51 protein-coding genes are annotated in these 56,749 nt (G+C 39.3%); 4 read left to right on the top strand and 47 right to left on the bottom strand.

Annotated elements, in window-relative coordinates; translation table 11 throughout:
- Positions 1-165 precede the first annotated feature (165 nt).
- Entirely contained in the window at positions 166-1,359 is a 1,194-nt protein-coding gene (locus tag CU635_RS09890) for a PDZ domain-containing protein (protein WP_101577206.1), read from the bottom strand.
- Between the two features lie 197 nt (positions 1,360-1,556).
- On the opposite strand from CU635_RS09890, the gene CU635_RS09885 reads away from it, so the two are divergent.
- The gene (locus tag CU635_RS09885; RefSeq protein WP_101577205.1) at positions 1,557-2,282 is read left to right on the top strand and encodes a YqcI/YcgG family protein; all 726 of its coding nucleotides are present in this window, start codon (positions 1,557-1,559) and stop codon (positions 2,280-2,282) included.
- A 238-nt stretch (positions 2,283-2,520) separates the two neighbouring features.
- On the opposite strand, the gene CU635_RS09880 is transcribed toward CU635_RS09885, so the two are convergent.
- From CU635_RS09880 to CU635_RS09705, 36 genes are all read right to left on the bottom strand, one after another.
- A complete protein-coding gene (locus CU635_RS09880; RefSeq protein WP_101577204.1) occupies positions 2,521-3,972 on the bottom strand; it encodes a S41 family peptidase in 1,452 nt (483 codons plus the stop codon).
- 251 nt (positions 3,973-4,223) lie between these two features.
- Positions 4,224-5,537 carry a murein hydrolase activator EnvC family protein gene (locus CU635_RS09875; protein ID WP_101577203.1) on the bottom strand — a complete coding sequence of 438 codons (1,314 nt, stop codon included), beginning with the start codon at positions 5,535-5,537 and terminating at the stop codon, positions 4,224-4,226.
- A gap of 139 nt (positions 5,538-5,676) precedes the next feature.
- Complete coding sequence (gene ftsX / locus CU635_RS09870) at positions 5,677-6,570, bottom strand: permease-like cell division protein FtsX (RefSeq protein WP_101577202.1); 894 nt, start codon at positions 6,568-6,570, stop codon at positions 5,677-5,679.
- Positions 6,560-7,246 carry a cell division ATP-binding protein FtsE gene (gene ftsE / locus CU635_RS09865; protein WP_101577201.1) on the bottom strand — a complete coding sequence of 229 codons (687 nt, stop codon included), beginning with the start codon at positions 7,244-7,246 and terminating at the stop codon, positions 6,560-6,562. Before ftsE ends, ftsX begins: the two co-directional genes overlap by 11 nt.
- A gap of 545 nt (positions 7,247-7,791) precedes the next feature.
- Positions 7,792-8,133: a cytochrome c551 gene (gene cccB / locus CU635_RS09860; protein ID WP_101577200.1), complete on the bottom strand. Its 342-nt coding sequence runs from the start codon at positions 8,131-8,133 to the stop codon at positions 7,792-7,794.
- A 53-nt stretch (positions 8,134-8,186) separates the two neighbouring features.
- Positions 8,187-9,044: a YitT family protein gene (locus CU635_RS09855; protein WP_101577208.1), complete on the bottom strand. Its 858-nt coding sequence runs from the start codon at positions 9,042-9,044 to the stop codon at positions 8,187-8,189.
- Positions 9,045-9,254: 210 nt separating this feature from the next.
- A protein-coding gene (gene prfB / locus CU635_RS09850) for a peptide chain release factor 2 (protein WP_101577199.1) occupies positions 9,255-10,356 on the bottom strand; the annotation gives its coding sequence in 2 pieces (ribosomal slippage) (positions 9,255-10,283 and positions 10,285-10,356; 1,101 coding nt in all).
- Between the two features lie 121 nt (positions 10,357-10,477).
- Positions 10,478-12,991 carry a preprotein translocase subunit SecA gene (gene secA / locus CU635_RS09845; protein ID WP_101577198.1) on the bottom strand — a complete coding sequence of 838 codons (2,514 nt, stop codon included), beginning with the start codon at positions 12,989-12,991 and terminating at the stop codon, positions 10,478-10,480.
- A 274-nt stretch (positions 12,992-13,265) separates the two neighbouring features.
- Positions 13,266-14,111, bottom strand: coding sequence for a DUF1028 domain-containing protein (locus tag CU635_RS09840; RefSeq protein ID WP_101577197.1), 846 nt, complete (start codon positions 14,109-14,111; stop codon positions 13,266-13,268).
- A gap of 169 nt (positions 14,112-14,280) precedes the next feature.
- Entirely contained in the window at positions 14,281-14,811 is a 531-nt protein-coding gene (locus CU635_RS09835; protein WP_101577196.1) for a chromate transporter, read from the bottom strand.
- Complete coding sequence (locus tag CU635_RS09830) at positions 14,808-15,383, bottom strand: chromate transporter (RefSeq protein ID WP_101577195.1); 576 nt, start codon at positions 15,381-15,383, stop codon at positions 14,808-14,810. Before CU635_RS09830 ends, CU635_RS09835 begins: the two co-directional genes overlap by 4 nt.
- Before the next feature lie 270 nt (positions 15,384-15,653).
- Positions 15,654-16,205 carry a ribosome hibernation-promoting factor, HPF/YfiA family gene (gene hpf / locus CU635_RS09825; RefSeq protein WP_101577194.1) on the bottom strand — a complete coding sequence of 184 codons (552 nt, stop codon included), beginning with the start codon at positions 16,203-16,205 and terminating at the stop codon, positions 15,654-15,656.
- Between the two features lie 274 nt (positions 16,206-16,479).
- Positions 16,480-16,833 carry a flagellar protein FliT gene (fliT, locus tag CU635_RS09820; RefSeq protein WP_101577193.1) on the bottom strand — a complete coding sequence of 118 codons (354 nt, stop codon included), beginning with the start codon at positions 16,831-16,833 and terminating at the stop codon, positions 16,480-16,482.
- Complete coding sequence (gene fliS, locus CU635_RS09815; protein ID WP_101577192.1) at positions 16,833-17,231, bottom strand: flagellar export chaperone FliS; 399 nt, start codon at positions 17,229-17,231, stop codon at positions 16,833-16,835. Before fliS ends, fliT begins: the two co-directional genes overlap by 1 nt.
- Positions 17,232-17,257: 26 nt before the next feature.
- The gene (fliD, locus tag CU635_RS09810; RefSeq protein ID WP_101577191.1) at positions 17,258-18,787 is read right to left on the bottom strand and encodes a flagellar filament capping protein FliD; all 1,530 of its coding nucleotides are present in this window, start codon (positions 18,785-18,787) and stop codon (positions 17,258-17,260) included.
- 16 nt (positions 18,788-18,803) lie between these two features.
- Positions 18,804-19,172, bottom strand: coding sequence for a flagellar protein FlaG (gene flaG, locus CU635_RS09805; protein ID WP_101577190.1), 369 nt, complete (start codon positions 19,170-19,172; stop codon positions 18,804-18,806).
- 132 nt (positions 19,173-19,304) lie between these two features.
- A complete protein-coding gene (locus tag CU635_RS09800) occupies positions 19,305-20,417 on the bottom strand; it encodes an aminotransferase class I/II-fold pyridoxal phosphate-dependent enzyme (protein WP_101577189.1) in 1,113 nt (370 codons plus the stop codon).
- Positions 20,418-20,618: 201 nt separating this feature from the next.
- Complete coding sequence (locus tag CU635_RS09795) at positions 20,619-21,182, bottom strand: acyltransferase (protein ID WP_101577188.1); 564 nt, start codon at positions 21,180-21,182, stop codon at positions 20,619-20,621.
- 113 nt (positions 21,183-21,295) lie between these two features.
- Positions 21,296-24,496, bottom strand: a complete 3,201-nt coding sequence (locus CU635_RS09790; RefSeq protein ID WP_101577187.1) for a glycosyltransferase — start codon at positions 24,494-24,496, stop codon at positions 21,296-21,298.
- Positions 24,493-26,574, bottom strand: a complete 2,082-nt coding sequence (locus CU635_RS09785) for a glycosyltransferase (protein ID WP_101577186.1) — start codon at positions 26,572-26,574, stop codon at positions 24,493-24,495. Before CU635_RS09785 ends, CU635_RS09790 begins: the two co-directional genes overlap by 4 nt.
- Positions 26,575-26,585: 11 nt before the next feature.
- Positions 26,586-28,475, bottom strand: a complete 1,890-nt coding sequence (locus tag CU635_RS09780) for a tetratricopeptide repeat-containing glycosyltransferase family 2 protein (protein WP_101666616.1) — start codon at positions 28,473-28,475, stop codon at positions 26,586-26,588.
- Between the two features lie 132 nt (positions 28,476-28,607).
- Positions 28,608-29,426 carry a flagellin N-terminal helical domain-containing protein gene (locus tag CU635_RS09775; RefSeq protein WP_101577184.1) on the bottom strand — a complete coding sequence of 273 codons (819 nt, stop codon included), beginning with the start codon at positions 29,424-29,426 and terminating at the stop codon, positions 28,608-28,610.
- 138 nt (positions 29,427-29,564) lie between these two features.
- Positions 29,565-29,774 carry a carbon storage regulator CsrA gene (gene csrA, locus CU635_RS09770; RefSeq protein WP_101577183.1) on the bottom strand — a complete coding sequence of 70 codons (210 nt, stop codon included), beginning with the start codon at positions 29,772-29,774 and terminating at the stop codon, positions 29,565-29,567.
- A gap of 2 nt (positions 29,775-29,776) precedes the next feature.
- Positions 29,777-30,220, bottom strand: a complete 444-nt coding sequence (gene fliW / locus CU635_RS09765; RefSeq protein ID WP_101577182.1) for a flagellar assembly protein FliW — start codon at positions 30,218-30,220, stop codon at positions 29,777-29,779.
- 18 nt (positions 30,221-30,238) lie between these two features.
- Positions 30,239-30,790: a DUF6470 family protein gene (locus CU635_RS09760; protein ID WP_101577181.1), complete on the bottom strand. Its 552-nt coding sequence runs from the start codon at positions 30,788-30,790 to the stop codon at positions 30,239-30,241.
- A gap of 51 nt (positions 30,791-30,841) precedes the next feature.
- On the bottom strand, positions 30,842-31,744 hold the full coding sequence (flgL, locus tag CU635_RS09755) for a flagellar hook-associated protein FlgL (protein ID WP_101577180.1): 903 nt from the start codon (positions 31,742-31,744) through the stop codon (positions 30,842-30,844).
- 11 nt (positions 31,745-31,755) lie between these two features.
- A complete protein-coding gene (flgK, locus tag CU635_RS09750) occupies positions 31,756-33,330 on the bottom strand; it encodes a flagellar hook-associated protein FlgK (RefSeq protein ID WP_101577179.1) in 1,575 nt (524 codons plus the stop codon).
- Positions 33,331-33,348: 18 nt separating this feature from the next.
- Positions 33,349-33,828, bottom strand: coding sequence for a flagellar protein FlgN (locus CU635_RS09745; RefSeq protein ID WP_101577178.1), 480 nt, complete (start codon positions 33,826-33,828; stop codon positions 33,349-33,351).
- 35 nt (positions 33,829-33,863) lie between these two features.
- A complete protein-coding gene (gene flgM / locus CU635_RS09740) occupies positions 33,864-34,130 on the bottom strand; it encodes a flagellar biosynthesis anti-sigma factor FlgM (protein WP_101577177.1) in 267 nt (88 codons plus the stop codon).
- 147 nt (positions 34,131-34,277) lie between these two features.
- On the bottom strand, positions 34,278-34,706 hold the full coding sequence (locus tag CU635_RS09735) for a TIGR03826 family flagellar region protein (RefSeq protein WP_101577176.1): 429 nt from the start codon (positions 34,704-34,706) through the stop codon (positions 34,278-34,280).
- An 83-nt stretch (positions 34,707-34,789) separates the two neighbouring features.
- Positions 34,790-35,512: a ComFC family protein gene (locus CU635_RS09730; protein WP_101577175.1), complete on the bottom strand. Its 723-nt coding sequence runs from the start codon at positions 35,510-35,512 to the stop codon at positions 34,790-34,792.
- On the bottom strand, positions 35,509-37,002 hold the full coding sequence (locus CU635_RS09725) for an ATP-dependent helicase ComFA (RefSeq protein WP_373270894.1): 1,494 nt from the start codon (positions 37,000-37,002) through the stop codon (positions 35,509-35,511). The genes CU635_RS09730 and CU635_RS09725 overlap by 4 nt, the downstream gene beginning before the upstream one ends.
- A gap of 55 nt (positions 37,003-37,057) precedes the next feature.
- The gene (locus CU635_RS09720) at positions 37,058-37,327 is read right to left on the bottom strand and encodes a hypothetical protein (RefSeq protein WP_101577174.1); all 270 of its coding nucleotides are present in this window, start codon (positions 37,325-37,327) and stop codon (positions 37,058-37,060) included.
- 159 nt (positions 37,328-37,486) lie between these two features.
- Positions 37,487-38,326, bottom strand: coding sequence for a DegV family protein (locus CU635_RS09715; RefSeq protein WP_101577173.1), 840 nt, complete (start codon positions 38,324-38,326; stop codon positions 37,487-37,489).
- 306 nt (positions 38,327-38,632) lie between these two features.
- Positions 38,633-39,319 carry a response regulator gene (locus tag CU635_RS09710; RefSeq protein WP_101577172.1) on the bottom strand — a complete coding sequence of 229 codons (687 nt, stop codon included), beginning with the start codon at positions 39,317-39,319 and terminating at the stop codon, positions 38,633-38,635.
- Positions 39,320-39,358: 39 nt separating this feature from the next.
- Entirely contained in the window at positions 39,359-40,504 is a 1,146-nt protein-coding gene (locus CU635_RS09705) for a sensor histidine kinase (RefSeq protein WP_101577171.1), read from the bottom strand.
- Positions 40,505-40,891: 387 nt separating this feature from the next.
- On the opposite strand from CU635_RS09705, the gene CU635_RS09700 reads away from it, so the two are divergent.
- Positions 40,892-41,524, top strand: coding sequence for a YigZ family protein (locus CU635_RS09700; RefSeq protein WP_101577170.1), 633 nt, complete (start codon positions 40,892-40,894; stop codon positions 41,522-41,524).
- A gap of 134 nt (positions 41,525-41,658) precedes the next feature.
- Here the strand turns inward: CU635_RS09700 and CU635_RS09695 are convergent, their stop codons facing one another.
- The 9 genes from CU635_RS09695 to CU635_RS09655 form a co-directional block, all read right to left on the bottom strand.
- Positions 41,659-42,762: a glycosyltransferase family 4 protein gene (locus CU635_RS09695; RefSeq protein ID WP_101577169.1), complete on the bottom strand. Its 1,104-nt coding sequence runs from the start codon at positions 42,760-42,762 to the stop codon at positions 41,659-41,661.
- Positions 42,763-43,285: 523 nt separating this feature from the next.
- The gene (gene rfbD / locus CU635_RS09690) at positions 43,286-44,131 is read right to left on the bottom strand and encodes a dTDP-4-dehydrorhamnose reductase (RefSeq protein ID WP_101577168.1); all 846 of its coding nucleotides are present in this window, start codon (positions 44,129-44,131) and stop codon (positions 43,286-43,288) included.
- On the bottom strand, positions 44,131-45,153 hold the full coding sequence (gene rfbB / locus CU635_RS09685) for a dTDP-glucose 4,6-dehydratase (RefSeq protein WP_101577167.1): 1,023 nt from the start codon (positions 45,151-45,153) through the stop codon (positions 44,131-44,133). The genes rfbD and rfbB overlap by 1 nt, the downstream gene beginning before the upstream one ends.
- 12 nt (positions 45,154-45,165) lie before the next feature.
- The gene (rfbC, locus tag CU635_RS09680; protein ID WP_101577166.1) at positions 45,166-45,726 is read right to left on the bottom strand and encodes a dTDP-4-dehydrorhamnose 3,5-epimerase; all 561 of its coding nucleotides are present in this window, start codon (positions 45,724-45,726) and stop codon (positions 45,166-45,168) included.
- Between the two features lie 20 nt (positions 45,727-45,746).
- On the bottom strand, positions 45,747-46,619 hold the full coding sequence (gene rfbA / locus CU635_RS09675; protein ID WP_101577165.1) for a glucose-1-phosphate thymidylyltransferase RfbA: 873 nt from the start codon (positions 46,617-46,619) through the stop codon (positions 45,747-45,749).
- A gap of 124 nt (positions 46,620-46,743) precedes the next feature.
- Complete coding sequence (locus CU635_RS09670) at positions 46,744-47,457, bottom strand: glycosyltransferase family 2 protein (RefSeq protein WP_101577164.1); 714 nt, start codon at positions 47,455-47,457, stop codon at positions 46,744-46,746.
- Positions 47,454-48,308, bottom strand: a complete 855-nt coding sequence (locus tag CU635_RS09665; RefSeq protein ID WP_101577163.1) for a glycosyltransferase — start codon at positions 48,306-48,308, stop codon at positions 47,454-47,456. The genes CU635_RS09670 and CU635_RS09665 overlap by 4 nt, the downstream gene beginning before the upstream one ends.
- 16 nt (positions 48,309-48,324) lie before the next feature.
- Positions 48,325-49,698, bottom strand: a complete 1,374-nt coding sequence (locus tag CU635_RS09660; protein ID WP_101577162.1) for an O-antigen ligase family protein — start codon at positions 49,696-49,698, stop codon at positions 48,325-48,327.
- Positions 49,699-49,754: 56 nt separating this feature from the next.
- Positions 49,755-50,540, bottom strand: a complete 786-nt coding sequence (locus tag CU635_RS09655; protein ID WP_101577161.1) for a glycosyltransferase family 2 protein — start codon at positions 50,538-50,540, stop codon at positions 49,755-49,757.
- 280 nt (positions 50,541-50,820) lie between these two features.
- Between CU635_RS09655 and CU635_RS09650 the strand changes: the two genes are divergently transcribed.
- Both CU635_RS09650 and CU635_RS09645 read left to right on the top strand, forming a co-directional pair.
- Complete coding sequence (locus CU635_RS09650) at positions 50,821-51,804, top strand: LCP family glycopolymer transferase (RefSeq protein WP_101577160.1); 984 nt, start codon at positions 50,821-50,823, stop codon at positions 51,802-51,804.
- Between the two features lie 300 nt (positions 51,805-52,104).
- Entirely contained in the window at positions 52,105-53,367 is a 1,263-nt protein-coding gene (locus CU635_RS09645) for a flippase (RefSeq protein ID WP_101577159.1), read from the top strand.
- A gap of 294 nt (positions 53,368-53,661) precedes the next feature.
- Here the strand turns inward: CU635_RS09645 and CU635_RS09640 are convergent.
- On the bottom strand, positions 53,662-56,749 hold a 3,088-nt coding region (locus CU635_RS09640; protein WP_180960021.1), incomplete at its 5' end, for a PA14 domain-containing protein.

Raw genomic sequence — 56,749 nt, 5'->3', positions numbered from 1 at the left:
TCTTGACACTTACTCGGGTTGGACTTTCACCAACTAGCAATTAACGGCTTGCTGGGCACGCATCAATTAAAAAAGGACCTTTTTATAAAAAAAGTCCTTTGCATTCCTTTTTCAGCGAATTCTAACTAATTATGAAACAATTCTAATCATTTATGAAATCTTACATCAAACCGCCTCAGTACCCCACTTCTTCTCTTCCTGCACAAACAGAATCCCAAGCTCATGGTGGTCGCCTTCGTATAATGCACGCTGAACGAAACGAATCTCGCCGTTCACATCAAGAATTTCAAGCTTACAATGGGCGCGGTTTCGCTGAACTGCCTCATAGAAGGCCTTTTCATCATTGACCTGAATGCCATTGACCTTTGTTATCAGCTCGCCTACTTGCAAGGCCATTTTGTGTGCGGGTGAATCGAGAATAATCCCGAGAATCATCAGGCCCTTGTTTCGTTTCGAAAAGTAGAATGGTTTGTTCTCTTCTGAAAGGCGATCCCTTAAAGTGAGCACTTCGCGGCCGAGCACGGCTAAAGCGACAACTGCTATCGAAATGATAGGCCACCAATATCCGGCTCCTGCAAAGATTAAGGTAATTACTCCTAGGACAATCACTCTTTTTCCAACTAACTTCACGGCTTCTTTTGGAAGCATGCCTTGAATTTGCTGGTAGAATCCAACAGCAAACGGAACTAGGATAAACGAAAACTCCTTGCCTCCCACTGTGAAAATCGGCCACCACTCAAATAGGGCTGAAATAGCATCACCGGGGATTACAAGGAACACAGGCAGCATCCACAGTCTTTTTACTTCATGAACTCCGACTGACTGCCCACGCTTACTTTTTATAAGCTTCGGCGAGGTTCCCTTTTGGCCATTTTTTAAAATAAGGACGCCTTCTCCAATGATTAATAGCGATATTAATACAGCAATGGCAGGGTAAATGCCATTCCCAAGTGAAGCAAATAGATCCGGGAAATATGGGATCGACCAGTTTTGATTGACCGCTAATATGAAGGCGAAAAATGCCGCACCAACCGTATACGCAGGTGACAGCAACCGCACTTTTGTTGTGATACTCGCGAGTATTGTAGCACATGCGGTTAACAGGACGGCTTCAAACGGAATGACAAGCCCGGCTGCCAATGAAATGATAGAGATGGCTATTCCAATAACGGCGCCTGTCGGCAAAAGCTGCCGCAATTCAAAATATGCATTCTCCACACGGACATGAAAGTTCTTCCTTTCCCGTTTCACCCGGGAAACTCCCAATATAGCAGCCAATAGGAAAAGATAGTAAAACACAGGGTTGAGCAATAATTTACCTGTCCCTTTTAATAATTCAATTAACCACGCTTGTGCCAACCTAGTCACCAGCCTCTATGATAATCCTCTTAATTGTGTGTATTAAAAACATTCTATTAAAGCCTATTTTACCAAACCAACAACTTAAAACCTATTGCTAGTTTTTGCAAACCGAATAAATTTGTGAATCTCCTCAAATGTTTATTTTCTTTTTCAAACGGGAATTACACCAAACATAAATTTAAAGAGGTGAGTCAATGCACACGGCCAATGAGTTTTTACTAGAAAAAGAGGATATGACCAATCCTGAGATCGTTCCAGATTGGGTCATTCGCGAGTACGCTACATTTAACAAAACGGTTACAGATAAAACATTTCCATGCACTTTTGGAATGACGGCAGAAAAAAGGGGCGAACTCCGTTACTCATATATCACTCATGATAACTGGTCCGAACTTCCGGGAACAATCGAGGCGTTCATTGACCTGTTTAATGCTCCCAAATTAATAAGGCATGGGCTCTTTTTATTTGTTGAACCGGAAAAAGAGGAAAAGTCGCTTGAATACTATAGAGAATATTTCTGGAATCTTCTTCAGTACCTGCATGAAAAAGACTCTAAGCCATGGCCGAAAGACTACCCGACAGACCCCGACCACTATCTTTGGGCATTTTCTTTCGCAAATGAGCCATTCTTTGTGTTCGGCAATGCACCGGCCTACAAGCAGCGAAAGACACGTGACCTTGGAAACAGCCTTATTCTTGGATTTCAGCCACGAAGGATTTTTGAAGGACTCGAAGGAACATCGCCAGGCGGAATCATGTCACGGGAAAAGGTGAGAGAAAGAGTGGAGAAATGGGACCAGCTTCCGAAACACCCGAATATTAGCCACTACGGCGACCCTGAGCATCGTGAATGGAAGCAGTACTTTATCGGCGATGACATTAAACCAATTGAAGGGAAATGCCCATTTCATCATAAATAATCATTGGTTTGGCAACATATTAACCCTGTTTCAGTTCCACATATGTTTCTTTGATCGCGGAGAAAAGTTTTCGCGCATATACTGACTAAATCGCGAATTAAATTTTTAACTGTCGGAAAATATCTCCACTCTCATAGCTAAAATGCACCCGCGATTCTACCAATAAGCAGCCAAAAAGGCCTTTCCACATGGCGGAAGGCCTTTTTAAAATCTACTTTTCATAAAAGCTTCGTTTCTATCATTTTTTCGCAAGATGGCGTAAGGCCGTTTGGAGTTGAAAATCATTTTCTTCTTTCTTTATTTCTTTGATAACAGCTGCTTCAAGGGCCGAGGCGGTTTTTTGGTCGATTACTCCTGTTGGCTTGATTTTTTGCTGCTGTTGGAATGCTTTTACTGCCGTAACTGTGCCAGCATTGAAATAACCGTCTCTCCGTCCGGGAGCAAAGCCTAGCCCATCAAGCATTTGCTGGATATTTTTAACCTGTTCATTGTTCATGTCTTTTTTAAGTGGCTCTTCCAATTTGAGCGGATGTGTCTGGAATATTTCCGACTGGCTGACTTTGACTGTCGGTTCAATCCCTTTGTTATGAATCCAGTTGCCGTCCGGAGTCAGCCATTTGAAGAGTGTTAATTTAATCGTGCTTCCGTCCGCCATCTGTACGGGCTGCTGAACCGTTCCTTTTCCAAAAGTCGTTTCGCCGATTAACGCGTAACCGCCCGCTTCTTTTAAAGCACCTGCCAAAATTTCTGCTGCAGACGCGCTTCCTTTATCGATTAATACAGCAATTGGGTAATCCTTTTTCTTTTTCAAATTAGAAAAGTATCGATCTTTTTCGCCGTCCCGTTGTTCTATTTGCACGTAAGGTTTTTCATCTGTAATAAGCTGCTTTAAAATTTCATCGACACTTGTTAACAGGCCGCCTGGGTTACCGCGAACATCAATAGCCAGCCCGTCAATGCCTCTTTTTTCCATCAAATTCAATTCCTTTTGAAATTCTGCTGCTGTGTTTTTCGAAAAAGAGGTGAGTTCAATATAGCCAATCTGTTTGCCATTCTGCTTTTTCACATCAGCATAAACAGTAATTTGCGGTATTTCATCACGTTCTATCTCAAGCTTCAACGGATCCTTCAATCCTTGCCTCGCAATTTCCAGTTCGACCTTTGTACCCTTTTCACCGCGGATCTTTACAGTCGTTTCATACAGATCCAGTCCTTTGACACTTTCACCGTCCACTTTTAAAATTTCATCATTCGGCTTAACTCCTGCTTTTTCCGCAGGAGAATCTTTAAACGGCGCAACAATCACAACTTTACCGTCTACGATACTGACTTCGGCACCAATTCCTTCAAAGGTTGATTCTAAGGTTTGATTAAACTGGCTGGACGTTTCTTTGTCCATATAAACAGAGTATGGATCTTCAAGTGTGGACAGCATGCCCTGTACTGCCCCTTCGATTAGCTGCTCTTCGTCAACTTTTTCCACATAGCGATTTAAAATCAAACTATAGGCCTGACTCACTTTTTCCAGATCAACAAAGCTTGTACTCTCTTCTACCTGCGATCTTTTCGCTGATTGATGGGCCTCGTTAGTTTCTTGCGGCGTACCTTGCCAGTTCACTACAGCATAGGTACCCGCAGATCCAAGAAACAACGAACCGGCCATTAAAAGTGCGATCCACTTATTGTTCATAGCTTCCCCTCTTTCTCCAACAATACATTAAGCAGGGTTTCCCTGAATACTCCATTCTAGTAGAGATTCACGTCAGCATCCCTGTCTATATCAATATATGTGGACTGGGACGAGTTATGAACAATAAAAAATACTCTTTCTTGGGAGATTACAAGTTTTTAAATTTTAGTGACAGGGTATCAGAATCATATATGGTTAGGATTTTTGTCAAAAGAAAAAAGGAAGAAGCATAGAGCTTCTTCCTGAGATGCTTACAACGGGACATAAGCGGCTGGATTTACAGCATTAGATTTAGCGGAGTTCCATCCACCTTTATGAAGTTCAAAATGCAAGTGCTGACCATCTGAATCACCGGTATTACCCATAATGCCGATCTGCTGGCCTTTTGCGACGAATCCAGATTGTACGGCTCGGCTGCTCATATGAGCATAAACGGATGTGAATGTTTGTCCATTAATCGAATGGGCAATATATACAACATTACCGTAGCTCTTAGAAAATTCAGATTTGATTACTACACCGTCTGCGGCAGCAAGGATCGGTACACCGTCTGCTCTGTTCGCAATATCAGCACCATAATGGAATCCTCCAGGGCGCATGCCGTACCCAGATGTGAGACGACCGCTCGCAGGTCTTGTAAATGCACCGTTTGCTACTGGAGGAGTAGAAACACTTGCACCGTTGCTGTTTCCACCTTTGTTGCCGGTTGCTTTAGCTGCAGCTTCCTGCTCTTTTCTTTTCTTTTCTAATTCGGCAGCCTGCCTTGCAAGTTCAGCCTGGCGTTGCTGTTCCATTTGGATAGCTTGTGCCATTGCCGTTTCCTGGGCGGCAAGAATTGCAGCTTCCTCTTCTAGGCTCATTTTATGATCCTCGACATGCTGTTCCTGCTGTTCAAGGCTTGCCATCAGTCTATTTTGTTCAGCTTTTTGAGAATCAAGCTGTTGTCTCATGTTTTCCAAATCTGCATGCATTTTTTCAAGGTCTGCAAGTTGCTGTTGGACTTCTGTCTGCTTTTTCTCAAGAAGTTCTTTGTCTTCACGATGCTGACGAAGAATACCCTGGTCCGCCTCAACAATCGTCGTTACTGCTCCGACACGGTCGATAAAATCACTAAAGCTTTGTGCGCCCATTAACACATCAACATAGCTGACTGAGCCGCCAGTTTCCTGGAATGAACGGGCCCGGTCCTTGAGCATTTGATTTCTCTTTTCGATTCTTTCCATTAATACTTGGATCTCACCTTGAAGCTTTTCAATTTCGACTTTTGTTGCTTCAATTTGACCCTCTTTTTCTGCGATTTTACTGTTCGTATCGTTTATTACAAGTTCAATTTGCTGAATTTCATTTTGAACATTATCCTGCTGTCCCTGCAGTTGGTTTATTTGACCTTCTGCTTCATTAATTCCGGAATTAATGCCTGAACGTTCCTGCTGGAGGGCTTTCTTCTGATTCTCTAATTCTTGTAATTTTGTAGATGCTAATGCTGGACTAGCACCTGCCCCTGTTAAAATACTCCCCATTCCCACAGTTGCAACAACCGTGAGAGTTAATAATGAATGTTTCAAATTCCGAATTCTCCTTTCGACTTCCAGGTTGATCTACTAATCTCATACAATGGTGAACCTTTGGCCCCAGTTAATTCGTCTATACAATGAATGCGCAGAAGGCTTACTTCACAGACCCCGACCTGAGGTCACAAGCTTTCTACACTTTTAAAAACTTGCGTACTGACATTAAGCTGCCCCAAATTCCGATGATCGCTCCCATTAAAATGAGAAGCCCCGCAACTTGGTAAACGAATGGATTAAATTCAAGAAGCTTAATAAAATGGTTAGTTAATCTTGGTTCGATATAGTCGTAAGCATAGCGATAAGTAACGGCAATAATCGCAATTGGCACAATTGAGCCAAGAATTCCAAGCCACAACCCTTCTAAAAAGAATGGCCAGCGGATAAAGGAATTGGTTGCTCCTACCAATTTCATAATCTCAATTTCTTTTCTTCTCGCTACGATCGTGATCTTGATCGTATTTGAAATCAGAAACATCGCGGTAAATAATAAACCGATTATTAGCACAAGCCCAACATTGCGGCTCGTTTCGATAAATGCAAATAGCTTTTCTATGGAGCCTTGTCCATATTTAACATTTGAAGCGTACTGCATCTTCTCAATTTTCTTTGCAACAGCCATTGTGTCTGTTGGATTTTTCGTTTTTACGATAAATACATCGTTCAATGGGTTATCCTGTTCAAACAACTGGAATATTTCCCCTTCTTCTCCAAGGCTTTCGATCAGATTAGTCAGTTCTTTTTCTTTTGGTGAATATGTAGTGCTGCTCACCTCGGGAATCTGTTCAATCTGTTGCTTTAAAACCTCTTGGTCCTGCTCAGTGGCAGCGATATCGATGTGCACGCGAATTTCGACGTTCTCTTCAATAGTTGTAGCTACTTTATTGAGATTCATCATAATAACGAAAAAGACGCCAACTAAAATTAATGTTACGGTAACGGCGCTGACTGACGCAAAGGTCATCCAGCCGTTTCTTCCCAAACTTTTAAAGCTCTCTCTAACATGACGGCGAAGGGTTCTAGCTTTCATAGCCGTATTCCCCCCTCTGTTCATCCCGGGCAATTTTCCCGTTCTCAATCGCAATAACACGATGGGTGATCGTATTAACAATTTCCTTATTATGTGTTGCCATGACCACGGTCGTCCCTCTCGTGTTGATTTCATCAAATATGTTCATAATTTCCCATGATGTATCAGGGTCAAGGTTTCCGGTTGGTTCATCGGCAATTACTAACTTAGGAGCGTTAACAATCGAACGGGCGATCGAAACACGCTGCTGCTCGCCACCTGAAAGCTCGGTTGGAAGCATTCTTGCTTTATGTTTTAATCCAACAAGCTCGAGCGTCTCCAAAACGCGCTTCTTTATTTGTTTCGGCTGTTCTTCGATAACCTCTAAGGCAAACGCGACGTTTTCATAGACGCTTAATGTCGGAAGCAATTTAAAGTCTTGAAAAACAACGCCTATGTTTCGGCGCAATAGCGGAACCTTTTTGGGCTTTAGTTTCCCAAGGTCTATTCCATTAATCAGGATCGCCCCTTTTGAAGGTTTTTCCTCACGATACATCATTTTAATGAAAGTAGATTTCCCCGCACCACTTGGACCAACTACATATACAAATTCGCCTTGCTTAATTGTCACATCTATTCCGTTAACGGCGATCACACCGTTTGGGTACTTTTTAAAAACTGATTGCATTTCTATCATTTATACCATCACCTGAACTTAAAATATATGCCAATAAGATTTTATCATTTTACATCTTTTGACAATCTTCGTCGATTTCGACAAATTTCTTATCCGTGGCACATAACTAGACAATAGCAACAAGCCTTTTCGCCTCTTGCCTAGACTATTATAACATCATAAATTGTCAAATAAACCGAATAAATATTACATTTTCATTTCATTTTAGTACGAAATAACTACATTTTTCCTCTGTTGGTTAATAAATCTATTATAATTTTAATTTTCCATTCTATCTTTAAGCCAATATTCTACAAAAAATTTTTAAAATCGCATTTTTAATGTTACTAATATGACATTTACGTAACAGTAATGTAACAAATAATTTCATCCGAATTGGGAGATTTATAAAAAAGGGGCAAAAAGACGAAGATTTTTCTTAACAGCAAGACAGTTAGTGAAGGTTCTACCATTTATTATTTCATGACAAGGTCCTTAAAAAATACTATTTTTCTAATATAAAAAACGTTCTGCTATATACAGAACGTTTTTCGGGCTTTATTCACTTATTTTTTTGCTGCCAGCCAGTCGGCAACAGTCGAGGCTTCTTCACCTTTTAATGCTCCAGCCGGCATAATTCCTTTTCCCTCAGCAATAATCGTTTCAATATCTTCTTTTGATAGATCAGCGCCTACTTTATCGAGAGCAGGGCCTGCTCCACCCTCGAGGTTTTCCCCGTGGCATTGTAAACATTTTTGGTTATAAAGCTTTTCAGCATCTCCGCCGCTGGCTGTTGTTGTTTCTTCGCCATCTTTTGTTGCTTTGTCATCAGCAGCTTCATCGCCGCCTCCACAGGCAGCCAACACAAGAGCAGTACCCATCATTAAAGCGAGCAACTTCTTTTTCACTAATATCCCCCCGAGAGTTAAAAATTGCATAGTACAGTTACATTATACCAATCTCATGCTCGTTTGAAACCCTCTCCCAATACCTCTGCAGCATCCATAACAATCACAAATGCAGTTGGATCAATGCTTTTTACTAGTTGTTTCAATTTTGTGAACTCAGTTTGATCGACGACACACATTAAGATTGGCCTCTCATGGTCCGTAAAACCACCATATGCTGATAGTTTTGTCACACCCCGGTCTATTTTAATCAAAATGGCTTCACGGACTTCGTCCTGCCTGTTTGTAATAATCATCGCCATCTTTGATCGTCCCAAGCCTACTTGGACGAAATCAATCGTTTTACTCGTTACATAAAGCCCTATTAAAGCATATAAACCACTTTCGATATCAAAGACGATCGCGGCCGACAAGACTATTAGACCGTCAATGAGGGCAACGCTTCTGCCAAGCGAAAAGCCTGTATACTTATGAATGATTTGCGCAGCTAAATCCGTTCCGCCTGTTGATGCTTTTCCGCGAAAGACAATTCCGAGACCAAGCCCGACACCAATGCCGCCGAATAAAGAGCCAAGCAAAGGATCGCTGGTCCATGGTTCTAGATCGTTGGATAGGAATACGACAAGCGGCAAGAAGATCGTACCGGCAAGCGTTTTTGCCCCAAATTGCTTGCCAAGAAAGATTAACCCGGCAACAAAGAGCGGAATATTAAAAGCCCATTGCACATAAGCAGGCTCCCATTCTATCACAGCATTTAGAATTGTACTGATTCCGCTCACACCACCCGAAGCCACCCGGTTTGGCAGCAGGAAGACATTAAAGGCGAGTGCCACAATTGCTGATCCAACTAAAACATAGAAATACTCTATGAACCTCGCTAATAATGGATGATTTGTATATATAGTATACATTCGCTTCATTTCTCGGTTTACTCCTTTAAATTCACACTTTCTTTCGACCGAAAGTGAGTATAGCATGGAAGGAGATTTTGTGTAAATGGCGCTGTATTGCCGTGTTAAAGGATTAAATCCTCATTCATTAATGGAATTTAAGCAGTGCTGCTAAGGGAATGTAAACAATAGAAAAAGCCTCTGCCAGATTCCAGCAAAAGGCTTTCCCATTTAGTTTAACCTTGATCGCAAATAGGCGTTTATGAACACATCCAGTTCACCGTCCATTACGGCCTGGATGTTACCGACTTCCGTGTTGGTGCGGTGATCTTTCACCATTGAATAAGGGTGGAAAACGTACGAGCGGATTTGGCTGCCCCAGCCAATCTCCTTCTGTTCGCCACGGATTTCGGCAAGCTCTTGTTCCTGTTCTTCAATCTTGCGTTGATATAATTTTGCCTTGAGCATTTTCATCGCATGCTCGCGGTTCTTGATCTGTGAACGCTCTGTTTGGCAAGTAACGACAACACCGGTCGGCAGATGCGTAATCCGGACGGCAGAATCGGTTGTATTGATATGCTGTCCTCCGGCACCGCTCGCCCTATAAGTGTCGATTTTCAAATCTTCGGTACGAATATCAATTTCAATCTCGTCATTGAATTCAGGCATCACTTCACAGGAAGCGAACGAAGTATGGCGCCGCCCCGATGAATCAAAAGGAGAAATCCTGACAAGACGGTGCACGCCTTTTTCCGCTTTCAAGTAGCCATAAGCATTATGCCCTTTGATCGCAAGGGTGACACTCTTGATTCCCGCCTCATCTCCGGGAAGATAGTCGAGGGTTTCGACTTTAAAGCCTTTCTTTTCGGCCCAGCGGGTATACATGCGCAGCAGCATTGAACCCCAGTCCTGGGATTCGGTTCCGCCTGCTCCCGGATGAAGTTCAAGAATGGCGTTGTTTTTATCATATTCCTCGCTTAGGAGAAGCTGGAGTTCAAAGTCGTTGAGACGGTCTCTTAATTCGATCATTTCCGAAGAAAGCTCTTCCTGTAGCTCCTCATCAGGTTCTTCACGAACAAGCTCATAGGTAAGCTCTAAATTTTCATAAGTCTCATAAAGGCTTTTGAATTCATTGACGAGCTCTTTTAATGCGTTCCCTTCATTAATGACGGTCTGGGCTTTTTGCTGATCATCCCAGAAACCGGGCTGCAGCATGACTTCATCAAGTTCTGCTATTCTGGCCTCTTTATTTTCAAGGTCAAAGAGACCCCCTGAAGTCCGCTAATTTCTTAGCTGTTTTTTCTAATTCATTGCGAATATCCGCTAATTCCATATTCGGTCACCTCTAAGAGTTTTTATTAGTATATCGTTTGAAGCTCTGCAAAGATACTCTGGCAGGTAAAAGAGGGCCGGCAGAGCTTGCCTGGCCCTCTTTTCATGCTTATTGTATTGGCTTATCCGCTAATTCCGTGGCAGTTTTTATATTTTTTGCCGCTTCCACAGTAGCATGGGTCATTACGGCCAAGTTGAATTTCTTTGACAACCGGCTTTTTCTTGACCTTTTCCCCATCTTCCTTAGGATTTACCGCATGACCTTTGGCAACCTCCTGGCGCTCAAGGTTATTGCGGATTTCCGCTTTCATGATGTATTTTGCAACATCTTCTTCAATTGACTCAATCATAGTTTCAAACATAGCGAAGCCTTCGTGCTGGTATTCACGGAGTGGATCCGTTTGTCCATATGCGCGCAGGTGAATACCTTGGCGGAGCTGGTCCATCGCATCAATATGATCCATCCATTTAGAGTCAACGGCACGGAGAACGATAACCTTCTCAAATTCGCGCATTTGCTCATTGTCCAGAACAGATTCTTTTTCATCATAACGGTCTTTTACTTTTGCAAAAATGATCTCGATGATCTCTTCAGCTTCTTTTCCGCGCAAATCATCGGTTGTAATGTCGCCTTCCTTAAGAAGGTTTCCGTTGACATAGTCAACAATGCCCTGCAGATCCCATTGTTCCGGATCTTCATTACCCGGTGTATGGGCTTCAACATGGCGGGAAAGCACACCATGAATCATATTTTCGACAATCTCGCGCAGGTTTTCCGACTCCAATACCTCGTTGCGCTGTTTGTAAATAATTTCACGCTGTTGGCGCAGAACATCATCGTACTGAAGGAGCTGCTTACGGGCATCAAAGTTATTGCCTTCAACGCGTTTTTGCGCTGATTCGACAGCTTTGGAAACCATTTTGCTCTGGATCGGCTGGGAATCATCCATGCCAAGGCGAGTCATCATCGCTTTCATATTGTCAGAGCCGAAGCGGCGCATCAGTTCATCCTCCATCGAAAGATAGAACTGGGTCACCCCCGGGTCTCCCTGACGTCCGGAACGACCGCGCAGCTGGTTATCAATCCGGCGGCTCTCATGCCGTTCCGTACCGACAACGGCCAAACCGCCAAGGTCTACCACACCTTCACCAAGCTTAATATCGGTACCGCGGCCGGCCATGTTTGTTGCAATCGTGACGGATCCACGTTCACCGGCATTCGCAATAATTTCGGCTTCACGGCCATGGTTTTTCGCATTGAGCACATTGTGGCGGACGCCTTTTTTCGATAGAAGCTTGGAAATTAATTCAGATGTTTCAATCGCCACTGTACCAACCAGAACGGGCTGGCCTTTTTCGTAACGCTCGGCAATATCCTCGACGACAGCCCGGAATTTTCCTTCCATTGAAGCATAGATAAGGTCTGCACGGTCATCACGAATTATCGGCTTATTCGTCGCGATCGCAATAACATTCATATTGTAAATATTGCGGAATTCCTCTTCTTCCGTTTTCGCCGTACCGGTCATCCCGGAAAGTTTTTCATACATACGGAAGTAATTCTGGAATGTAATGGTGGCGAGGGTCATGCTTTCATTTTGGACTTCAAGGCCTTCTTTTGCCTCAATTGCCTGGTGGAGGCCGTCGCTGTAACGGCGCCCTTTCATTAAGCGGCCGGTAAATTGGTCAACAATCACAATTTCGCCGTCCTGAACCACATAATCCACATCCAGATGCATGCTGGCATGAGCTTTAAGCGCCTGGCTGATGTGGTGGTTTAAAGAGACATGGGAAATATCAAACAAGTTATCGATACCGAACGCCTTCTCGGCTTTCGTCATCCCTTCCTCTGTCAGCTGTACACTCTTCGTTTTTTCATCATATGTGTAATCATCGTCTCTAGTTAACGTCCTGACAAACGCATTTGCCTGAATATAAAGCTGAGTAGACTTTTGCGCAGTTCCTGAAATGATCAACGGTGTCCGCGCTTCATCGATTAAAATCGAGTCAACCTCATCAATGACCGCAAAGTAAAGCGGGCGCTGAACCTTTTGATGCTTGTAGAGCACCATGTTATCACGCAAATAATCAAACCCGAATTCATTATTTGTACCATACGTAATATCAGCTGCATAAGCCGCTTGCTTTTCTTCCTTCGAAAGGCCGTTTAAATTCAGGCCGACTGTCAGGCCAAGAAACTCATAAAGACGTCCCATTTCGGTCGCATCACGGCTGGCAAGGTATTCGTTGACGGTAATAACGTGAACACCTTTACCAGTAATCGCATTTAAATAAACGGGCATGGTCGCTGTTAACGTTTTACCTTCACCGGTTTTCATTTCGGCAATATTCCCGTCATGGAGGGCAGCTCCCCCCATTAACTGGACATGGTAAGGATACAGGCCAAGCACACGCTTCGCTGCTTCTCGGACCACCGCAAATGCTTCAGGAAGCAAATTCTCAAGTGCTTCGCCTTTTTGGTAGCGGGCTTTAAACTCCTCCGTTTTCTGACGAAGATCTTCATCCGATAATTGTTTCATATCCTGAGCGAGGCTGTCTACCTCATCAGCCAGCTTTGCCAGGCGTTTTAAATCGCGTTTATTTTGATCAAATACTTTATTTAAAATTCCAAGCATGATAAACGCTCCTTTTTTATTATAAAAATATGAGAGGCCTTAATTACCTCACTTATGAAATAACAACATAAAAGACAACTAAAAAAAGATTCGCTTTTTTTACGCTGAATCCTTCCAACCGTTTTAATATATTCCTTATTAATACTACCACTTTCGCTATGTAGTGACAACTTATCGTAACTAGGAGCCTTTTTCCAAATACTAAGAAATTCTGAAAGGTTTTACACCGATATGCAAACAGCAGCCGCATTACATCTGCAGCTGCTGCTTAAAATCATTTCTGTCTTTTCATGTAATCCAGTACATCTGTATCGATGTGCCCCTGCGCCTGTTCACGGGCCTCAAGATTTTCAGTGCGGATGTACTTAGTAAGGGCGCTGAACAGGTCTTCGTCGACTAACGGGTTTGAATTTGCATAACCGTGCCGTGTCAACTCCTGTTCAACGGAATCTCTTATTTCTCCGTCAAGCGGAACAATTTTATCCGGTCTTGAAGGAGAAAAATACAGCTGCTGAAGCTCATAAATCCGAATCAGCTCTTTAATCGGTTCGGGATGATCATCGACCCGCAGGTCAATATACCGGTCGTTGAATCGTCCATATCCTCCCTGTTCTTTTACAACGAGAAGCGCTGCGGACTGCTGGCCGCGGCTGTCTCCACCTGCTTGCTGGCCGGCCTGGAGGGCAGCAAGCAGCTTTTCTGCCAGGCTTCCTTTTGTTTTCGTAAAAATGATCGCCATTTCCTGGACGGTCCGTTGATCGACGAGGATATTTCCCTGGGCAGTAAAATGCCGGCCGGTGATTCCTCCAGCCCAATTGTAACAGCCATCACCGGTAAAAGAGGCCGGATTGCCGTTTGCATCGATGATTCCAACCTGGCGCTGCTCCCGGTCCGGATCTTCCTCGGTCATGATTTTAAGAGCTTCTTCTGCTGATTTCCCTTGCTCCATCAGGTTCAAAGCTTTTGGCCCGTAAGCTGTATTGGCGAAAGCCTGGGTCGCAACTGCACCTACGCCGGCTTTAGCCCACGGTACGACTGCACCGACAGCGAGAAACTTGGATTGAACGGCGATTCCCCATTCTTTTTCTTCTGGATCATAACCAATAATCGAAAATGTCAAAATTGATAACCTCCCTGAACTGTTTATGGATTTGGCACTACTTCTTCATATTATTGCAAGAGTTAGTAATCCATTCCCTTATTTCAAGCAAGTTAAAAGTTTTCTAGATTGCTAACTCGATAAAATTTTTTCAACTCCGCGTATTTAATATTTAGCCGTGCGCAGGCAGTTATGACAATACAAGCGCCCCATACACAAGTGCTCCGGCAATGACATAGGCAGGGTGAACCTTGAATTTTTCCATTAAAAGAAAGCTGATCGTGCCGATCACAATCGTTTGTAAAGCACCAACACTTTCATACGAAGAAAACAGGAAATCATACGTCATAACGCCGAGCAAAACTGCAATGACCGGCCGGATTACGGTTGTCATCCGCTTGACCCTTGGCGATTCCTTATATTTCATCAACAAGCCGAGCAAGGAAATCATCAAAATAAGCGATGGGGCAACCGTAGCAAAGACACCAACGACAGCGCCAAGAATCCCGCCCTGTTCGTAACCAATATAGCCGGCCATTTTCGTGGCAATCGGTCCGGGCAATGAGTTCCCTAAGGCCAGAACTTCACTGAATTCATTAACCGTCAACCATTCATACCGGTCAACCACTTCATTTTCAATAAGCGGAATCGAAGCCGGCCCTCCGCCGTAGCCAAGGATACCGGGTAAAAAAAAGGCCAGGAATATTTGAAAATAAATCATGATGTACTGTTCTCCTTTTCTGCCTCATTCTTTTTAGCCGAATCCTTTTTAAACAGTGCTCCTAATAAGAGAGCCAAAATGATGAACGCTGGATGGACCCCGAGCATTTCAATTAAGAACAGGCCCGCGACAACAAAAATAGCTGTCCAGACCCAGCCAAGAGCCGACTTTCCGGACTTATTAAAAAAGTCCCATGTTAATGTTGCCAGCATCACGGCTACAACGGGGACAACGGCTGCCGCCATGCCGGTAACCCACGGTTCATCTTTATAAGCATTCAGAACATTGAGCAGCAGGATCATCAGTACAATCGTCGGCACCATTGTCGCAACAAGAGCATTGAGCATTCCGGTGTAGCCGCCAACACGGTAACCGATATAACCGGCCATTTTCGTGGCAATCGGGCCGGGGAGCGCGTTGCCAAGAGCAAGAACATCACCAAACTCATCTGAATCCATCCATTTGTATTTCTCAACCACCTCTTTATGCACGAGCGGGATCGACGAGGGACCACCCCCGTAGCCAAGAATCCCCACCCGGAAAAACGCTAAAAAAATATGAAGCTGTTTCATTAAATCACCCGTTTCATCCTTTTACGAACAACGTCCAAATTGTCCATGCGTTATCGCATAGTTCAATTATAAGAAATATACAAAATATTTAGAAGCACGAAATTTTATGAGCATTTTGGAAAAAATGATTTCGAACAAGCTTATAAACAGGCTTTTCTCATGTCGAAGCCCTTTTTGGCCGCTTATTTATAAGAACCCCATGTTGTGTCAAATAAAAAACGCATCATAAAAAACAGCCCTGAAAAATCAGGACTGCGTTCAGCAACCATGTTATTGGGCTTCAATCAGGCCATAGCGGCCATCTTTTCGTTTGTAAACGACGTTTGTGAGGTTTGTTTCGGCGTTTGTAAACACGTAAAAGCTGTGGCCGAGCATGTTCATTTGCAAAATGGCTTCTTCACTGTCCATTGGCTTCAGGTCAAAGCTCTTTTGGCGGACCACTTCCAGATCGTTATCCTCTTCAACTTGCGGAGAACCTGCCTCATCAACAGTTGTAAACATTTCGTTAATGTCGCCTTTTTCACGAAACTTGCGGTTAACCTTTGTTTTGTGCTTGCGAATTTGCCGTTCCAATTTATCGGTAATCAAATCGATTGCCGCATACATATCATCATGATCTTCCTCCGCCCGCAGCACTAAATTCGGCATCGGAATGGTGACTTCCACTTTTGATCTTCCATCATTATAAGTTTTTAAGTTTACATAAACATTTGCATCAGGAGTTTCAGCAAAATAGCGTTCCAACTTAGCAATTTTTTTCTCTACATACTCTTTAATTGCTGGAGTTACCTCAATGTTTTCACCACGAATGTTATAATTCATAAGTGAACTCCTCCTTTTTATTATCCAATTGCGGTATTAGCAACGGAATCCAATCCTTGCTTCTTACCTCACCTCACAAATGTTAAGGCTATGTAAATACATTTCTATTTTACCCCAGAAAACTCCTGCAAAAACAGAGAAATAATTTGAAAAGTTTTGTCGAAAAAAATTGTTTGAACAGAGAAATTTAAGAACTGATTTGTGTTTAACAATTTACTGCGAGTCCCGATTATTGTTCACACTACATACAAAGAAAAAACCCCATATGGGGTCATTATTTCTTCTTATCGAAATAGTATCCGTCTTGAGTTGAAGGTTGGTAAAGCTGGTGATAACCTTTGAAGGCACCTTTCCCTTTTTTAGCTGTTAAAATATCATTCTGAATTATATTTTTCAATTGACTGATCTTTATCATTATGGCTTTATTTTTTTCATTGATCTGCTTAAGCTGCTCTTTCTCTTCATCTGAAAAGATCATTTCCTTCATACCAAGCAAAAGTTCTTCTCTCAAGTCTAATGTTTTGGTAACTTCCTCGATCACCATTTCTCTCTGATCACCTTGTGGTACTTCTTTGAGGATCGTATCGAGTTTATCAGTCAGCTCAATCAAAGAAAGAATCTGGTTCATTATGCTTGTCCGCTAGTTCTGAATTGCTTTTTTCTGTTTATGGCGATGACTTCTTTCCAAGTATCTCTAAAGTCAGTAACTAGCTCTTCCACTTCATTTAGAATGGAGATATCATTTTTTAAATTAGCGTCAATTAATCGGCGGTTTATATAGTCATAAAGTCTTCTCATTTCTTTCGCTATAGAGTAATCCAAATTTAAGGTTACGATTAACTCTGTGATTATATTTTGTGCTTTAGAAATGTTAATATGCTTTGTCTCTATATCTTTGTCTTCAATAGCCTTCTTAGCTACATGAATAAACTTGAGGCAGCCATTATATAGCATTAACGTTAATTCACCAGGTGACGAAGTCAAAACAGCGTTTTGTTGATACTTTTCATAATGGTTTTGCAACATATGTCCTCCCAGACTTCCTGTTATATTTAACCTATCATGCCCGTAATGTAATTGCTTTGCTCGTTCATCTTACTCAAAGCGGTTTCCATGGCCGTGAATTGTTTCCAGTATCGTTCTTCTATTCTAGCAAGCTTGTCTTCCCAGGATATCATTTGCTGGCCTATACCAGCGATAGATTTGCCAAGAGCGCTACTATCCAAGTTAGGACTTGTTTGGGGCCCTCCAGCTTTTTTATTTAACTTATCAATCGCCTTATTCACTTCTTCATATACTCTGGACGCTATCCCATCTTCACTTGTGAATAACGCTTCAATTTCATCGGGTTTGTTGGCAATGGCTTCTCTTAATTTAGCTTCATCGATTTCAAGCTTTCCGTCGAGCGACATATAAGGACTTTTGATACCCAATTCAGACAGCATTCTTAACTGCCCATTCGGAATCCCTGCTACCGGAGTGTACATACTTCCCCTTAACTTAGTTAACGTCTCACGTAAAATTTGGTCATTATAAAGCAGGCCTTGCTTTGCCTTCTCATCCCATTTTTCTGCTTCTTTTTCTGATAACTCTTCCCGTTGCGCATCAGTTAATGGCCGATAATCACGATCCTTCGGTTCTTTTATCTTGGTATTAAAGCTATCAATTAAGGAATTATAACTTTCAACAAAATCTTTTATATTTGCAAAAATAGATTCAGTATCTGAGTTAACAGATATTGTGGTTGTATTAACAGGATCCGCTTTTAAAAGAGTCAGGTCGACCCCGTACACAGAGACTTTATTTGATTTCAAATTCTGAATCAGCGTACCATCAAATACAATTTCTCCGTAAGTGCCCGTAACATTTGCTGCCACGGTGGCTGTGCCGGACGACTGCGCTGCTGAGCCACCATTAGTGATTAATCCTGCTACATTGGTAGAACCAGCCGCCGATGTATCAGTCAGAACAATTTTTTGATTTCCACCCATTTCCTTTGAGGATAGGACAAATCGTGATGTCGTAGCATCAAAAGAGGCACGCACGCCTAGTGAAATACCAGTAGTTGCATCAGTTGCGGAACTGATTTTGCTTGCCAAAGACGAGTATGTATCGTCTTCAGTAATTGTTATAGAAGCCTGTCCATTTAAGGATTCAATTGTAAAAGAAGCTGTCTGGCCAGCAGCAAGTATCTTATCCGTTGCTTGTGCAGCAGTTCCATCAGATTTAATTATAGCGTTAACCGTCTTTATTTTTGCGACCTCCGCCAAACTGTTAATAGTCAGATTGTACGAGCCGGCTACGGCATTGCTTTGTGCAGCAACTAATGCCCTCGAAGTATCGGAAGAAGATGCACTAAAACCGTTAAAGCCAGAGGAAAATCTTAATTTGTCTGCTTTGTTTCTAAAAGTAGCAATCTCCAGATTTACATCTCGATAAGCATCCCGCTGCCATTGCAGCCATTCTTTTTGTTGAAATAGCTTATCCAACGGGGCTCTTTCCGCCGTCATCAAATCCCTGATCATTGAGGTTGTATCAAGGCCTGACGCAAACCCGGTAATCCTCATTTGGTTGGTAAACATAGATTAAAACCTCCCCTTAAATTTTATCATCAACAAACAAGCCCAAATATTCTCTCATGGAAGCATAGACATCCAATAGTTTCTTTGCTGGGATTTCCTTTACAGTTTCTTTCGTTTCATCGTCAATTAAAGTAACATAATATCTCTCTAGCTTGTCGTGGAAAACATATTTTAGATGTGTATGTGAAGTATCTAAAAAGTTATTCAAATCTTTTACAGCTTTATCTAACTCTTCTTCTTTAATATTATTATCGTTCAAGTTCTCAAGCTGCTGCTGTTCTACGGTGTTAGATTCTTTCTCTTGCGGAAGCATTGGGAGTGAACTTTTTGGTTCGACAGTTATTTCTCCTATTGTTGATCGTGAAATCGAATCGACAGAGACCATATTTTTATCCCCCTAATGATTATCTATTTATTACATCGGATAAAAATAATGAATGTTAAATTTTAATATGCTTGTTTGATAAACACAGTGAAAAATAGACATAACGACTACATTTTGTTCCGCGTTTGTAAATTATGAAATTAGAGTTTTAATAATCCGTGAAATAGTATCTTGCTCCATACCCTCCCAGAACGGCAAAGAAAGAATTCGTTTAGAAATTCCTTCGGTTATTGTCAAATCTGAATGAAAAAATTTAATAAACTGCTCTTGTTCATGGCAAGCAGGGGAAAAATATTTTAATGCTTGAATTTTCTTCTCCCCCAGCTTTTTAATGTAGTAATCATTATATTCACCCACGGGGCATAACACCGAAAAAAATTGGTGGGGAATTTGCCCGGTTGTTTGTTGGGTTTTCCAGCCTAAACTTATTAAATTATGAGCTTCAAGTTCTTTTTGGTAGCTTTCAATAACCCGTAATCTACTCGCTATTTTCTCACTTAAATGATCCAATGTCGCCAATCCAATAGCCGCAAATAATTCAGGAAGTTTTGAGTTTAGTCCCATACTTTTTGATTCTCTTGTTCCTAAATATCCAAAATTGCCAGATGCCCTAACTTTGTGGATTATTTCTTCATCGCTACTATAAACCAAGCCACCTTCTCCAATGCCAAACGGTTTTGTAGCATGAAAGCTATATACAACAGCTCCGGAAAAATCCTGGCCAAATTGTGTCCCTTGATCACTTGCCCCAAAACCAGGTGCTGCATCTATTACTACAGGGATTCCTTGTTGGTGTATGAGACTGTAGTAAGAAAGATCAATGTTATTGCCGAAAGTAGCATATGGAATGACAATTGCAACTTCATCTCCAAGCCTGTTTAGAGCACTACTTAAGTGATCTCTATCCATTTCCCACGTGTTTTCATCTATATCTATAAAATATGGTTCAAGCCCGCACCACATTGCAGCGAGGGGTGTTGCTGAAAAAGTAAAACTTGGCATTAAAGCATACTTTCCTCTTGGTCTTTTCAATTCATTTATTGCTAATATTAATCCCGTTGTAGCGTTATTCACTGTTGTAACGGCACCTATGCCATTGAAGTACTCTAATAAAATGCGGTCTTCAAACATTCTATTTAACGGTCCATAATTACTGTAGATTTTGCTTTCGTCTATATATTTTAAATAGTTTACATATTTTTCATAAGGTATAACTTTCGGTTTTAGAAAGGGTATTTCAATCATTATTTTTACTCCAATTATTATTGTTAAAAACTTAATTTCAACGATTACATATGTAGTCCAGTTTTAATGTTTAGTTGTTGTCCTGTAAAATACACATCATATGAAGTAAGAAAATTATCGTATTTTCACTTATATTACTTGTGCCGACCTGCCCAATAGTATCTCCGATAATTTTAGAACCTGCCTTACATAGACAGTTATTCATTGCTTCAGTTCTTTTTCTAAACGAAGTATTTCTTTTTTTCGGTTTTTTATTTTTCTTACCGGTGTTCCTGCATATATACCCCACGGATCCAACGACTCTTTAACTAAACTGTGGGCACCAATAGCGCTACCTTCCCCTATTGTAACACCCGGTAAAACTGTTGAATTTGTACCTATAACAACATGTTTTTCTATTAGTATATGTCCTTTTTCTACACCTAAAAATTCCTTTGGTACAGTCGGATTGGTCAAACTGTGGCCAGAGTAATCATCTGATAAACTATATAATGTGACTCTCGAAGATAAACAGGAAAAATCTTTTAGCGTGACGCCTCCACCACTACCAAATATAGCAGAAAAAGCTGCTATGTGAATATATGAACCAATATTTATTCCGCTCGTTCCTCCTGTCAATATACAAAAATCGTCTATTCTTACATTATTGCCAATCGAAATAGTTTCCGGAAAGTAAATACTGCTCTTATCACTAATTTTGACATTTACACCGATATGTTTAAAACCAATCTTTTTTAGTTCTTCCTCAGAATAAAATCCCAATATGAGAGCCCCCCATGAAATTTTTATTAAAACATAATGATAGGCTCGTATTTTTTGAAAGGCTTTTGAATGTAACCTTTTACGAGCCCTCTAAGCTTCGAGAGCTGTTATATTAACTAAGCCTTGTAAACGATGTATAGAGTATCTTTTTCAGATAAACCTATTGCGCTTGTTATATCTATTCCGAAACACTCAATCGGTTTGTATTCTTCAACTCTAAATCCAACTAGTTTTAGTCTATTTACAAAATCACTTTTTGAATATATTCGTACATGATCATCTTGGCCGAAGATTCTTTTTCTATCTTCTGGAGTCGTAATTGTTGGATCTTCTAATGTCATATTTATGTTTAGGGCAATGGGAACCTGAATAATCCCCCACCCCCCTGTTTTTAACACTCTGTATAGTTCCTTCAAGCCTTTCATATCATCTGGTACATGTTCAAGTACGTGACTGCATAAAACTACATCGAAATGCTGATTATTATAGCCAATGTCAGTTATATCAAGTTTGATCATATCTTTATCACTTGGAAAAAGATCTCCTGCCACGTAGGCAAGATTGGGTTTAGCACTTAACCAATCTCGTAAATTTTTTTCTGGTGCGATATGCAGGACGGCAAGATCCTTACTATTGATATTGGTTTCTTTCTCAATAAAAATTTTATATAACCTCTCTCTATCCAACGAATGACAATTAGGACAAATAGCGGTTCGCTTATTCCACATTTCCCAATCATAGTTTTCAAAATCATAATCATCTGACCATGGGATAAAACTTTGAAATCGCTGCTTACAGTATGGACAGAAATGCGAATCATTGCATGTAAGCTCTTTTAAAAATAGAGACAAGGACGCATTGATATCTTCGGTATCTAAAAGCTCTAATTTTTGCTGTCGATGACCGTGTGAAATTACATGTTTAATAATATCAATATACTTAACCAAAGATTTCTTATACTCTATTTCATTATTTAAGAACCCGCTTTTTCTCGAATCAATTAATAAACTAAGCCACTGTGGAATGGCATCTTTAAGAAATCTCATCGATTCTTGGTTTTGCCCAGAGTGTTGTCTAAAATAACTTAAAGACTCGGGAATGTATACTGCATCCCCTTTTGCCAATAATGATATCCAAGTTGCTAAGTCATTTATGACAGAATATTGTTTGTTTTCAAAAATACCGAAATCATTAGCAATATCTTTTCTTCGGAACAGAACAGTTGTAGGTTCACCAATGAAATTACACATATTTTTCAAGCAAAAATCACCCAAAGTTCTACCTGGTAATATCGTAGTATTTTTAAATAAAACTTTTGTTTCAGTTTTATCCGGTAGAAAGTGACCTTGTTCATCAATTAATTGTCTATGGGAAGTGACTAGTGAAATATTTTGATTTTCGATTAAATATTGCGCCATTATTTCGATTTTCTTAGGATGAAATACATCATCGTCCATCAGATAATTAATAAATTCACCCGAAGCCATTTTTACACATTGTGAGAAGTTTTTCTCTACCATTGGTATTTCATTTTTTTTATATTTTATATGATTATGTCTTTGTAAATAAGGTGCTAACATGTCTTTGACTTCATCATTCGTGCTATCATCACTTATGATAATCTCTATATTTGGGTAAGTTTGATCTAATACGCTTTTCAAGGCGATTTCAAGCAATTCAGGCCGATTGTAGGCGGGAATTAATATACTAACTAACGGAGATTCTTTTTTCTTTTTTTGTTTTAATTCTTTAAACTGCAGTTTCATATAGTCAAGGTAACTCTGTACCTCAGGTAGTCTATCTCCCGTATATTCAGTTATTATTTGGTCAGTCATGATGTTGTCCGCGTAATTTATGCATTTTTCTAACGAGAGTGAGTAATCCTCATCTGTTTTAAGAAACCCCCTCTCCTTTGCAATAAGAATTTGATGGATATAATCCAGCAATCCGTTTATATACATGTCAAAATTTTGCTGCTGTTGACCTGAGTGAATTCTAAAATAACTTAATGTCTCATTAATATAAACTACTTTTCCAGTTTCTAATAAATTGAACCAAGAAGCCAAATCTACATTACATAAATATCTTCTTCCACCATAAGTTCCAAATGGCTCAAGAAGTTTTGACTTCTTAAATAAGACTGTAGTGGGTTCGCCTATAAAATTGCTTAGTTCTTTTAAAATAAAACTACCAAATTCAAGGCCATCTAAAATTTGGTCTTCTTTAAATAATCGTTGGGTGCTCTTTATATCGTTTGCAAATTTTCCATTTTCATTAATTATTTGTCGGTGAGAGGTTACTATATTCACCTCGGAATCTTGTAAAAAATATCTCATCATTTTTTTTATTTTTTCTGGATGAAATAAGTCATCATCCATTAGGAAATTTATGTATTCCCCTTTTGCAAGACTCATCAATTTTAAATCGTTTTCAAATTGACCTAGATTTTGCTGATTTTTTATATAAGTGATGTGTTCGTATTCTTTTACATATCTATCTACAATTTCTTTAGTATCATCATTCGTACTGTCATCACATACAATAATTTCTATATTCAGATATGATTGCTTTATTGCGCTTATTATAGCCTGTTCAAAAAATTCTGGTCGATTATAAGTAGGGATTAAGATACTAACCAGTGGATACGTTTCCTTGATCTCATTTTTATACTCATTTAGATAAATATTTGCGTATAAATCAAAGCCGTTTTCAGTATTAACGATTCCACAATCATGTAGACACCACGGACGGTCTTGTGGAGGTATTCCTACTTCGTAACCTTGTTTAATAAACTCCATACATTGTGATAGATCATAAAAATGCCATCCACCAAACAAATCTTCCCTCCAAGGAATATCAAACTGGGTTATTAAAATTAACCCATCTAACGCATGAACAGATTGATAATCTTTTGTAACTTCATTAAATTGAAGCAATTCCATATTACCGCTATGGCTATCATAAACTTTTCCATATGTAAATTTACTCTCCCACCATATGCCATTGCCAGGTATATACTTACTGCCTGCAACGCCCAGCATTCCTAACTTAGGATTAGCAGTAAACAATTTGATAATATCCGTTATCAAGTTTTGGTTTACAATTATCACATCCTGATGAAGGTACACTTTATATTTAGCATCAGAATCTTGCATGGCTCGATTATATCCTGCTGCCATTGCCGGTGAATCCTCTATTGTAATGACATCTATTTCAAATCCTTCAGGGATGTCCAAGGAGTATATATACTTAAGCGACTCTTCAAGCAATGATTGATTGTTAACACAATAAATAAAGCAAACCTTATTGTTGTTCATGTGGTTTGTAACTCCTTTTGAATATCCTCAATAGCACTGGCAATTTCTAAATCACGGTTTTCTATTTGACTAAAATAATGTAAAGCCAGCCTGTTTTCTTTTAATGTCCACAAGATGTGCCCTAAATTAAACAAAGTATCCTCATCTTTCGGGTCTAACTTATATGATTTTTCCAGTAACGAAAGACATAATTCGATATTCTTTTCTTTATAGAAGGAAACAGCCAAGATATTTAATACTGATTGTTTATTGATAATGTCATTATTTATTACATTCATAAGATCATCTTCAGAAATTTTCCCATCACGGATCGAAATTAATACTTCCTGTACCGATTCATCTACTTCGATTGAAAACTCTATTCTACGAACAATGTTCTTTAAGCCAGCGGTTTTTTCATATAATACTTGATACAGCGATTGGATTTCCTCATCCATGTTAGTCAATTTCTCAAGATACTCCATCGCTTTCCTGTTGTCCCCAAAAAGGTTTAAAACGTAGGCCAAGTTATAAATTGTATCTGCGTCATTCTTATCAATATGATGGGCGGCATTTAAGTAAGGAAGTACAAATTCATATTTCTGCAATTCTAAATTCTTAATTGCTAACAGATTTAAGAAATTCACCGTATTCTCATTATCATCAAAACTATTGATGAGCTCTTCTACACTTTTTGAATTTATTACCTGCAGATTAGCTTCTGTAGCATAGCCTTCGAAAATATCTTTGATAAGTTGCTTAACATGATTTTGTGTCTTTACTCTGACAAGAAACTGGGCTGTTTCCATAAGAATTTGCGTATTGGCATCCCCAAATTCTGAATAAACCTTTATCTCTGTTCTTGCACGTTCATTTAGTTCCGATTTTAATAAAGTGATATCAAAGTCAGCTTCTTCATCGCTGAATAAATCAAATACTTCTTGATAAGAAAAGAAACGATTGCCGTATAACGGTTTACCTCCGGATAAAATATTTTTGATATTTGGATAAAAACTAATGTTACTCAACTTGGTAATATAGACACCATTATCTTTTAACTTTTTCTTGATGTCCGGAACTAAAACTTCTATTTCTTCAAATTTCTCCGAGTCAGACATTAGGATGACATCAAAAAAATTATCTGGATACTCACTTAAAGCATTCGACGGCTCATCAACATTCACTTTAGCAACGAGCTTAGCCTCATTGGCTTCAAAAATAGATTTTTCAATACCATACAGATTAGCACTTTTATATGAATTTTTTATTTTCAGCAGTGTCCCACCGCTTCTGCAGCCAATATGTAAAACATTTAATGGCTCATTTGTAGTTACATTAATGGCTTCAATTAGATCCAGATCGATTAAATATGACGATGAATTTGTTCCCCATTTGTTCATAAAAAGCTGTTCATTTGTTGAAAGTATGGAAGAATAATTGTTAAGGTTCTCCTTCCAGGACACACTCCCGTAATGGTGGATAAAAGTATCCTGACACAATAAAAGAGTATATCCACTTTTTCTCAATCTAATAGAGATATCGTCATCTTCAAAGTTCCCCGGTGTAAATCGTTCATCCAAAACTCCAACTTCGTCTAAGGCTGTCCTCTTAAATAATAGGCAAAAGCCAATTAATTTTAAGCGTTCTTCCCACAGATTTGGATTGCTAACATTAAAGCCTTTAGAAAATATGTGCATTTCGTCGATAGTTGTATACGTTACTGGAATTGAAGTATAATAGGCCGCTGAATTGGTTACAGGACCAACAGCCCCGATCTTTTCGTCACTATATAAAGCGGCCAGGAGATTGTCTAACCAGTTCTCTGTTACAATTACATCATTATTTAGCAAAAGGATATTTTCTCCGCTCGCCATATTTATTCCTTGGTTACATCCTTTTGGGAATCCAACATTCTCTAAATTATAATGAACTATTAAGTCCGTTTGTTGTTTCAGCCAGTCTACGGTTCCATCAGTTGACTGGTTGTCAATAACAATAACTTCATAATCCAGGTTTGAGGTATAGTTTCTAATGCTCTTAATGCAATGCTGTGTATACTCTATTTGATTGTGAGTAAGGATGATTATACTAGTTTTCATGTCATTTTCCTCTATGCTTTAGCCCATTCCACAAAAGGAAAAAGCTTTGCTATTTCATTTTTTATTAATCCAGCTTCTTTGTGCTCATTTAATTTTATATAAATTTCATACACTTTCTCATATATTCGATATTCAGGTTTTAACTGCAATGCACGATTGTAAACAGAAAGAGCATCTTTATCCTGATTTTCTTGTGTGCAAGCATCGCCAAGTAACTCTAACCATTCTATATTCTGTTTATTTTTATCATATTCTGCCAATAACAAATCCATTGCGATGTTTGAATATCTATTTTCGATAAGCATATGGCAAAATTTTATTGTTAACGTTGCAGGACCTTGTTGAATTGTGCTGATGCACTGATTGAAAAGATCTTCTTCTTGTAAGTTCAGAAGCTGTTCCGCGATAAAAACGATGATATTTGCGACCGGTTCAGAAATATTGCCAAGATCCTCGGGTTTGCTTTGCAAAAAGCTTTTTAATTGCTTCCATTCTTTAATACTAAAATTTAATGGCTTCCTGGCGGCTCCTGCTAAATCTTCTGAATTGGATATGTATGCCAATAAAAAAAGGTCATTGGTTTCACTTTCTTTAATATCATCCATCTTAGTAGCTATTTCTACTGCTTCTGCATACTGCCGGTTATATAACCTTGCTATCATAGAAACGCTTGGATCTAGTTTTAATTTATATAAATCAATATATTGCTGGAGCAATGGGCTTTTGATAACTGTTAGTACTACTATTAAATGTTTAAGATCAGTCACGTTTGCCACTGAAAAGATGTTTCTAAGATGCTCCTCCATCGTTTTTAGAGGTATATTTGTTTTCTTCATCATTTCAAGATATAAGCGTAAAGCAGGCATATGGTATTTGTTACTCTCAAGAGCTTTTAAAGCCATTTCAAATGCAAGTACATACTGTCCCTTTTCCACCGCTATAGCTCCTAGACGCACATAAGCAAGAAAACTGCCCACCCCTTCCAACGTTTGAAATAATTCAACTTCACCTAAACGAATACAATGTTCATACGCTTGAACAGCATCATTGTTGAAATCAAGCTCTTCAAAAATTCTGCCTTTTAAAAAGTGAAAATCTGTATGGTTTGGAAAGCTTTCAATTGCAGCATTGACCACATTTGAAGCTTCGTCATGTCTGCCCAGCCTTCTTATTGAGTCGATCATATTATAAAGCAAGCTTTGGATATATAAACGGTCTTTTGAAAGCTCAAAAGCTCTCTTATAATAAGTAATTGCCTCTTCATCCTGATGATTTGCCCTATATTGAGTTCCTAAATTATATAAATTATACCCAGATGGATTTTTCTCCACCTCTTCAAGTAAGATTGCAATATTTCTTTTATGCTTCTCCTTCTCCTGGACCACCTCATCTTTATAACCGTCATGATGTATGAGTACATCTGCGAACTCATGAGATAAACCAAGACTTTTATCTTCCACATTCAAATGCTCATGGATTCGTCCTTGATATTGTAGTCCACGATGATTTTTAAATAACCGAACAGCCGGATGGAAAATAGCTCCTCCACTGGATAGGTAGTTTTTAATACGGATTGTATAATGATCCTTTTCTGTAATTAACACCGTCTGGAGATCGGTATCTTCATCCAAATATTCATCTGCATCAAGAACGAGGATATAATCGCTTGTAGCCTGTTTAATGCTGTTATTACGTGCTGCCGCAAAATCATTTATCCACTCATAGTGAGAAATCTTAGCATTATAATTCTCCGCTATTTCAAGTGTTCTATCAGTAGAGCCCGTATCAACGAGTATGACTTCATTTATATGTTTTGCGACGCTGTTTAAGCAGCGTTCAAGAAAACGTTCTTCATCTTTAACTATTATGCATAGAGAAATAGTTCGCATCTTATCACCCATCACTTTTATTTCATACTCTTTTTATCGACAAAAAATTCATTATCTTAATCATATAACACCTTCTGTTTCACAGGTTTATTATGGTAATAAAAAAACCTCCGTTCAAATTGAACGGAGGTTTTTTAACTCGTATTACCCTAGTAACTGAAGAACACCTTGTGGTTGTTGGTTAGCTTGAGCAAGCATAGCTTGAGCAGCTTGAGTCAGAATGTTGTTCTTAGTCATGTTCATCATTTCTTGAGCCATATCTACGTCACGGATACGAGATTCTGCAGCTTGCAGGTTCTCAGAAGTTGTACCTAGGTTGTTGATTGTATGCTCTAAACGGTTTTGAACTGAACCGAAGTTTGAACGAGCTTCAGAAACTTCATTGATGGCATCTTGAATTTTGATCAAGTTTGCACTAGCAACGGCGTTTGTACCATCTAATGCAGTAAGAGTATTAACTCCAAGACCAGTTGCAGTAGCATCTTTCAGGCTTAGAGAGATTGTCTCTGCACCATTAGCACCTACTTGGAAAGTAAGTATGGCTGAATCACTGTTCAATAATGCTTTAGTATTAAACTTAGTTTGGCCAGCGATGCTGTCGATTTGGTTTGTCAATTGTGTAATCTCAGCTTGAATTTTATCAGCATCAGATTTTGTAATAGTTTCGTTAGCAGCTTGTGTTGTCAATTCAGCCATACGCTGTAACATTGAGTGAGTTTCGTTCAATGCACCTTCAGCTGTTTGGATTAAAGAGATTGCATCTTGTGAGTTTTTAGATGCTTGGTCTAATCCACGGATTTGGTTACGCATTTTTTCAGAGATTGCAAGACCGGCAGCATCGTCAGCTCCACGGTTGATACGGTATCCAGAAGATAATTTCTCCATGGATTTAGCAGCGTTGCTGTTGTTGAAAGTCAATTGACGATGAGTGTTCATCGCTGAGATATTGTGATTAATTCTCATTTTGTATTTCCTCCTTGAGTTTGAAATGTCCACATCCATGTGGTTTATTTGACATAGAATTTAGCCGGCCGACTGTTTACTATGTAACTAGTTAATATATCGACATAAATCGGCAATTATTTAATAGTTTTTGATTTTTTATAAAAATTTATTTATATCGAAATTGCTTTTAAGTGCTGTAGAGTTTTCTTTTTCAGTTTTAATTACTATTTCCTTGCGCAGAATGTCAATTTCTTTCGGTGCTTTGATCCCAATTTTAATTTGATCGCCGTTTATCTCGAGGATTTTTATTTCAATATTTTCACCAATCACTAAGCTTTCGTTCTTTTTTCGCGAGAGGACAAGCATGCCTAACCCTCCTGTCCTGCTTGTTTATTTTTCAGAGGATGCTTTGTATGATATTTCTCCGAATCCAGTATTACTTGTTTACCTTGTCTCGTCCTATCATTAATAATAATAGGTGCCTGAAGATTGAGAGTCGACGTTTCTATCGACTGCTCTACAGTTACAATCGAAAAAATATTGATGTCAGTTTTATCATCGATCTTAAACTGAGTGACAAACGAGTCCGGAAGATCAAATTCATAATCTTTATAGAAGGAAAATGGATCAGCTATTACAAATCCTAATTGCTCTGTCTGGACAGATTGAAGGAGACTGAATGGCGACTTTTCTTCCAAAGGAATGAGAATATAGCCCTTGTCATCAGGAAAACCGGGGACTCCGTTAGGAAAAGTAATAACATCATCTTTATCCACTTCCAGTTCCCCAAGATAACGTGTTTTCACTTTCACTTATCTCACCACATTTCTTTATATTGTAAAATCTATCTTTAACGATGGGTTTTGCCGCATATATACATCAGTAGCACCAGGTATATATGCGTGAACCGGTTTGTTTATTTGGACTTCCATAACCGGCTCATGACGCTCCCATTCTACATGAACCTTAGCTGGGGTGTATTCTACCTTCACACTGAATTGCGCTGGTGTATCACCCGTACTAAATGTAGTTTCATCAATTAATGCTCGTTTCGCTTGGGCGGCTATTGGATCTCCGCCATTTTCTATCCTCATAAGTTCATTGCCGTCACGCACGGTTTTTTGGACATAGTTCTTTATTCCTTGTACACCTAACATCGCATTATCTTGAGTTCTTCTCCTATACGATTTCAGATCAAGATTCTCGCGTGCCAAAGTTTGATCTATTGTTAATCTAGAAGGTTGACGATTAATAAACAACTCAGCAGGCGGTTGTTCAATTATCATATCAGCAGGGGGTTGATCTATTCTTTGGGTCGGCTTTTGAGTATTTAACCCTACCCTCCCTGCTTGCGATTCAATCTGGATTTGCGGTACTCGCACGGTTTCTCCCCCTACAAAGAAAAGCTATCTATATATAGATAGCTTTATGTGTTATCTTAGGAAATCCATTAGAGTTGGCTGCATGATACGTGAACCAACACTCAGGGCTGCTCTATGAACACTTTCTTGAGTTTGAAGCTGTAAAATAACTTCTTCCACTTCGATATCCTCGTTTTGAGAAACCATTTTGTTTGCAATGATTTCTTGAGAATCTAAACGTGTTTCAATTAATTCTACTCTGTTCATAGTTGCCCCGATACTTGATCTAGTAGAATTAATATTTTCTAGATGCTTCTGAAAATTAGTAATGTACTGACCTAAATCAGGGTCGTTCCCGTTCTTCAAATCCGCCTGTAATGCTTCAAGATCACCAAGCAAACCTTTGTCAGTAGTACTCGCAGGATCATGCTTGAAAATGTTAGAGCCCAAATAGTTTGCATTTAATTTAATCCCTGCAGATACTTCTATCTTAATAGAGTCATTATTGTAAGCTGTAGTAATTGCTGTTCCATTATAGTTTACCGGTTGGTTATATATATCAGAACCATTAAAAATGTACTTGCCAGATAACTTTGTATTCGCTACTGATATTATCTGCTGCTTGATCTCTTCAATTTCATCTTCGATTTTCTGCCTGTCCTCATCAGTTACTGAACCAGTATTCGCTTGTATGATGAGCTCACTGACCCGGTGAATCGAAGATCCCGCTTTTTCCAGTGCATCTTCAGTATTCTCAAGCCAAACATTAACTTCAGCAATATTTTTCTGATATTGCTCAACATCATTTACGCTGCTCCTGTAGGAAATACCTTTAAAGACTATAACCGGGTCGTCGGAAGGTCTTGAGATTTTATTCTGGGAGCTTAGCTGTTCCTGGTATTTACCTAATCTTTGATAGCTATTACTTAAGTTACGAAGCGTGTTATTAGAAAGCATAGATTGTGTAACCCGCATTTTTATATCCCCTACCTTCCGACTGTTCCCATGCCATTAATAATTTTATCAAGCATTTCGTCGATGACGGTAATGTTCCGCGCGGAAGCATTATAAGCATGTTGAAATTTAATTAAATTTGTCATTTCTTCGTCCAGAGAAACTCCGGAGACTGATTGCCGCTGAAATTCAACAGATTGAATTAATGTTTCTGTATTACTTGCCAAGACATTTGCTTCTCTGGCTTGAACACCTAAGCCAGTAATCACGCCGCCATAAAATGATTTAATATTACCGCTCATTTTTAAATCATTTTGAATATAATCCTTGAGATTGATATCAGCACCGGAACCAGCGGGATCAGGTATTAAAGCAACGAAATCGCTAAAATCTTTTCTCATCACATCAGAAAGATCATAGGCGTTTTTCCCATTACCCCCCTTTGTTCCATCTGCGGCTGCCGCAATCTGATTTGGGTCTGTTATCGCTACCGACATTTTGTTTGCTGCATCTTTGTAGTCGGATAGATCAGTAAAAAAATTTACGCCGTTGTTACCGTTAAGGTCATCACCGTTGGCATGGATTATGTTAAATTCTTTGACAAACGCAAATGCAAGCTTATCAAGCTCATCGATCATTTGCGGATACTCGCCAACTTTATCCCCATTCCCATCAATATAACCATTGGATTCTATATCTGCTTTTAATGAGCCTGCTGCAAAATCTTCTGCATTTACAGGATCATTGTTGCCAACTTTGAGGTATTCAAGATAACCACCGGTCATTTTGTGAGTGACTAGATTTGGATCACCCTCGGTTGTAGTATTATCTACGAGAGTTCCCAAACTTACACCTGCATCATTTACTATTTCAATTTTATATGTACCCTCTGCGATTGGTTTAGCAAGTCCGCCATTAGGCTGCTTGGTTACCTTTATATTCACTAATTTGGATAGATCGTCAATTAAGCGGTCCCGTTTATCATACAAGTCGTTTGGCAAATCCCCATGCGGTTCTACTTTGCTAATGTCCTTGTTGATTTTGTTTATTTGTTCAGCGATCGAGTTGATCTCAGCAACGGAGACGTCAATGCTCTGAGCTAAATCACTGCGGATCGACTCAAGGGAACCTGACAGGTAATTAAATGTATCTGCTAAAGAATTGGCTTGAGCCAATACGCTTTCTCTTGCACCACTTTCATTCGGATATGTACCGAGCGTTTGCAACGAGTTCCAAAATGCATCCATGGCAGATGATAAACCTTCTTTTGTGGGTTCATTCATAATGTCTTCCATACGTGCAAGGGCATCGGATTTAGTTCCAAAGTAGCCTAATTTGCTATTTTGCCCGCGATACCGCAAATCAAGAAAATCATCGCGTATCCTTTGGATTGAGCCAGCTTCCACCCCTGTTCCCATCTGGCCGGGAATCATAGGTTTATTAAATCCGGCAGCCGGAAATGGATTACTCTCCGTAAAATTAATTCGCTGTCTTGAAAACCCTGGTGTATTCGCATTCGAAATATTGTGTCCAGTGGTATATAAAGCACTTTGTTGGGTAAACATCCCGCGACGGGCGGTTTCCAATCCCATAAAAGATGAACGCATCTTTGTACCTCCGATATGTTACGCTTTAGAATTAAACATTCCTTGTGAATTGATCTTTTTTGTATTGTTGGCAGGTGAACTATAGTTAATCGATTCTGGCTGCGGTCTCAACAGATTTAAAGAGAAATTGACAAATTGCATGGAACTGTAAACTAATTGTTGATTCAAGTAATTCTGCTCTTTTAAATTAAAAACCATTTCAGTTAGTTCGTTTGCTTTCTCAATCAATCTATCTTTTTCTGTGTTATCCAACACATTTATGCAGTCAGTAACCGTCGGTATTTCCACTGTGGTTACGATCATTAACGCTGCTTGTTGACGTTCTCTTTCGATTTTATCAATTGCTGCGATATGGCTTTGTTCATCTTTAAGAATTTGATTGAGGGTGTCCATGTCACCTTCTTTGACTGTATTTGTCTTTTTGACAGCCAGATCAAACAGGCTTTTATGTAGCTTTATGAGTTTATCCATCGATGATAATAGTGCTTCACTAGACATTTGTGACCCTCCCCTTTTTTAATCAAACGATTGATTTAATTTTTAAAATAATAGTTAATCAGGCTTTTAGCAACGTCGCGCGGATTTACTTTGTAGTTGCCGTTCTCAACTTGAATCCTCAGCTCTTCTACTTTCGCCTCGCGCTGGGCAGAGATATGTGATGATTGCTGCATCTCCTTCGCAGTGGAGGAGATCTCTAATTTATCGGATGCCTTACTGGCTGTTTTGTCTGCATTCTCGAACTTGTTCATCTGGCGTTTATAAGGATTTAATCCAGATGGACCCATGTTATTGATCTTCATGGTTTTCTTAACCTCGCTTTCAGACCGACCATATTATATCTCTATTATCGGTTAACAATTGCGATTTTTTAATGGTTATGTATGGATAATAAAAAAATACATCTTTTTCCCTATTAAAAAAGCTGTATGGGTGTCCATACAGCTTGATCAATTGCGCCTTCTCAAATTATCTTCAGCCGCAAAATATGTACCTTTTCCCCGCTTTTCTATTTCAAGCCTGCGCTCTTCTTCATACTCATGGATGTCTAATTGCTTTTTAAGCTGCTCCGCGCAATGGCCGCATAATTTTCCCTGGCGGATAATCGTTCCGCATTTATCACACGGGTATCCAAGGTTTGGGAACTGCGTCACCTTCAGCCTCCCGCTTTTAATAAATTTTAAAATCAATTCCTCTTCCACACCAGTGTTTTCCACTACTTGGTAAATCGTCGCTGCCCGGTTTTCACGCTTGCGGACAAATTGATAGACAGCCTCGAAGGCTTGCTCTTCTTCTTTCCAGCATTTCTGGCATAGATCGCGGAATTGGCTTTTAACAAATAGCTCATCACAACTGGGACAGTTGGTCAGTTCAGCCATTTCGACTTCCCCCTTGTCGAATGTTGTTTTCTTCATTATATCGTGTAGATAAGAGGAAAGATATGAAAATTAACGGAACAATTTTAACCGCGCGCCAGTGTTAAGGATAAAACTGATGCCGCTCCGGCCGCTTTAAGCTGTTTAGCAGCATGGCGAAGGGTTGAACCGGTTGTATAAATATCATCAATAAGGATAATTTGTTTACTGGCGACTTGATCGGGTTCTAATACTTGAAATACTTGGGGGAGATGGATTCTTTCAGATCGGGATTTTTTCGATTGTTTTTCAGTATGGATGCGGCTGAGACAATTTGATGGGCTAAGGCCAGCTTCGTTGATAAGCGCCTCCGCCTGATTAAAGCCCCGGTCATAGAGCCTTTCTTCACTTAAAGGGATTGGGACGAGAAGGTGGGTGTGAAATGAATTCAGTCTTGTTTCGATATAGCCTGCGAAAGCTTTCGAAAGTATGTAATCTCCCCTGAATTTAAAGCGGGCGATCATATCTTTTATAAAATCGTTATACACGAATATCGATATGTTCCGGTCAAGCTGGTGCTTCCACTCCGGATCCTCTTCCCACCGAAAACAATCAAAGCAAAGGTCATCTTTTCGAAAGTCTGGACTCAACCCTTCAAAGGGCCTGCTGCAAATTCTGCAGCCCGCTCCGCTGATTTGTTTAAGCTTTGATGTGCATGCTTCACATAAAGTCGTTTCGACACTTTGCGAGAACAAATCGCACCAGCTGATTTTCGGCTGAATTTCTTCCAGGCAAAATAAGCATTGATCATTTTGGAAAAAGCGTGTCACCTTATCAACCCTTTCTCAACAGCTTCTTTGTTCATTTTGATAATTTGCTTTCTGGCTTTGACCATTTCTTCTGTTTTTCCGTAATGGAAAAAAGTGATGTTCCCATCCGGGAATTCTGCACTGCGGCCAACCCGGCCAGCAATTTGCACAAGTGCGCTTTCTGTAAAAATCCTTTCTTCAGCTCCAAGAACTGCTACATCAACATTCGGAAATGTGACGCCTCGTTCAAGAATCGTGGTCGTGAGCAATATCGGAACTCGTCCATCCCTCATTGCCTGAACCTTTTCTTTTCGCTGCGGATCTTCAGCATGAACAGCCTGTATATTTGCGTTAAGCTTGCGGAGAATGGGAAGGATTTTTTCCATGGAGTCAATGCTGGGGAAAAACAACAGTGCTTGCTTTTTCGAGTCGAGACGATTCTTGAGCCAGAACAGGACGTTTTCCGGAAGCCGGCCTTTGTTCATAAGCTTTTTCCAGTTGCCGCACCAGGAAAATTCAGGTACAGGCAGAGGATGGCGGTGGTATCGGGCCGGAATCGTCACAAATGCTCTTTTTCCAGCAAGGCACTGGGCTTGCCATGTTTCATTGGGAGTCGCGGTAAGATAAATCATCGAGGAAGCTGGTTTTCCGGACTGCGTCACAACATGCTGCAAAGTTTCATCAACGGAATATGGAAAAGCGTCAACCTCGTCCAAAATCATCGTATCAAATGCGTTGTAGAAACGCAGGAGTTGGTGAGTAGTTGAAATCGTTAATTGGGATTGGAGGTGCCGATCCTCACTCCCTCCAAAAAGGGAAGCAATTTCGATACTGGGAAAAACCTTTTTAAATCGGGGCGTTAGTTCTAGAACAACATCGGTTCTTGGGGTTGCAACACAGACTCGCTTACCTTGTATTAGGGCTTCGTTAATCCCCGCAAACAAGACCTCGGTCTTGCCGGCACCGCATACCGCCCAAACGAGCAATTCTTCGTTTCTGTTTACCGCTTCAACAACTTTGGTGGATGCTGCCGATTGGCCTTCTGACAATGCTCCGGTCCATGATAAGGCGGATTGATCACTCTCAAAGTTTGGGTCAGGCCCTGTCCAGCTAATTAAAGGCGTACAGGCAGTAATCCTTCCCATCATAATGCACTTGCGGCAATACAGGCATTCTTCCCCACATCGAGCGCACGGAAACGTCGCAAATAATCGGGTGTCGCTGTTTCCGCACCTCATGCACTTGGCGCTGTTTTTTGTCATAGTAATTCCTTTTTGATAGATGAGATAGCCTGCTTCATAGTGATCCTGGATTAAATGTAGCGGAAAGGGGAGTTCGTCCAGCAGGAGCTGCTTGCCTGCCAGCATCGCTTGTATGTCTGCATTAAAACTGAAAGAGGTGTTTATAGGTTGGCGGGGTAAATCTTCATGGTGGGAAATCGGGGATGTTGTCATAGAAGAATTGAGAAGCGGTTGTGGAACAAATTTTGAATCCAACAAAGCAAATCGCAATCGATCAGCTCCTTTAATTTTTGCAGATTATAAAGGTGGCTATTTCATTGTCACTTCATAAATCGATTTTCTTGCTAAGCAGTTCAATGACCTCACGCTCCCGGTCGACTACAGCCGCTAAATGCTTAAACTGGCTTCGTGCTTCGGTTCGAGAATTCTCAATTTCTCTCATCATACTTCCGTAATAAAAAGCAATTTCTTCTCGCATTTTCACTTGCTCTGCTTTGACCTCTCCGACTTCGGTTTTGATTGAGCCTATTTCTTTGTCTACTCCATCAAAGCGGTTGTTCATTTGCACTATAAGTTGTTTAATTAACTCTTCCATTAGATTTCACCTCCTTTTTTTCATCATTATAGCACATGGATAATTTAGTAACTTAATAAATTCCGGCAAGAATATGAACAAAAATTAACTAGGGACGGATCCTTCTTCTTACGAAAAAAGCGTTGTTTTGTCTAAGACAAAACAACGCTAACGTTTATATTATTTTTTGACCCAGCCTAGACCCATAGCACCTTCGCCAAGATGGGTGCCGATAACCGGACCGAAATAGCTGAGCATAAACTCGACGTTTGGATAAGCGGCTTCAAGCTCTGCCTTCCACTCCACCGCCTCTTCTTCTCGATTTGCATGGATAATAACGGCGCGGAACGGCTCTCCGCTCTTGACATCCTCCCCAAGCAGCTCGATGATCCGTTTCATCGCTTTTTTACGTGTGCGGATTTTTTCAAATGGGACAATCTTTTTATCAACAAAGTGAAGGAGCGGTTTTACCTGCAGCAAGCTGCCAATTAACGCCTGGGCACTTGACAGACGGCCGCCGCGCTGCAAATGGGACAAATCATCAACCATGAAGTAAGCGCGGGTTGACTGCTTCATTTCTTGCAAACGAGCGATGATGTCCGTGGCGGATATCCCCTGTTGCGCCATTTCAGCTGCCTCGATCGCGTAGAAGCCCTGGACCATGCAGCTGATTTCCGAATCAAACGGATATGCTTTAATGCCATCCACCATACTGCCAGCTGAAACTGCACCCTGGAAAGTTCCGCTTACCCCGCTCGAAAGATGGATGCTGATTACCGCATCAAACTCATTTGCCAGTTTTTCATATAATGCCGTAAATTCACCAATCGACGGCTGGGAAGTAGTAGGCAGCTCTTTATGCTTCACTTCCTCATAAAAATCTGATGCACTAATCTCAACTTCTTCCTGGTAGGTTTCATCGCCAAAAATAACGCTCAGGGGGATCATATGAATGTTCAATTTCTCTCGCAGGTCCTTCGGGATGTACGCCGTACTATCCGTTACAACTGCTGTTTTCATATAAAAATACCATCCTTATATTTATTCTACTTTGTTCTATTTTCCATTTTATATGAAACTCTTTTGAAATGCATTATACAAAATTAAACTGAAGCTACTAGAGTCAATTTCACAATGTGACAAGCTAAACCGAAAAACGAATGATGTTGTCTAGATATACAGGAATATGCCTTAGGAAACCAATAATACTATCTTAACATTAAGTAAGTGTTCGTTTTTCACTTAACGAATTGCTTTATGCAATTCATTCACTAAACTAAAAAAGGAGACTAACTCCAATTGTTGAGAGTCAGCCTCCTTTCAACTTTATTTTACTTCCACCCAGCCGTTCTTAATTGCGACCACGACTGCTTGAGTACGGTCATTTACATTCATTTTTTGAAGAATATTGCTTACATGGTTTTTAACGGTCTTTTCACTGATAAATAAAGATTCGCCAATTCCACGATTACTTTTTCCATCAGCCAGAAGCTGAAGAACTTCACATTCACGACGTGTTAGCAAATGCAGCGGGCGACGTATGTCTGCATGTTGTATGTATTGGTCCCCATTGCCCGATTGTTCTGCCACTAACCTGCGATACTCTTTTACGAGGTTGTGCGTTACCCTTGGGTGAAGGTAAGAGCCCCCATCCGCTACTACTTTTACTGCCTCTACTAATGCGTCTGCATCCATTTCTTTTAATAGGTAGCCGCTCGCACCAGATTTCAAAGCATGCGTCACATAATTTTCGTCATCGTGAATCGACAAAATAATTACCCTTGTATCGGGGTATTTATCAATTAACTGCCGGGTTGCCTCAACTCCGTTAATACGCGGCATGTTAATATCCATAATGACAACATCAGGCTGATTCTGTTCAACGAGCTCAATCGCTTCGCTGCCATCATCGCCCTCTGCAAGAACTTCGAATGAATTTTCAAAGTCCAATATACGTTTAACCCCTTCTCTAAATAACTGGTGGTCATCAATAATGACAATCTTGGTAGTCATCTTCTCGCCTCCCTATACTTCCGGAAAATAAATTCTCTATTATGATAGTGTTAATGGTACTTGCACAATAACAATGGTACCGGCGCCCGGTTTGGAATGGATTGAGATTGAACCATCAAGGAGTTCGACTCTTTCCTTCATTCCTAATATACCAAATGACTCCGGCTTTTTTATAGTTTTATCAAAGCCTTTCCCATCGTCTTTGATCACAACTGAAATATTCGACCTTCTAATCTCCATTTTTACAGAAATTTCTGTTGCATCGGCATGTTTAAGAGCATTCTGCACAGATTCCTGCACCAAACGAAACAAAGCAACTTCATATTTCGTTGGCAGTCTCTTATTCTCGCCCACATTTGAAAACGTAATTTTTTTGTTTTTATGATATTCTTCGATCGTCTGCAAGTATTTACTGAGGGTCGGCACCAGCCCCAGGTCATCAAGAGCCATCGGGCGCAAATCGTAAATAATTCTCCTAACCTCATATAATGCCGAGCGGACCATCTGTTTTAAACTTCTAATCTCCTTAATTGCTTCCTCTGCGCTTCTCTCTTTATAAACACGCTCAATTAAATCCGAACGCATCATGACATTGGCAAGCATTTGAGCAGGTCCATCATGAATCTCTCTTGATAAACGTTTACGTTCTTCTTCCTGCGCTTCAATGATCCTCAAGCCAAAATCCTGCTTTAATTTCGCGTCTTCCAGCATTTCACCCATTTGTTTTAAGTCAGACAATAAATAATTCATGACAACTGTAATTTGCGAAACTAAATGCTCGGCTCTTTCAATTGTCGCAGTCAGGCCAAGCAGCCTTCGTTCAATATCATCCCGCCTGTCCCGCAGCTGTTTTTCATGCTGGCGGTTCATTGTCAGCTCCATTTGCAGCTGATGAGCTTTTTCATATGCCTCCCGGACCTCTCTCTCTGTATAGTCCTTAAAATGCATACTGACTTCTGAAAGGCGCTTCCTGGCAAACCGGGCTTGAACGTCGAGCTTATCACCTGCTGCAATAATTAGTCCGACCTGCTGTTTCACATCTTTTAATTCATCGGCAAGAGATTCATATTCTTGACGGCACTGCTCTCCGATTCGAAAAATCTCATTCTTGCTGCTGCCCACAGTTTCTACCATTTTCTCCAGGATGTAATCGAGAGTTTTCGTATCCATTTTTTTTATCGCCATAAATATTCCTCCAGGAGCGTTTAAAACCCTTCCGGGGCATGTCATTATTTTATCGTTAAACAAATAGATATACTATCTTTTAGCAAGTAAAACAACAGCAATACGCAGAAAATTCGGTCAAAAGGCATAGATTTGATTTATGATTCTATGTCTTATATCCTATTTTAAAAGACGATAAACATACAGAGAAAACACATTCCATTTTTACTAACATTCGCCAAATTATTTCAGGATATTTAATTATACCATTTCCCTACTAACGGTATATTAAAGTTTCATTACAATCCGTTAATAATCTGATGAAAAACGCTGTCGAATATAATAGAACGAAGAAAACTTTGTTATCATAGTAAAAAATGAAATTTAAGAAAAAAGGGGCTGCCAAAGATGCTGCACCGATACTATACCGTTAAAGGCTATGGAGAACACGAAATTACTATTCAAAAATCAAGATTTATTGCTTCTGTGTCCAGAGCAAAAACAGAAGCGGAAGCCCAGGAATTCATTCAAAAAATTAAAAAACAGCATTGGAATGCACCCCACAACTGTTCAGCTTACCTGATCGGCGAAAACGACCAAATCCAAAAAGCAAATGATGACGGCGAACCGAGTGGAACTGCCGGCGTTCCGATCCTCGAAGTTTTGAAAAAAAAGCACCTTAAGGACACCGTTGTCGTGATTACCCGCTATTTTGGCGGAATAAAGCTCGGTGCAGGCGGACTGATCCGCGCTTACGGAAAATCGACCTCAGAAGGAATCGAAGCAACCGGAATAGTCGAAAGGACGCTGATGCGTGTTATGCACACAACAATCGATTATACGTTGCTCGGCAAGGTTGAGAATGAGTTGCGATCGTCGGTTTATAGTATTAAGGAGATTCATTATTTAGAAAGTGTTGAAATAGAAACTTATGTGGAAGAAACACAAAAAGAGACTTTTACAGAGTGGATGATTGAATTAACAAATGCTAAGAACCAAATAACTGAAGGACAATTAATGTATCTGGAAAGTGAAGTCTGATCTTCTTCCTGCTTATTTTGATTCCAACCGTTAATTATTCACTCTCTATTCTACCTTTACGTCATTTAAAAGAGAAAAATACGTATTACAGCAATAAAGGGTTGGCTCAAATTTAGAGTCAACCCTTTAATCATTTATAATTTGTTTCTTAAATTTACTGGTTTAAGACCCTTAATAAATTTGAGAAGAGGTTTGTAATCTTCTCTGATCAAGCCAATTTTTTCAACAATAACTTCTACTGTTATAATGATTGCCAGCAAGATAATGAGTGAACCCCACAGTGTAGCTTGCGAAAAAATAAAAGCAGCTAGACCGAAAACAGCACTCATTGCGTATATTAACAACACAGATTGTTGATGAGAGTAACCAATTTTGATTAAGCAGTGATGTAAGTGGGACTTATCAGGTGCGGATAATGGCTGTTTATTTACGAATCTTCGGATTATCGCAAATAATGTATCAGATATTGGAACACCCAGAATAATCACTGGTATAACAAGAGAGATAAAAGTAACGTTCTTAAAGCCTAAAAGCGATAACACAGCAATTATGAATCCTAAAAATAATGCTCCAGTATCACCCATAAAGATTTTAGCCGGATGAAAGTTAAATAGCAGGAAACCAAGTGTACTTACAGCAACAATAAATGCCATGACGCCAACATAAGGGTTGCCCATAACCATAGCCATAGCTCCAATCGTAAACAAAGCGATGGAAGAAACACCGGCTGCTAAGCCATCGAGTCCATCAATTAAGTTGATGGCATTGGTGATCCCTATGATCCAGAGCATTGTCATAGGAATGCTAAGGTATCCAAAATCCAATTCTCCACCAAATGGCAAGTTCACGAACTCTACTCTTAAACCACCCATACCTACTACGATAAAAGAGGCAATAATTTGTCCAAGTAATTTTACTTTAGGTGAGATCTCTTTAATATCATCAAAAACACCTGTTAAGATGATGATTAAACTCCCTATCACTATGGATAAATGCAAATTATTAACGTCAATGTCAATACCAAGTGGCAGTGGGAAATTTGCATTTGGCTTGATAATCGTGATACCGATTAAAAAGCTAATAAAAATCGCTAATCCACCAAGCCTTGGCATTATTTTTTGATGAACTTTTCTTTGGTTTGGCCGATCTGTGGCACCTATTTTAAATGCTAATTTTTTTATAATCGGTGTAAGGAGCATTGCGGCTAAGAAACATATCAACAAAGTCAAATATAACATAAAGCCCCTCCGTGCTTATATCTTTTCCTCTATTTAAAGAAAAAATAAGTATCAGTTATATATACAAAAATGAATAAAGGACGTAATTGGAGTTTAAACTAATTCCCTAAAGAATTATAGCACAGGTTTCTTCTTCAGAGGAACATTTTTTTAGGAATTCACAAATTGGTAATGATATTTATTATGGCGCTACTGAATATCTCTAAAAAAGAAGGGTAATTATCAAACACCTATTATATATGGTCCTAAATTTCCCATCACCAAAAAATAGCCTTTCAACACACAAATTAACAGATCGAACTCCTGTCTGTTTCGCTAAATAAGACGATTAATTTTTTTAAAAGGTTTCATCCTTAAATATTTAATTTTTTGTCTTAATATCACTACAGTTTGAAGAAACGATACATATTTTTGTTGAAAATCAAACGAAAAACACACGCAAAAAGTGAAAATATTCCGCAAATTTCCAAATCAAAAAAAGGGGTACCAGTCAGCCTATGGTTACCCCTGTTATTATTGTATCTTATAGTTTAAGTTCTTGCAGGTACTCAGATAATGCCTTCTTCCAATCCGGTAACATCTTTAACCCTTGTTCTTCAATCTTCTTTTTGCTTAAAATTGAATATTTTGGGCGGGAAGCTGGACGAGGAAATTGGTCGGTTGTTAATGGATTTACTTTAACATCCATACCAGCTTGCTTAAAAATCTCAACTGCAAAATCATACCACGAACACTCACCGCTATTTGTGGCATGATAAACACCATACTTTGTTGTTTCTATCAACTCTACCAAAAATTTTGCTAGATCTGGTGTATAAGTTGGAGATCCTACCTGATCATGCACGACCCCCACTTCGCCGCGTTCCTCACCGAGGCGAAGCATAGTTTTTACAAAGTTATGCCCATTGATACCGAAGACCCATGCTGTACGAACGATAAAATACTCGTCTAAAATTTCTGTTAAGAGCTGTTCACCGGCTAATTTTGTCTCTCCATATACACCCAACGGCTTTGTTGGATGATCGGTCTCATATGGTTTGTCAGCTGTACCGTCAAATACATAGTCCGTGCTGACAAGAAGCATTTTTGCTCCCGCTTTTTTCGCTGCCTGTGCAAGAAACTGCGTGCCTAGAGCATTTACATTATAGGCCGTCTCTTTATCTTCCTCAGCGCGATCCACATTCGTATATGCGGCACAATGAATGATTGCATCAGGTTTCACTTCATCTATAAAGGCATTGACATCGGCTTCACTCGTAATATCTAATTGGCTCCTGTCAGTACCGTACACTTGATGGTTTTTCTTTTCTAACTCCTTAACGACATCATAGCCCAGCTGACCCTGTACCCCAGTTACGACTACAATCATTACTCAACCTCTAATCTCTCACCGTATTGTGATTTAAAGTAATCCTGGTACTCACCAGAAATAATGTGCTTCCACCATTCCTGATTATTTAAATACCATTCAATCGTTTGTGCAATACCTGTATCAAAATTATATTTCGGTTCCCAGCCAAGCTCAGTACGAAGCTTTGTTGCATCAATCGCATAGCGGCGGTCATGTCCAGGACGGTCAGTTACATATTTAATCAGTGAATCCGGTTTGCCTAAATGGTTTAAGATTGTTTTCACGATCTCTATGTTTGTCCGCTCATTGTTTCCACCAACATTGTACACTTCACCGTTACGTCCTTCGTGAAGAACAAGGTCAATTGCCTGACAGTGATCTTCTACATGGAGCCAATCACGAACGTTTAATCCATCCCCGTATACCGGAAGATCTTTATCATTCAATGCATTAATAATAATCAATGGAATCAGTTTTTCCGGGAAGTGGTACGGTCCATAGTTATTCGAACAGCGCGTAATATTTACAGGCAAACCAAATGTTTCATGATAAGCGCGGACAAGCAAATCAGCACCCGCTTTACTTGCACTGTACGGACTGTTTGGCGCTAATGGAGTTTCTTCTGTAAAATATCCTTCTTTTCCTAATGTCCCGTACACTTCGTCTGTAGAAACTTGCAAGTATTTCTTTACACCAATATTTTTCGCAGCATGCAAGAGGTTTTGCGTACCTTCAATGTTTGTCTTAACGAAAATCTCTGGATTTGTGATACTTCTGTCCACATGGGATTCCGCTGCAAAGTTTAATATATAGTCGAATTTTTCTTTCTCGAACAATCCATTAATAAATTCGCGATCAGCTAAATCGCCTTTGACGAATTTATAATTTGGTTTGTCTTCCACATCTTTTAAATTCTCCAAATTTCCCGCATACGTTAATAAATCTAGGTTAACAATTTGATACTCGGGATATTTATTTATCATGTAGCGGACAAAGTTGCTTCCAATAAAACCTGCTCCGCCTGTTACTAACAATTTCATCGTGGTGTCCTCCTATTTCTCAAATACAAAGTTAAGATTTGCAGCTTCAGATAAAACCGGGTGCTTTGTATCTTTATCAGACAGAATTGGGTTATTTGTTGGCCAATCTATTCCTAAAGCAGGATCGTTCCATAAGATGCCTCCGTCGTGTTCAGGTGAATAATACTCATCCACCTTATAAGCAACTGTCGTATCCGGCACAAGCGTGCAAAAACCATGGGCAAACCCTTTAGGTACTAAAAGTTGGCGTTTGTTATGTTCGCTTAAAATCACGCCTACCCATTGCCCGTATGTAGGTGACCCTTTTCGAATATCAACCGCGACATCATAAATAGCCCCAGACATACACCGAACAACTTTCGTTTGCGCTCTCGGATTTAGTTGAAAATGTAGCCCTCTTAATGTTCCAACTGGAGCAGATAGTGACTGATTATCTTGAACAAAATCATATTTTAACCCTAATTGTTCAAACAGGTTTTTATTATAGCTTTCCATAAAGTAGCCGCGATGGTCACCAAACACCTTCGGTTCTAAGATCTTTACACCTTGCAGTTTCGTTTCGATAACATTCATTTATATACCCCGCTTCAGCATTAAATTCCTTGTGCCGCCACTTTGGCTAAATACTGGCCGTATTGGTTTTTCATAAGTGGTTCTGCAAGCTCCAATAGTTTATCTTTTGTGATGTAACCCATTTTATAAGCAATTTCTTCGAGACAAGCAATTTTTAAGGCTTGGCGTTTCTCTACCGTTTCAATAAACTGTGATGCCTCTAATAATGATGCATGGGTTCCAGTATCCAACCAGGCGTAACCACGTCCAAGCAGTTCAACGTTAAGCTCGCCTAAATCCAAGTAAGCTTTGTTTACATCTGTAATTTCCAGCTCACCGCGATCGGAGGGCTTGATGTTTTTGGCTATTTCTACAACTCGATTATCGTAAAAGTATAAGCCTGTAACCGCATAGTTTGACTTAGGTACTTTAGGTTTCTCTTCAATTGAAACAGCTTTTCCGTTTTGATCAAATTCAACCACTCCAAAGCGTTCCGGGTCATTGACATAATAACCGAATACCGAACCACCTGTTTCACGAGCAGCAGCCTTTTTTAGTAAATCTGTTAAACCGTGTCCGTAAAAAATGTTGTCCCCTAATACTAATGCAACACGATCATTTCCAATAAATTCTTCCCCAAGAATAAACGCCTGCGCTAACCCACCTGGATGCGGCTGAACTTTATAGGAAAAATTCATTCCTAAGTCAGAACCATCACCTAAAATTTGTTCAAAGCGCGGAGTATCTTCCGGAGTTGAAATAATTAAAATATCTTTAATACCTGATAGCATTAAAACAGACAATGGATAATATATCATAGGTTTGTCGTATACTGGTAACAATTGCTTTGACACTACTTTTGTCAAAGGATAAAGTCTGGTTCCACTTCCACCTGCAAGAATAATTCCTTTCATTTAGCCAACCTCCTCAAAAAATAAAAACCTATTAAAGCAATTCTGTGATACATCCTTCCCCATTATAATGAAGAAAGTTTATAAAAGACAAACACTCTCAGCCTTTGTTACAAAAAAATAATAATCACAACTGTCGCTCATAGCGAACAATCGCGGTTACAGTACCAATTCTGCCTTTTAGTTTTGCCGAAAATGGGCGTTTTTTCATCCCTGTAACATTACTGCCATGACGGACGTATTTCAATAGGGGCTCCCCGATGTAGACTATCTTTCGCTTTTCCTTTAAACAAACAAGAGCAATCCACTGATCGTGCATTTCAATTGTCGACGGAACAGGCAAAATAGCCGGTACTAATTCCTTTTTAAACGCCATAAGGGCACCAGTGAAGCCATTCTTTAAAACATTCCCGATAATCCCTTGATTTACGTTGTTTCCGTTATATCTGTTCCAGGAAGGATTAATGATTTCCAAATTCCCATCTACGACATAGGCATCATGAACGACAAGCCATGCATCCTGTTCAGAAAATGCTTTTACAACTTTCTCTACTTTGTCATCTTCCCAAATATCATCCTGGTCACAAAGAAAAAGAATATCACCCTTTGCCAGCGAGATCGCCTTTTCAAAGCTTTTAATCACACCAAGATTATGTTCATTTACATGAACCTCTATCCTGTCACCATACTTTTGTTTGATTAACTCAACCGTATTGTCTGTAGACCCATCATCAACAACAATGAGTTGGTCAGTTACATTAAGTTGCTTTACAACTGAATCCAATTGTCGAATCACAAACAGGGCCCCATTATACGTCGCTATACAAACGGATAACTTCATTTCATCCACATCCTTTCTACATCAAAAAGACGGCAGAATGTATAAAAGGCTATATTTTTATTTTTCACAAAGAGGATTTGTTTTAATAATCGTTTCAGCAATTGTTTTTTATATGATTTATACAAGTCGCTTTTATAATTTTTATAAAAGTTAAACTCAGAATTTAGGATACTTAAATATCGTTTTCCGGATACGTTGCTGTAATCCATAACAGATAAATCATGTTCTAAAGAGACATCTAACACCCGTACCTTATGACCTTTTGCATATATCTCATAAAACAGCCAATGGTCCAGATAATCCAGCGGGAAGTCGTTATTAAATCCACCTATCTCATTTAAGAAACTCACACGCAGAAGAGATCCTGAATTAATAGCCATTATTGGCTGGTTCTGGATGCCCTCGGACGGTTTGTCTGATAAAAGTGGTCTCAAAGTATTGCTGTAGACAGGAGATATCATCTTATTATCATACTTGATCTTTGGAACTACCGCCGCAACCACACTTTCCGTTTCCTGCAAATTCATTATATGATCAACGTATTCATTTGTAATTTCAGTATCATGATCTAATAGCAGAAGCCATTCATTTCCTCTTTCTTTTGCAACGGACCACGCATAATTATAAGCAGCAGCAATCCCAGCATTTCGCGGGTCATGAATGTAGCTGATACTTATTCCTTTATAGTCATTAGCATAAAATTGTTGTTTTTGCTGACTATTATCGTATAAAAGAAATTCTACGTCTATCAAACGCTCTACCTTATCAAACATGTTTAATTTTAATGTTTGGAAGGTTTTACATTCTTCTATTTTTTGATTGTAGACAACCACTACAATTGTCATTTTCATAAGATTTCCCCATATCTTAATTAGTTTTTAAGACATTTTCTTTCTTATTTTGCGAAATGATTAACATAATTAAGAAAAAGCTGATCCCTATGGGATTATTAATGAAAGGGTTTATATTGGTCAGCAATAACATTCCCATAAATGCAGCAATTAGAGATATGTCCACCGTGCTAAGTTTTTTTCCCGATTTGTAAGCACGATAATAATTGAAGAAAACAAGTAAGCACAACAATACCCAAATTCCTAGTCCAATGAGTCCTTGCTCCACTAAAATATCTAACATACTCATTTCAATTCCGTGTTCTCTTCCCGCTATTTCCTTCCCATAGCCAGTGCCGAAAATAATATTTGCCGGATTGTCAAAAAGAATCTTCTTGGAATCAATAATAAATTCCATTCGAGTATTAACACTAACATCATTTATCTGTGTTTCAGGCTGCTCTTTGTTACTATTAGCATGTTCACCATTAGTGTATTCATTGGAATCCGTAGGTTCAGTCTTCGTGACTTCTTCCTCAAATCTCCCTATCGTCATATGTTCATATAATAATGGAATAGATATCACAATCAGAATTAAAATCGTACATTTTTTTAGGAATTGCTTTGAGCGCGTTACTATTCTGATTTTGTTTAAAAATCCCTTTATTGGGTCAATAATTACTTTAGTATCTAGAAGAATGATCATGAACACACTTACCATAAAGGCTATTAAAAACCCCCTAGTTTCGGACCATATAATCGAAATGGAGCATAACACTACATTGATAACGTCGATTTTTGTATAGCTTTTTGCTAAAATTGCATTCAGAGAAATGATCAAACCAATTAATACGAATAAGTGGCTCTTGTAAAAAACACTGTTACTCGGTCTAAAGAATAAATCATCATTCATTATCCAGTTCATGAAGTTATAAAATGGGGCAAAATTATTGCTAAAAATTGTTTTGCCTAATAGTGAAACCACTATGGTAAATATAGCGACGGTCAACGCGCTATATTTTAATATAGTCATGATCTTGTTTTTAGAAAATCTCTCATCTGATATATAATAAGCTAAGGGAAAGTATAAAACGAAGAAAGATACTCTCAATATGTCAGCAGCAACTATCGAAATTGGATGTCCATTCATATAACCAATCAAAGCACTAACAAAAAACCAGCTTAGTAATGCATAAATGCTAATTGTTATAGGCGTGAGCCAGAAAAAAGTATTTACATATTTATTAAAATACGCTTTTTCGTTAATAATTCGAAAAGCAAATGTTACTATTAAGAGCAAAAACAGTACTTGACGAATTGAAAGGACTCCAAAGTCAATCAACCTTCCGCCCCCGCCTATAAAAAGTTCTATGAAAAAAACGGTCAACAAAATTTTCTCAAACTTACTCATGAAGTCCTCTCCCTACAAATATCTTTTCTCTCTAAGCTATTCTTCCCGTGGTTTTTTTAGTAAAACTTCCAACCCCATTTATCGAAAAATTTATACATGGACTTCATGAAAATCCTAAATAATTTTGAACTTTTATGAGCCCCTCTTTCATAATAATGAGTAACAATTGATAAGGGAGTATATACGACCCTTTTTTTACGTTTTTCTAATTCCAGGCAAAGATCATAATCCTCAAAATACATAAAATACCTGTCATCGAAACCTTTGATTTCTTTATAAATCTCTGCGCGTATGCACATGAAACAACCTGACCCTATACGGATGTCCACGTTTCGATCATCAGGAAGGGTTCTACATTCATAAGAGGCCAGACGCTTAGAGAATATATTTTTAACAAATTTAAAAGGAATAAATCTTAAAGCATAATCCAACACAGAAACTCTATTTCTTATCAAATACTGGGTTGTCCCATCAGTATTTATCACTTTGGGAACTAGTAATGATATAGTTTTATCCTGTTCCATTTGGTCGAGCATTTTTGTTAAAGTTTCTTTTGTTAAAATAATATCCGGATTAAATATAACAAAGTACTTCTCGTCCGCGTTTAACAAATTGTAATTATGCCCGAATCCGAAGCCATTGTTCTCATGGTAGAAATTAATATCTGCAAAATCTTCATATTCCTTTAAATGTTTTATATAGTCTTCATTCGAATTATTATCAAAAATAACAAATCGAAAGCGTTCATCCTCAGCGAACTCTTTTTTTAAATTATCGAGAACATCAAAAATATGCTTACTGTTGTATGTCACAATGCTAATCGCACATATCGCATTACTCATGTTTAGCACACTCTTTCCTTATTAAAATCAAAAAACCTTCTATTTTTCTTTTCTTATTATTTTCTTTTCAATATAGAAAATGATAACAAATTAATACATTTGGTAAAGGAGTACTTATTACCAATATTAAGTTTTTTTCACTTACAAACAGATATTATAACATCATACTGTCGTAATTTGTAGACTTAGAAATAATTTGTTGTTGCATCTTGTCGTGCTCCGCCCTTATAATTTTGATTAAGACTTAAATTATGAAACTACCTAAGAAGGGATATTATAAATGGAAACAAGATCTGGACGAAGAAAACGGAGACCAAGAAGATGGGTACGAATCTTTCTATTGTTATTTACTTTATGTTTATTAGGCACTGGTGTATTTGCTTATAACTTTTATACAGACATGGTAAGTGCAGTTGATAAAATGCACAACCCGATATCACGAGAGGTTTCAGAAAAAAGAGAAGATAAAGTAGAATTCAAGGAAAAAGACCCTATCTCTATTCTTTTAGTTGGTGTTGACGAACGAGAAGGAGATGCAGGGCGAACTGATACAATGATAGTAATGACTATTAACCCTGAAACCAAGTCCACTAAGCTTTTAAGTATTCCGCGTGACACACGTGCAAAACTAATCAATCCAGATAACCCAAATAAACATAGAGTTGACAAAATGAATCACGCCTATGCATATGGCGGGATTGAAATGACAATTAGTTCAATTGAAAATTTTTTAAACGTGCCAATTGACTATTATACAGAGGTCAATATGCAAGGCTTTAAGGATATAGTCGATGCAGTTGGTGGTATAGAGGTAGACAATCAATATGAATTTGAATTAGATGGTGTTTATCTTCAAGAAGGAAAACAAACATTAGATGGGGAAGAAGCTCTCCAATACGCTCGGATGAGAAAAGAGGATCCCCTCGGAGATTTCGGCCGTCAAGAAAGACAAAAAGAAGTTATCTCCAAAGTGATTGCTGAAGGAAAATCGTTATCTTCGTTAACAAACTATGATCAAATACTTGAGGCACTGCAAGAAAATATCGTAACGAATTTAACGCTAAAAGATATAATAGGGATTCAATCAGATTACAAAATTGCTGCTGAAACCATTGAGAAATTAGAAATAGAAGGAAAAGGAATAACATTAAATAATGGTGTTTGGTACTTCCATGTTGACGATATTACAAGACAAGCACTCTCTGATCAATTACGAGAGCATTTAGAATTAGATAAAAAAACGGTTGCGCCTGGCATCAGCTGAATTTCAACAAGCTAATGTAATAATTAACTTTTAGTCTTATAAAGAAAGAATTTAATTATTCATTCTTTATAGGGCTTTTATTTTTTTAAGATACTACTTATAGTTAGTACTTTCATTTGCCACAATTGCCAGGATAAATATTAATTAATCAATATTAATCCCATAAAATTCTTCCTGGGATTCTAATACTATATTGTAGTATAGTATAATGGGGTTTTTGACGTATCAAGAGATTAAGATATAATAAAGAAACACTGTCTGACACAATGTTACCATCATAAAGGAGTAACCTAAAGTATTATGTCAACAAAAAAACGTCTTATAACGAACTTTTTATCTCTAGCCAGTGTACAAGGCCTAAATTTCATCTTACCCTTAATTACACTCCCATATTTACTATTGGTTCTTGGTCCGGCAAAGTTTGGATTAATAAGTTTTGCCCAGGCTTTAATTCAATATTTTATGATCTTTACTGATTATGGATTCAATCTGGTCGCCACAAAAGAAATAGCATTAAACCGGGAAAATAATAAGAAAGTTTCTGTTATTTTCTCCAGCGTTATGGTTGTAAAAATAGTATTACTGCTTCTATGTCTACTGGTTTTATTCATATTGGTACAATTTGTTCCCAAATTCCAATCGGACGGAATCATATACTATTATACGTTTGGAATGGTAATAGGAAATGTTCTTTTTCCAGTATGGTTCTTTCAAGGAATGGAACATATGAAAGTGATATCCATCTTAAACATATTGTCCAAAACAATTTTTACAATCAGTATATTTGTATTTGTAAAAGACAGCTCCCAGTTTTTATACGTTCCTATTTTTAACTCGCTGGGCTACATGATGATTGGGCTTATAGGATTTTACATGGTCCTATTCCGCTATAAAATCCGCTTCGCGTGGCCATCTAAAGCTGAAATTCTGTTTCAGCTAAAAGAAGGCAGGGATATATTTATTTCTACTATTATGACCAGTCTTTATACAACCAGTAACACATTTATATTAGGGTTCTTCGCCAGCAATACTGTTGTCGGGTATTTTTCAAGTGCTGAAAGAGTAATCAGGGCTCTAACAAGTGTGGTTGCTCCCCTCGTACAAACTGTGTATCCATTTCTCAGCAAAGCTTTACACGAGTCGCAACAGAGAGGGTTATGGATACTTAATCGGTTATTCTATCTAGTAACATTTAGCATGGGAACTCTATCGATTATTATTGGACTATTCGCCAATGATTTAGTAAATCTTTTTTTAGGTCCGGAATACGCTGCTTCTGTTCCGCTAATGCAAATATTATCACCTTTGCCACTAATTATCGGATGGGCCAATATATTCAGTACACTTACAATGGTAACTTTTGATTATAAAAAGCAGTTGTCTTTCGTTTACATTGCAGCTAGTACACTAAGCGTCTTGCTCATGTTTATTCTGATCCCCACTTTTAGAGAATATGGAACTGCCTGGATAGCGCTGATTACCGAAATTGTTGCTACGCTATTAATGGCTGTATTCCTATGGAGGAAAGGGATAAAAGTCTGGAAATGGCAAAAGCAAACATGAGAAGCCTAAATAGAGAACAAGACATATAAAGCTATGAAGGGGTTGGTCCTTCATAGCTTTTTTAGTCAATAACCGGGCTAATGGTTGTAACCAATTAATAGTTTGTAAATAAATATACGACTGCAGGATAGATTATAAGGTCATTAGCCTTATCTATTTAGCAGTACTCCGTTGGCTGCTCGAGCTTTTTGAGAGGAATATTTAATTCTTCATCATATCTGCATTATTAGGAGACTGTTGAATTGAAAGTGCCGAAAACACAAAAAAAGAAGTCCCCACGTGGGGACTTCCATATTATTTATAAACAGGTTCGTCAAAGATCAATGTGTAGTTAGACAGTAGGTCGTATAAGGATTTTATTCTGTATACCTGTTTTACGGCCCAGCCTATATCTGTAGCATATTGATGGGTTCCTGGAGCGCTTGGATTCCATCTCATTTTATAAAGCGTATCCTGTCCTACGTCGATATATTGTTCGGCAATAAATTTTGCCCCGCCTTTAATCGCTAATTCAGGAGTAGTCCATCCCATCTTATATGCATATTCAGAACCACATTCAAGTGGGCAGGAGTCTAGTGCTTTAATTCCATACATATTGTAGACAGTCTTCGGTTCCACATCTTTACCATCTACCTTTGTTACACGGACTCCTGTAGCAAGCTCAGATTTTCCGTCACCCGTTTCCAATAATGCATGACTAATTAAGTACACTTCATTTATGCCATAAGTTCTTCCTGCTTCAGCGAAAGCACTTGCTTTGCCTTGTAAAATTCCTTTTCCGTTCAGAATCTTACTATTTACTTCATTTACATCCAAGCCTGCACTTTCTGAAAGTTTTAGGAATTGGAAGTATTGAGTAGATTCCTTAGCAAAGTTTGCAGGATTCATATAGTATTCTACATCGTTTCTTAAAGGGATCATCCAAGCAGCAATTTGATACCAATTAAGGTCGCCAGTTACCGGAACAGTTCTTAAAATACTCGCAGGTGCCCAATGAACCATAGTACCTACTATATTATAGGAAGTTCCTGGGCCATTCCTGACATTCCACCCACTCCCGTTTACTCTCCAAGTTCCCTTATCGTCTTTTACTAAAGAATCTGAACGAAGGTACTTAGAATGTAGATCCGTTTGTGGTACTACACTCATTTGTTTATCTACAGCCTGACTGAAAGTGTAGTTGTAATGGGTTGTTAGATAAATTGGACCCGGCTGTTTATCAATAGATAATTCGATATGTCCTGCAGCTATGTCATCGTAATATTCGACGTCGATCCAGTGGACATTTTTCTCGGAAACAGCAACATTAGGGCGGTCGGTGATTTTCAATCTAATACTATCTTCCTTAACTCCGCCAGTCCAACGATCAAGAACGAGAACCCCGTCTACATAAACCCTGATACCATCATCTGCCCGAGTACGCAGAGAATAATACCCAGCATCTAATCGTTTTGCAGTTGTATAACGGACAGAAAAATTATCGGCTCCTACTTCTGGTACTGGACTGCTTGCCTGATGACTTTCTGATAATCTCTTAGAGTCACCAACAGGCTCCAGAACCTTGGCAGCAACAGGGAACCCATTTAAAGTTTTATTCGGGTAATAATATGCAAGCCACTTATCAAAAGGCACTATATGTGAAAATACTCCAGCTTCAAGAACATTATCATAGTAGCGAGTTTTAATAGTGTGAGAACCGCTTGAAGCACCAAGCCATAAAGCTCTGTCAGCTGTACCAGTATAATCGGTCCAGCGGTTAATGAACATTTGCCCATCTATCTCAACCTGCACTCCGTCGTCTGCAAATGTTTGTATAAAATGATCACCCGCTTGAACATTTTGTGATTGATCAAAAACAGCTTCAAAATGATCTGTCGGGAAGGTAGCAGGTCCGCTTAACCCCCAGTTATACTGGACATTCTTGCCAAACTGATAAAAGATCTTATTTGGGCTAAGCTTTTCTATATCAAGTTTTGCAAATGCGTTACCAGATATCTCTATATATTCTACAGTGAGAGTGTGTTCCCCTCCCGGTAGATATATACCTGCCCCTTGAGGTGCAAAGCTCCAGTTATCAATAATGACTTGGTTGTCAAGTTTAACCCGGATTCCATCATCGGCATTTGCCCTAAATGCGTAGGTGCCCGCTTCCATGTTGAGTTTTTTCGTAAACCTTGCGGAGAAATTGTCTCCGGCTACTAAAGAATGAGGTGACCCTGCATTCCCCCACTGGTAATCTATCTTCGCAATAGGACTGAGGGAGTTGCTTCCACCGATAATATATGGAGTGCCCTGGAAATTCTGGTTCGGGAATATTTCTCCCACCCACTGGTCCTTCACTGCTTCATGGAAAGGTTCGAGTCCAACCTCAACCTTGCCCTCAGCTGCCAAATCGTAATACTCGACGTCGATCCAGTGAATATCCTTTTCCCCTTCTGGAACACCAGGCCGGTCCGCAATGTTAATCTTGATAGAGTCCTCCCGGAAACCGCTGTTCGTCCAGCGATCTACATACAATTTCCCATCAACATAAACTCGAATACCATCATCCGCTTTAGCACGGAGTATGTATTCTCCTGCCGTTACCCGCTTGGCCGTCGTATATTTCGCAGAGAAATTGTCGCTTCCCACTCCTGGGGCAGGGCTTCCAGTACCAAAGTCTTGATACAGTGTCTTCAGGCTCCCCGTCGGAGAAATGATCTTTGATGCTGCCGGCATCCCGGAAAGCTCTTTGTTTGGATAGTAATAGGCCAGCCAGGAATCAAGCGGAACGATATCCGATAGAATAGCCGCTCCAAAAACATTCTCAAGATAATGAGTTTTAACGGTGTGCTGACCTTCCGTTACCCCAAGCCAGAGAGTGCGATCCGCTTTTCCGGTATAATGGCTCCAGCGATCGATCAGCATGTTCCCATCCACTTCCACCTTGACACCGTCGTCAGCAAGCGCCTGGATGAAATAGTCTCCTGCTGAAAAGCTGTTGCTTTGGTCAAAGATGGCCGAGAAAAAATCTGATGGAATGCCACTTCTCGGGCTGCCTGACCCCCAGTTATAAAAAACAGATTTCCCCGTCTTTTCACTGAATTGAGCAATAGGCTGGAAGTCAAAGTTTAAGTATGCCCGAGCCGCATCTTCAAGATACTCAACCCGAATGGTATGTTCTCCCGCAGCTACGTTGACCGATTGGCTTCGCTGATTAAAACCAACATTTGGCCAGGCATCGATAACCAGCTGGTTATCAAGATACACCCTTACACCATCATCTGCATTCGCTTTAAACACATAGGTGCCCGCATCCATGTTCACTTTTTTCGTGAACCGTGCAGAGAAGCGGTTTCCCGGTACGGAAGGGTGTGGTGACCCATAATCTCCCCACTGGTAA

This window comes from Bacillus canaveralius, assembly GCF_002860125.1.
GTDB lineage: Bacteria > Bacillota > Bacilli > Bacillales > Cytobacillaceae > Bacillus_BJ > Bacillus_BJ canaveralius.
The sequence above is the reverse complement of the archived record's forward strand: the minus strand, read 5'-3'. Positions and strand labels throughout refer to the sequence as shown.

Coding starts and splice junctions, on each gene's coding strand:
- CU635_RS09885 (WP_101577205.1), top strand. CDS start 1,557: ATGCACACGGCCAATGAGTTTTTACTAGAAAAAGAGGATATGACCAAT.
- CU635_RS09670 (WP_101577164.1), bottom strand. CDS start 47,457: ATGAAGTTATCCGTTTGTATAGCGACGTATAATGGGGCCCTGTTTGTG.
- CU635_RS09660 (WP_101577162.1), bottom strand. CDS start 49,698: ATGAGTAAGTTTGAGAAAATTTTGTTGACCGTTTTTTTCATAGAACTT.
- CU635_RS09800 (WP_101577189.1), bottom strand. CDS start 20,417: ATGATTGAAATACCCTTTCTAAAACCGAAAGTTATACCTTATGAAAAA.
- CU635_RS09715 (WP_101577173.1), bottom strand. CDS start 38,326: ATGAAAACAGCAGTTGTAACGGATAGTACGGCGTACATCCCGAAGGAC.
- CU635_RS09700 (WP_101577170.1), top strand. CDS start 40,892: ATGCTGCACCGATACTATACCGTTAAAGGCTATGGAGAACACGAAATT.
- CU635_RS09645 (WP_101577159.1), top strand. CDS start 52,105: ATGTCAACAAAAAAACGTCTTATAACGAACTTTTTATCTCTAGCCAGT.
- CU635_RS09720 (WP_101577174.1), bottom strand. CDS start 37,327: ATGGAAGAGTTAATTAAACAACTTATAGTGCAAATGAACAACCGCTTT.
- CU635_RS09735 (WP_101577176.1), bottom strand. CDS start 34,706: ATGGCTGAACTGACCAACTGTCCCAGTTGTGATGAGCTATTTGTTAAA.
- secA (WP_101577198.1), bottom strand. CDS start 12,991: ATGCTTGGAATTTTAAATAAAGTATTTGATCAAAATAAACGCGATTTA.
- hpf (WP_101577194.1), bottom strand. CDS start 16,205: ATGAATTATAACATTCGTGGTGAAAACATTGAGGTAACTCCAGCAATT.
- flgM (WP_101577177.1), bottom strand. CDS start 34,130: ATGAAGATCAATAACATGGGTCCATCTGGATTAAATCCTTATAAACGC.
- rfbC (WP_101577166.1), bottom strand. CDS start 45,726: ATGAATGTTATCGAAACGAAACTGCAAGGTGTAAAGATCTTAGAACCG.
- fliD (WP_101577191.1), bottom strand. CDS start 18,787: ATGTTTACCAACCAAATGAGGATTACCGGGTTTGCGTCAGGCCTTGAT.
- CU635_RS09775 (WP_101577184.1), bottom strand. CDS start 29,426: ATGAGAATTAATCACAATATCTCAGCGATGAACACTCATCGTCAATTG.
- ftsX (WP_101577202.1), bottom strand. CDS start 6,570: ATGAAAGCTAGAACCCTTCGCCGTCATGTTAGAGAGAGCTTTAAAAGT.
- flaG (WP_101577190.1), bottom strand. CDS start 19,172: ATGGTCTCTGTCGATTCGATTTCACGATCAACAATAGGAGAAATAACT.
- CU635_RS09780 (WP_101666616.1), bottom strand. CDS start 28,475: ATGGGTGATAAGATGCGAACTATTTCTCTATGCATAATAGTTAAAGAT.
- CU635_RS09790 (WP_101577187.1), bottom strand. CDS start 24,496: ATGAACAACAATAAGGTTTGCTTTATTTATTGTGTTAACAATCAATCA.
- CU635_RS09830 (WP_101577195.1), bottom strand. CDS start 15,383: ATGAAACAGCTTCATATTTTTTTAGCGTTTTTCCGGGTGGGGATTCTT.
- ftsE (WP_101577201.1), bottom strand. CDS start 7,246: ATGATAGAAATGCAATCAGTTTTTAAAAAGTACCCAAACGGTGTGATC.
- CU635_RS09745 (WP_101577178.1), bottom strand. CDS start 33,828: ATGTCTAGTGAAGCACTATTATCATCGATGGATAAACTCATAAAGCTA.
- CU635_RS09655 (WP_101577161.1), bottom strand. CDS start 50,540: ATGAGTAATGCGATATGTGCGATTAGCATTGTGACATACAACAGTAAG.
- CU635_RS09705 (WP_101577171.1), bottom strand. CDS start 40,504: ATGGCGATAAAAAAAATGGATACGAAAACTCTCGATTACATCCTGGAG.
- CU635_RS09710 (WP_101577172.1), bottom strand. CDS start 39,319: ATGACTACCAAGATTGTCATTATTGATGACCACCAGTTATTTAGAGAA.
- rfbA (WP_101577165.1), bottom strand. CDS start 46,619: ATGAAAGGAATTATTCTTGCAGGTGGAAGTGGAACCAGACTTTATCCT.
- CU635_RS09855 (WP_101577208.1), bottom strand. CDS start 9,044: ATGTATACTATATATACAAATCATCCATTATTAGCGAGGTTCATAGAG.
- flgK (WP_101577179.1), bottom strand. CDS start 33,330: ATGCGTTCATCTTTTATGGGATTGGAAACCGCCCGTCGCGGGATGTTT.
- rfbD (WP_101577168.1), bottom strand. CDS start 44,131: ATGATTGTAGTCGTAACTGGGGTACAGGGTCAGCTGGGCTATGATGTC.
- CU635_RS09650 (WP_101577160.1), top strand. CDS start 50,821: ATGGAAACAAGATCTGGACGAAGAAAACGGAGACCAAGAAGATGGGTA.
- csrA (WP_101577183.1), bottom strand. CDS start 29,774: ATGCTTGTCCTCTCGCGAAAAAAGAACGAAAGCTTAGTGATTGGTGAA.
- rfbB (WP_101577167.1), bottom strand. CDS start 45,153: ATGAAATTGTTAGTAACAGGCGGAGCAGGTTTTATTGGAAGCAACTTT.
- CU635_RS09880 (WP_101577204.1), bottom strand. CDS start 3,972: ATGAACAATAAGTGGATCGCACTTTTAATGGCCGGTTCGTTGTTTCTT.
- CU635_RS09695 (WP_101577169.1), bottom strand. CDS start 42,762: ATGTTATATTTGACTTTGTTGATATGTTTCTTAGCCGCAATGCTCCTT.
- CU635_RS09785 (WP_101577186.1), bottom strand. CDS start 26,574: ATGAAAACTAGTATAATCATCCTTACTCACAATCAAATAGAGTATACA.
- flgL (WP_101577180.1), bottom strand. CDS start 31,744: ATGCGGGTTACACAATCTATGCTTTCTAATAACACGCTTCGTAACTTA.
- fliT (WP_101577193.1), bottom strand. CDS start 16,833: ATGAACCAGATTCTTTCTTTGATTGAGCTGACTGATAAACTCGATACG.
- CU635_RS09835 (WP_101577196.1), bottom strand. CDS start 14,811: ATGATTTATTTTCAAATATTCCTGGCCTTTTTTTTACCCGGTATCCTT.
- fliS (WP_101577192.1), bottom strand. CDS start 17,231: ATGTTGCAAAACCATTATGAAAAGTATCAACAAAACGCTGTTTTGACT.
- CU635_RS09665 (WP_101577163.1), bottom strand. CDS start 48,308: ATGAAAATGACAATTGTAGTGGTTGTCTACAATCAAAAAATAGAAGAA.